49 protein-coding genes, 12 tRNA genes and 1 other annotated feature (1 of these 62 running past the window's edge) are annotated in these 48,500 nt (G+C 49.3%); of the genes, 45 read left to right on the top strand and 16 right to left on the bottom strand.

The window, feature by feature from the left end; genetic code table 11:
* Positions 1 to 16 precede the first annotated feature (16 nt).
* The 12 genes from ACOZB4_RS25710 to ACOZB4_RS25655 all read left to right on the top strand — a co-directional run bounded on the left by ACOZB4_RS25710 (position 17) and on the right by ACOZB4_RS25655 (position 1,167).
* A tRNA-Asp gene (locus ACOZB4_RS25710) sits at positions 17 to 93 on the top strand.
* 69 nt (positions 94 to 162) lie between these two features.
* Positions 163 to 238 (top strand) — tRNA-Phe (locus ACOZB4_RS25705).
* Positions 239 to 260: 22 nt separating this feature from the next.
* Positions 261 to 336 (top strand) — tRNA-Thr (locus ACOZB4_RS25700).
* Positions 337 to 340: 4 nt separating this feature from the next.
* Positions 341 to 425: transfer RNA gene (locus ACOZB4_RS25695), tRNA-Tyr, on the top strand.
* A 6-nt stretch (positions 426 to 431) separates the two neighbouring features.
* Positions 432 to 505, top strand: a tRNA-Trp gene (locus ACOZB4_RS25690).
* Between the two features lie 22 nt (positions 506 to 527).
* Positions 528 to 600 (top strand) — tRNA-His (locus tag ACOZB4_RS25685).
* Between the two features lie 46 nt (positions 601 to 646).
* Positions 647 to 722 (top strand) — tRNA-His (locus tag ACOZB4_RS25680).
* A gap of 18 nt (positions 723 to 740) precedes the next feature.
* Positions 741 to 815 (top strand) — tRNA-Gln (locus ACOZB4_RS25675).
* A 15-nt stretch (positions 816 to 830) separates the two neighbouring features.
* Positions 831 to 905 (top strand) — tRNA-Gly (locus tag ACOZB4_RS25670).
* A gap of 11 nt (positions 906 to 916) precedes the next feature.
* Positions 917 to 990 (top strand) — tRNA-Cys (locus tag ACOZB4_RS25665).
* A 12-nt stretch (positions 991 to 1,002) separates the two neighbouring features.
* Positions 1,003 to 1,079, top strand: a tRNA-Arg gene (locus tag ACOZB4_RS25660).
* Positions 1,080 to 1,087: 8 nt separating this feature from the next.
* Positions 1,088 to 1,167, top strand: a tRNA-Leu gene (locus ACOZB4_RS25655).
* Positions 1,168 to 1,492: 325 nt separating this feature from the next.
* On the opposite strand, the gene ACOZB4_RS25650 is transcribed toward ACOZB4_RS25655, so the two are convergent.
* From ACOZB4_RS25650 to ACOZB4_RS25640, 3 genes are read right to left on the bottom strand one after another with little or no spacing between them, the layout of a single operon-like run.
* Positions 1,493 to 3,211 carry an alpha-amylase family glycosyl hydrolase gene (locus tag ACOZB4_RS25650; RefSeq protein ID WP_379407344.1) on the bottom strand — a complete coding sequence of 573 codons (1,719 nt, stop codon included), beginning with the start codon at positions 3,209 to 3,211 and terminating at the stop codon, positions 1,493 to 1,495.
* Complete coding sequence (locus tag ACOZB4_RS25645) at positions 3,208 to 5,847, bottom strand: glycoside hydrolase family 38 C-terminal domain-containing protein (protein ID WP_379407343.1); 2,640 nt, start codon at positions 5,845 to 5,847, stop codon at positions 3,208 to 3,210. The genes ACOZB4_RS25650 and ACOZB4_RS25645 overlap by 4 nt, the downstream gene beginning before the upstream one ends.
* Before the next feature lie 58 nt (positions 5,848 to 5,905).
* On the bottom strand, positions 5,906 to 7,912 hold the full coding sequence (locus ACOZB4_RS25640; protein ID WP_379407342.1) for a fructose-specific PTS transporter subunit EIIC: 2,007 nt from the start codon (positions 7,910 to 7,912) through the stop codon (positions 5,906 to 5,908).
* A 159-nt stretch (positions 7,913 to 8,071) separates the two neighbouring features.
* On the opposite strand from ACOZB4_RS25640, the gene ACOZB4_RS25635 reads away from it, so the two are divergent.
* The 11 genes from ACOZB4_RS25635 to ACOZB4_RS25585 all read left to right on the top strand — a co-directional run bounded on the left by ACOZB4_RS25635 (position 8,072) and on the right by ACOZB4_RS25585 (position 18,401).
* Positions 8,072 to 8,833, top strand: coding sequence for a MurR/RpiR family transcriptional regulator (locus tag ACOZB4_RS25635; RefSeq protein WP_379407341.1), 762 nt, complete (start codon positions 8,072 to 8,074; stop codon positions 8,831 to 8,833).
* Positions 8,834 to 9,098: 265 nt separating this feature from the next.
* Positions 9,099 to 9,398 (top strand): hypothetical protein, encoded by a 300-nt coding sequence (locus tag ACOZB4_RS25630; RefSeq protein WP_076324889.1) that lies wholly within the window; start codon positions 9,099 to 9,101, stop codon positions 9,396 to 9,398.
* Positions 9,399 to 9,466: 68 nt separating this feature from the next.
* Complete coding sequence (locus tag ACOZB4_RS25625; protein ID WP_379407340.1) at positions 9,467 to 10,144, top strand: PspA/IM30 family protein; 678 nt, start codon at positions 9,467 to 9,469, stop codon at positions 10,142 to 10,144.
* Between the two features lie 2 nt (positions 10,145 to 10,146).
* On the top strand, positions 10,147 to 10,626 hold the full coding sequence (locus ACOZB4_RS25620; protein WP_076324887.1) for a PspC domain-containing protein: 480 nt from the start codon (positions 10,147 to 10,149) through the stop codon (positions 10,624 to 10,626).
* Between the two features lies 1 nt (position 10,627).
* Positions 10,628 to 11,314, top strand: coding sequence for a PspA/IM30 family protein (locus tag ACOZB4_RS25615; RefSeq protein WP_076324886.1), 687 nt, complete (start codon positions 10,628 to 10,630; stop codon positions 11,312 to 11,314).
* A 169-nt stretch (positions 11,315 to 11,483) separates the two neighbouring features.
* Positions 11,484 to 12,128 carry a cell wall-active antibiotics response protein LiaF gene (gene liaF / locus ACOZB4_RS25610; protein ID WP_379407339.1) on the top strand — a complete coding sequence of 215 codons (645 nt, stop codon included), beginning with the start codon at positions 11,484 to 11,486 and terminating at the stop codon, positions 12,126 to 12,128.
* Positions 12,129 to 12,169: 41 nt separating this feature from the next.
* Complete coding sequence (locus ACOZB4_RS25605; RefSeq protein ID WP_098748900.1) at positions 12,170 to 13,243, top strand: sensor histidine kinase; 1,074 nt, start codon at positions 12,170 to 12,172, stop codon at positions 13,241 to 13,243.
* A complete protein-coding gene (locus ACOZB4_RS25600) occupies positions 13,227 to 13,871 on the top strand; it encodes a response regulator (RefSeq protein ID WP_006212655.1) in 645 nt (214 codons plus the stop codon). The genes ACOZB4_RS25605 and ACOZB4_RS25600 overlap by 17 nt, the downstream gene beginning before the upstream one ends.
* Positions 13,872 to 14,165: 294 nt before the next feature.
* Positions 14,166 to 15,014 (top strand): YwmB family TATA-box binding protein, encoded by an 849-nt coding sequence (locus ACOZB4_RS25595; RefSeq protein WP_379407338.1) that lies wholly within the window; start codon positions 14,166 to 14,168, stop codon positions 15,012 to 15,014.
* 137 nt (positions 15,015 to 15,151) lie between these two features.
* The gene (zwf, locus tag ACOZB4_RS25590) at positions 15,152 to 16,699 is read left to right on the top strand and encodes a glucose-6-phosphate dehydrogenase (protein ID WP_379407337.1); all 1,548 of its coding nucleotides are present in this window, start codon (positions 15,152 to 15,154) and stop codon (positions 16,697 to 16,699) included.
* Positions 16,700 to 16,820: 121 nt separating this feature from the next.
* The gene (locus tag ACOZB4_RS25585; protein WP_076324881.1) at positions 16,821 to 18,401 is read left to right on the top strand and encodes a peptide chain release factor 3; all 1,581 of its coding nucleotides are present in this window, start codon (positions 16,821 to 16,823) and stop codon (positions 18,399 to 18,401) included.
* An 82-nt stretch (positions 18,402 to 18,483) separates the two neighbouring features.
* Here the strand turns inward: ACOZB4_RS25585 and sspI are convergent, their stop codons facing one another.
* The gene (gene sspI / locus ACOZB4_RS25580) at positions 18,484 to 18,720 is read right to left on the bottom strand and encodes a small acid-soluble spore protein SspI (RefSeq protein ID WP_076324880.1); all 237 of its coding nucleotides are present in this window, start codon (positions 18,718 to 18,720) and stop codon (positions 18,484 to 18,486) included.
* 140 nt (positions 18,721 to 18,860) lie between these two features.
* Between sspI and ACOZB4_RS25575 the strand changes: the two genes are divergently transcribed.
* The 6 genes from ACOZB4_RS25575 to yunB all read left to right on the top strand — a co-directional run bounded on the left by ACOZB4_RS25575 (position 18,861) and on the right by yunB (position 23,142).
* On the top strand, positions 18,861 to 19,523 hold the full coding sequence (locus tag ACOZB4_RS25575) for a potassium channel family protein (RefSeq protein ID WP_076324879.1): 663 nt from the start codon (positions 18,861 to 18,863) through the stop codon (positions 19,521 to 19,523).
* Positions 19,524 to 19,596: 73 nt separating this feature from the next.
* The gene (locus ACOZB4_RS25570) at positions 19,597 to 20,394 is read left to right on the top strand and encodes a TrmH family RNA methyltransferase (RefSeq protein WP_379407336.1); all 798 of its coding nucleotides are present in this window, start codon (positions 19,597 to 19,599) and stop codon (positions 20,392 to 20,394) included.
* A 234-nt stretch (positions 20,395 to 20,628) separates the two neighbouring features.
* Positions 20,629 to 21,054: a DUF1801 domain-containing protein gene (locus ACOZB4_RS25565; protein WP_076324877.1), complete on the top strand. Its 426-nt coding sequence runs from the start codon at positions 20,629 to 20,631 to the stop codon at positions 21,052 to 21,054.
* Between the two features lie 189 nt (positions 21,055 to 21,243).
* Complete coding sequence (locus ACOZB4_RS25560) at positions 21,244 to 21,669, top strand: SRPBCC family protein (protein ID WP_379407335.1); 426 nt, start codon at positions 21,244 to 21,246, stop codon at positions 21,667 to 21,669.
* A gap of 3 nt (positions 21,670 to 21,672) precedes the next feature.
* Positions 21,673 to 22,017: an ArsR/SmtB family transcription factor gene (locus ACOZB4_RS25555; protein WP_379407334.1), complete on the top strand. Its 345-nt coding sequence runs from the start codon at positions 21,673 to 21,675 to the stop codon at positions 22,015 to 22,017.
* A 162-nt stretch (positions 22,018 to 22,179) separates the two neighbouring features.
* A complete protein-coding gene (gene yunB, locus ACOZB4_RS25550; protein WP_379407333.1) occupies positions 22,180 to 23,142 on the top strand; it encodes a sporulation protein YunB in 963 nt (320 codons plus the stop codon).
* Between the two features lie 107 nt (positions 23,143 to 23,249).
* On the opposite strand, the gene ACOZB4_RS25545 is transcribed toward yunB, so the two are convergent.
* On the bottom strand, positions 23,250 to 24,293 hold the full coding sequence (locus tag ACOZB4_RS25545; protein WP_379407349.1) for a M23 family metallopeptidase: 1,044 nt from the start codon (positions 24,291 to 24,293) through the stop codon (positions 23,250 to 23,252).
* A gap of 257 nt (positions 24,294 to 24,550) precedes the next feature.
* Here ACOZB4_RS25545 and lipA point away from each other — a divergent pair, with 257 nt between their 5' ends.
* Both lipA and ACOZB4_RS25535 read left to right on the top strand, forming a co-directional pair.
* Positions 24,551 to 25,444 carry a lipoyl synthase gene (gene lipA / locus ACOZB4_RS25540; RefSeq protein ID WP_379407332.1) on the top strand — a complete coding sequence of 298 codons (894 nt, stop codon included), beginning with the start codon at positions 24,551 to 24,553 and terminating at the stop codon, positions 25,442 to 25,444.
* 27 nt (positions 25,445 to 25,471) lie between these two features.
* Entirely contained in the window at positions 25,472 to 26,020 is a 549-nt protein-coding gene (locus ACOZB4_RS25535; protein WP_379407331.1) for a YutD family protein, read from the top strand.
* Positions 26,021 to 26,062: 42 nt separating this feature from the next.
* Here the strand turns inward: ACOZB4_RS25535 and ACOZB4_RS25530 are convergent, their stop codons facing one another.
* Both ACOZB4_RS25530 and ylbJ read right to left on the bottom strand, forming a co-directional pair.
* Positions 26,063 to 26,866, bottom strand: coding sequence for an NAD kinase (locus ACOZB4_RS25530; protein WP_009591431.1), 804 nt, complete (start codon positions 26,864 to 26,866; stop codon positions 26,063 to 26,065).
* Between the two features lie 64 nt (positions 26,867 to 26,930).
* Positions 26,931 to 28,160, bottom strand: coding sequence for a sporulation integral membrane protein YlbJ (gene ylbJ / locus ACOZB4_RS25525; protein ID WP_379407330.1), 1,230 nt, complete (start codon positions 28,158 to 28,160; stop codon positions 26,931 to 26,933).
* A 410-nt stretch (positions 28,161 to 28,570) separates the two neighbouring features.
* Between ylbJ and ACOZB4_RS25520 the strand changes: the two genes are divergently transcribed.
* Together ACOZB4_RS25520 and ACOZB4_RS25515 are read left to right on the top strand one after the other, a co-directional pair.
* Positions 28,571 to 28,948 carry a globin gene (locus ACOZB4_RS25520; RefSeq protein ID WP_076324869.1) on the top strand — a complete coding sequence of 126 codons (378 nt, stop codon included), beginning with the start codon at positions 28,571 to 28,573 and terminating at the stop codon, positions 28,946 to 28,948.
* A gap of 57 nt (positions 28,949 to 29,005) precedes the next feature.
* The gene (locus ACOZB4_RS25515) at positions 29,006 to 29,701 is read left to right on the top strand and encodes a DUF2225 domain-containing protein (RefSeq protein WP_339268017.1); all 696 of its coding nucleotides are present in this window, start codon (positions 29,006 to 29,008) and stop codon (positions 29,699 to 29,701) included.
* A gap of 80 nt (positions 29,702 to 29,781) precedes the next feature.
* Here the strand turns inward: ACOZB4_RS25515 and ACOZB4_RS25510 are convergent, their stop codons facing one another.
* Together ACOZB4_RS25510 and ACOZB4_RS25505 are read right to left on the bottom strand one after the other, a co-directional pair.
* A complete protein-coding gene (locus ACOZB4_RS25510; RefSeq protein WP_071222370.1) occupies positions 29,782 to 30,012 on the bottom strand; it encodes a hypothetical protein in 231 nt (76 codons plus the stop codon).
* Entirely contained in the window at positions 30,009 to 30,194 is a 186-nt protein-coding gene (locus ACOZB4_RS25505; protein ID WP_076324867.1) for a YycC family protein, read from the bottom strand. The genes ACOZB4_RS25510 and ACOZB4_RS25505 overlap by 4 nt, the downstream gene beginning before the upstream one ends.
* 144 nt (positions 30,195 to 30,338) lie before the next feature.
* Here ACOZB4_RS25505 and ACOZB4_RS25500 point away from each other — a divergent pair, with 144 nt between their 5' ends.
* Positions 30,339 to 32,132, top strand: coding sequence for a M3 family oligoendopeptidase (locus tag ACOZB4_RS25500; protein ID WP_339268015.1), 1,794 nt, complete (start codon positions 30,339 to 30,341; stop codon positions 32,130 to 32,132).
* Between the two features lie 288 nt (positions 32,133 to 32,420).
* Positions 32,421 to 32,825 carry an O-methyltransferase gene (locus tag ACOZB4_RS25495; RefSeq protein ID WP_076324865.1) on the top strand — a complete coding sequence of 135 codons (405 nt, stop codon included), beginning with the start codon at positions 32,421 to 32,423 and terminating at the stop codon, positions 32,823 to 32,825.
* A 93-nt stretch (positions 32,826 to 32,918) separates the two neighbouring features.
* Here ACOZB4_RS25495 and ACOZB4_RS25490 read toward each other — a convergent pair whose 3' ends face one another.
* A complete protein-coding gene (locus ACOZB4_RS25490) occupies positions 32,919 to 33,140 on the bottom strand; it encodes an alpha/beta-type small acid-soluble spore protein (RefSeq protein ID WP_339268012.1) in 222 nt (73 codons plus the stop codon).
* 213 nt (positions 33,141 to 33,353) lie between these two features.
* Positions 33,354 to 34,346 carry an aldose 1-epimerase gene (locus tag ACOZB4_RS25485; protein WP_379407329.1) on the bottom strand — a complete coding sequence of 331 codons (993 nt, stop codon included), beginning with the start codon at positions 34,344 to 34,346 and terminating at the stop codon, positions 33,354 to 33,356.
* A 176-nt stretch (positions 34,347 to 34,522) separates the two neighbouring features.
* Positions 34,523 to 34,765 (top strand) — a binding site (T-box leader).
* Between the two features lie 88 nt (positions 34,766 to 34,853).
* On the opposite strand from ACOZB4_RS25485, the gene trpS reads away from it, so the two are divergent.
* Complete coding sequence (gene trpS / locus ACOZB4_RS25480; RefSeq protein WP_379407328.1) at positions 34,854 to 35,840, top strand: tryptophan--tRNA ligase; 987 nt, start codon at positions 34,854 to 34,856, stop codon at positions 35,838 to 35,840.
* Between the two features lie 12 nt (positions 35,841 to 35,852).
* Here trpS and ACOZB4_RS25475 read toward each other — a convergent pair whose 3' ends face one another.
* The gene (locus ACOZB4_RS25475; RefSeq protein ID WP_179090693.1) at positions 35,853 to 36,020 is read right to left on the bottom strand and encodes a hypothetical protein; all 168 of its coding nucleotides are present in this window, start codon (positions 36,018 to 36,020) and stop codon (positions 35,853 to 35,855) included.
* Between the two features lie 121 nt (positions 36,021 to 36,141).
* Between ACOZB4_RS25475 and ACOZB4_RS25470 the strand changes: the two genes are divergently transcribed.
* The 3 genes from ACOZB4_RS25470 (at position 36,142) to ACOZB4_RS25460 (ending at position 38,281) form a co-directional block, all read left to right on the top strand.
* Positions 36,142 to 36,360 (top strand): alpha/beta-type small acid-soluble spore protein, encoded by a 219-nt coding sequence (locus tag ACOZB4_RS25470; RefSeq protein WP_015737431.1) that lies wholly within the window; start codon positions 36,142 to 36,144, stop codon positions 36,358 to 36,360.
* 285 nt (positions 36,361 to 36,645) lie between these two features.
* Positions 36,646 to 37,584, top strand: a complete 939-nt coding sequence (gene cyoE / locus ACOZB4_RS25465; protein WP_076324861.1) for a heme o synthase — start codon at positions 36,646 to 36,648, stop codon at positions 37,582 to 37,584.
* A 79-nt stretch (positions 37,585 to 37,663) separates the two neighbouring features.
* The gene (locus tag ACOZB4_RS25460) at positions 37,664 to 38,281 is read left to right on the top strand and encodes an SCO family protein (RefSeq protein WP_076324860.1); all 618 of its coding nucleotides are present in this window, start codon (positions 37,664 to 37,666) and stop codon (positions 38,279 to 38,281) included.
* A 59-nt stretch (positions 38,282 to 38,340) separates the two neighbouring features.
* On the opposite strand, the gene ACOZB4_RS25455 is transcribed toward ACOZB4_RS25460, so the two are convergent.
* Both ACOZB4_RS25455 and ACOZB4_RS25450 read right to left on the bottom strand, forming a co-directional pair.
* On the bottom strand, positions 38,341 to 38,712 hold the full coding sequence (locus ACOZB4_RS25455; RefSeq protein WP_379407327.1) for a toprim domain-containing protein: 372 nt from the start codon (positions 38,710 to 38,712) through the stop codon (positions 38,341 to 38,343).
* A gap of 433 nt (positions 38,713 to 39,145) precedes the next feature.
* Positions 39,146 to 40,315, bottom strand: coding sequence for an MFS transporter (locus tag ACOZB4_RS25450; protein ID WP_379407326.1), 1,170 nt, complete (start codon positions 40,313 to 40,315; stop codon positions 39,146 to 39,148).
* 180 nt (positions 40,316 to 40,495) lie between these two features.
* Between ACOZB4_RS25450 and ACOZB4_RS25445 the strand changes: the two genes are divergently transcribed.
* The 3 genes from ACOZB4_RS25445 to ACOZB4_RS25435 all read left to right on the top strand — a co-directional run bounded on the left by ACOZB4_RS25445 (position 40,496) and on the right by ACOZB4_RS25435 (position 44,398).
* On the top strand, positions 40,496 to 40,942 hold the full coding sequence (locus ACOZB4_RS25445; protein WP_076324857.1) for a hypothetical protein: 447 nt from the start codon (positions 40,496 to 40,498) through the stop codon (positions 40,940 to 40,942).
* Between the two features lie 109 nt (positions 40,943 to 41,051).
* Positions 41,052 to 42,200 (top strand): transglutaminase domain-containing protein, encoded by a 1,149-nt coding sequence (locus ACOZB4_RS25440; RefSeq protein ID WP_379407325.1) that lies wholly within the window; start codon positions 41,052 to 41,054, stop codon positions 42,198 to 42,200.
* 143 nt (positions 42,201 to 42,343) lie between these two features.
* Entirely contained in the window at positions 42,344 to 44,398 is a 2,055-nt protein-coding gene (locus ACOZB4_RS25435) for a peptidoglycan D,D-transpeptidase FtsI family protein (RefSeq protein WP_379407324.1), read from the top strand.
* A 61-nt stretch (positions 44,399 to 44,459) separates the two neighbouring features.
* Here ACOZB4_RS25435 and ACOZB4_RS25430 read toward each other — a convergent pair whose 3' ends face one another.
* On the bottom strand, positions 44,460 to 44,921 hold the full coding sequence (locus tag ACOZB4_RS25430) for an SRPBCC family protein (protein WP_379407323.1): 462 nt from the start codon (positions 44,919 to 44,921) through the stop codon (positions 44,460 to 44,462).
* A 260-nt stretch (positions 44,922 to 45,181) separates the two neighbouring features.
* Here ACOZB4_RS25430 and ACOZB4_RS25425 point away from each other — a divergent pair, with 260 nt between their 5' ends.
* Genes ACOZB4_RS25425 through ACOZB4_RS25415 form a run of 3 tightly spaced genes read left to right on the top strand, consistent with a single transcriptional unit; the run spans position 45,182 to position 48,097 of the window.
* Positions 45,182 to 45,928 (top strand): Cof-type HAD-IIB family hydrolase, encoded by a 747-nt coding sequence (locus ACOZB4_RS25425; protein WP_379407322.1) that lies wholly within the window; start codon positions 45,182 to 45,184, stop codon positions 45,926 to 45,928.
* Positions 45,929 to 45,935: 7 nt separating this feature from the next.
* On the top strand, positions 45,936 to 46,415 hold the full coding sequence (locus tag ACOZB4_RS25420; RefSeq protein ID WP_076324907.1) for a DUF456 domain-containing protein: 480 nt from the start codon (positions 45,936 to 45,938) through the stop codon (positions 46,413 to 46,415).
* A gap of 56 nt (positions 46,416 to 46,471) precedes the next feature.
* Complete coding sequence (locus ACOZB4_RS25415) at positions 46,472 to 48,097, top strand: polysaccharide biosynthesis protein (RefSeq protein ID WP_339267993.1); 1,626 nt, start codon at positions 46,472 to 46,474, stop codon at positions 48,095 to 48,097.
* A gap of 81 nt (positions 48,098 to 48,178) precedes the next feature.
* Here the strand turns inward: ACOZB4_RS25415 and ACOZB4_RS25410 are convergent, their stop codons facing one another.
* A protein-coding gene (locus ACOZB4_RS25410; protein WP_379407321.1) for a DUF2515 family protein crosses the window boundary here: on the bottom strand, positions 48,179 to 48,500 show its 3' portion. The gene runs 1,070 nt beyond the window's last position; only the last 322 of its 1,392 coding nucleotides appear in the window; its start codon lies beyond the right edge, outside the window; it ends in the stop codon at positions 48,179 to 48,181.

Raw genomic sequence — 48,500 nt, 5'->3', positions numbered from 1 at the left:
AGCGATAATGCCTCATGGAACTGTGGTGTAGAGGCCTAACATGCCTGCCTGTCACGCAGGAGATCGCGGGTTCGAATCCCGTCAGTTCCGCCATTATTTATAACTTTGGGATGAGATGAGTATCCGATATTGGGTTCCGTCAAAGTTCGCGAAGAGCTTTAAGGCTCGGTAGCTCAGTCGGTAGAGCAGAGGACTGAAAATCCTCGTGTCGGCGGTTCGATTCCGTCCCGAGCCACCATGTACGTTTTATAACTTTATATGCCGGTGTAGCTCAATTGGTAGAGCAACTGACTTGTAATCAGTAGGTTGGGGGTTCAAGTCCTCTCGCCGGCACCATTCTGGAGGATTAGTGAAGTGGCTAAACACGGCAGACTGTAAATCTGCTCTCTTCGAGTTCGGTGGTTCGAATCCATCATCCTCCACCAGTTTTTAGGGGCATAGTTTAAAGGTAGAACAACGGTCTCCAAAACCGTTGGTGTGGGTTCAATTCCTGCTGCCCCTGCCATTGAATATTTATAATGAACTTGGCGATCGTGGCGAAGGGGTTAACGCACCGGATTGTGGTTCCGGCATTCGTGGGTTCGAGACCCATCGGTCGCCCATTATTTCATTATGATTATTCTCTGAAAAAAACTATTACATTATGGCGATCGTGGCGAAGGGGTTAACGCACCGGATTGTGGTTCCGGCATTCGTGGGTTCGAGACCCATCGGTCGCCCCATAGTTTTTTTAAAAATGTTGGGGATTAGCCAAGCGGTAAGGCAACGGACTTTGACTCCGTCATGCATAGGTTCGAATCCTATATCCCCAGCCATTGATTTTTATGTTTGCGGACGTGGCTCAGCGGTAGAGCATCGCCTTGCCAAGGCGAGGGTCGCGGGTTCGATTCCCGTCGTCCGCTCCATTTTTATTTCTGGCGCCATAGCCAAGTGGTAAGGCACAGCTCTGCAAAAGCTTTATCCCCAGTTCGAATCTGGGTGGCGCCTCCATAACAAAACTATGTGCCCTTAGCTCAGCTGGATAGAGCGTTTGACTACGAATCAAAAGGTCAGGAGTTCGAATCTCTTAGGGCACGCCATAAAGTAAGCCGGTGTGGCGGAATTGGCAGACGCGCGCGACTCAAAATCGTGAGGGAAACCGTGGGGGTTCGAGTCCCTTCACCGGCATCATCCAAAAGGAATGTAGACTATAAACGTCTGCATTCCTTTTTTCGTTGCATCTACATCAGCCGCTGGTGCTGATGAAGCAGCGTTAACTATGCATGAAGAGCACAATGCATGAACAGCACAACGTATGAATAGTACACGCACGAGCTGCACAAAAGGTGCACTGGCACCGGACAGCAATGCAGATCAAATTCGAGTTATATAACAGCTCCTTAGCCGAGATTACATTCATCTCAAAAAGGCCCCGAACCCGTGAGCAATGTGCAGTCCCGGGTCGGGGCAGTATTATTTGAGATATGGATTCGCATCAAACATTCAAAACGAATTACTTATCGCCAGCAGAAGGCTCTGGATGTGCCTGAATCCATGCATATCCGTAAGGTTCAAGCTCCAGCATTTCGCCGAACTCCATGGAAGTCAGCAGCTCTGTGCCTTGTGCAGGGGCTTTTATTTGCACCGGCCGTCCGGTTACATTAATGACGGCGGTAACCGTGCTGCCCGTCCGCTCATTGCTGCGGCGCACCGCAAATACCCGGTTGTCCAAATCAAGGATTTCTTGATCGGCATAAGGGGAGAAAGCGCTGGTCAACTGTCGTACGCTCAGCATGGCCGTAATTCCTCCGAATATCGTCCGTCTCCGTGCATCGTTTGTAAGCTCAGCGGCCAGTTTGTCCGCTTCCAGTTTCTCGCGATTGATGCTGCGGCTGATACCGCTCTCTTCCAGTCCGCTGTAATCATTGGAGGATCCGAACAAAGAATGATAATAAATGGCCGGTACGCCGATCACCGAGCAGAGGATGCAATGGGCAGCCAGAGCTTTGTTGGTGATGAGCTGAAGGTTATCCTTCTCATCGGCATTTGTGAGGGCATCGATATAGTTGATATTCAGCTCATATACCGATTTTGTGCCGTCAGCATTATTTTTGTAGGAGATACGCCCGCCGTTGGCTTGGACCTTCTCTGCCAGCAGCAGCCGCTCGTTATCGTCCAAAATTCCCTCCGTTGGCCGCATACCAATCCCGTCATGGGAAGCGAGGAAATTAAAATAAGTCGCCGTATCGGACACTCGAGTAATTCCCTTTGCCCATTGCGTCAATTTTGTTGCATCCTGCACGGTGAATGAGTACAGAACAAGCGGAGGCAGTGAAAACTGGTAGACCATATTGGCCTCGTTCGAACCGTCACCAAAGTATTTGATGTTGTCGGCATGAGGCACGTTAGTCTCCGTAATGATCTGAGTACCTGGCTTGAAATAGTCCAGCAGATCGCGCCACATGGAAATGATCGCATGGGTGCGAGGCAAATGCATACAGGTCGTTCCCGGTTCCTTCCACAAAAAGCCGATCGCATCCAGCCGAACGGAGGATGCTCCCCGGCTGGCGTAGTCGAGCAGAATATCGCTCAAATCGCACAGTACCGGAATATGGGCGGCATTCAGGTCTACCTGGTCTTCGCTGAACGTGGTCCAAGCTGTTCGAGATCCGCTGCTTCCCTCGTATTCATGAAAGAGAGGGGAGGTACGGGGGCGAATAACATGTGATGTATCAAACTCCTCATCCCGTGGAATGAAATAGTTCTCAAACCGCTCGTCGCCCTGAAGATAACCCTGGAACCATTCGCTTGATTTAGAAATATGATTGGCAACGAAATCAAACATCAGCCGGTAATCCCCCAGAAAGCGGCTGATATCTTCCCAACTGCCCAATTCCGGATCTATGGCACGGTAGTCTGTTACCGAAAATCCATCATCCGAGGTGTACGGAAACATCGGGAGCAGGTGAACGTCGGTGATGGCTCCTCCAACCTGTTCGTTCAGGAAAGAATGCAAGGCGTTGAGCGGCGTTTTACCCTGCAGGCGGACGGCATCTCCGTATGTGATCAGAAATACATTTTGTTCGGTTAATGCCCTGTTGTTGCCAAAATCCGTCGACTCCCATCGTTTTACGAGCGATAGCATGGCTTCATAGGCCAGCGCACCACGCTTTTCTCCATAGATGAACAACGTCTTTTCCCGCAGTTTGTGCAGCAATTCCTCTCGATTCATATTGTTCGCTCCTTATCCGTTAACCATTTGAGTGTCATATATCCTTTGGCCGGAACGGAAGTTACCGACCCTGAAGCAGGGAGTTCCGCTAAAGTCACACGCTGCGTTCCGGCATATATATCCGAGTGAGGACTGATCGGTTCATCCTGGTCACCGGGATTATACAGTCTGAGGATTACGCCATCCCCATCCTCGCTTTGTTTCATCGCCGAGACAAAAACATGACCTTGAAGCGACAGCAAAGAAAATTCGGAAGGTACGCAACTCACAGGTTGCGGCAGTTCAAACCGCTCCAGTCGTTCTTCAAAGGTGTTTAGTGTCTGTAGATGATAAGTCGTTCTGTACCCGATATATGCCTCAACCAGTCCGCTCCAGGCTTTCGCGCAGAACGGCTCTTCCGTGACGTGCAGGCCGTAGGAAAACGTGAGGGGCTTCAGCAACTGGGCATCAGGAGTTTCAACGACCTTGTTGTTGATGCCGGATGCCCGACCCGGACGCCATGCCAAATCGTCCTTGCCAAGCAGTCCAACGGCCCGGAACAGCGTCAACGCTAGTTCGTCTTCCAAGAGCTCATACTCCTTAAGGCCTTCGGTGATGACGCCAAGAAGCCCGTCCCGGCCATCGGCTACAACGTAATTTTCCAGGGGATATACCGGCACCGGTGCTTCGGCAAACCCTTTCTCACGCCAATTCTGTAGATGCGGATTGGTCTTCTCCCGCCGCAGCGCGGTAAAAGCCTGATCGGCCCAGGTATGCTCTCCCTTGTGGTTGAACAAAACACGCAAACGATGGTCGCACGCCGAATTATTCAGGGAATGCGTCACGCGCACAAAGGACTCGCCTGCCCGCAACTCAAACGCCGTCTCGATCACGAGCGTTGTTTCGGCTTTGCCCAGCGCCCGTTCTTCCAGACTGCCCGGAACTTTCATGGTGTGACGCACCGCCAACAGGCTGCTCAGCGGCCCTTGTTTCACCTCTACTAACTCGCATTGGCTGCCAAAAATCGGCGAATCTCCTTCAAGCGGGGAAAAATCGTACGAATCTCCGGCATCGCCGACATCCTCGAAGCGGAGCAGGGAGGAAACCCTTTTCCCGTTGCGGTGGTCCTCCAGCGCAAGTTCACCGTCACTCCATTCGAGCCGGTACATCTCGTTGCTAATCTTGGCTTCCGAAGCAGGCGCCCATTCTTCGGTAGGTTCGCCTTCACGAACCCGAAGGGTTGTATACCCCATGGCCGGAACCTCGGCTCTGGCGAGAAGCTCTGTTCGGTAATAGCCGGGAATCTCCACCTCGCGCTCGCCTTCCGCCGTGACCATGACCTGGCGACCGCCGCTAATATATTCCTGTTTTACGATCATGGATTCAAGAGGTGCGCCGGCACGGTCATGCAGCGTAAGCCGGCTGTCTTTGGTAAATACAACAAACGGGCAGAGCATTTTCTTGCGCTCCGGCAAAAAGCTGAAGACCAAACAGTCACCGGCAGCTTCACGCTCCTGCACGGCTCGAGCCAATTGCTTCTTCAGTACATTGGCTAATCCGTCGATCATTCGTTCGGACTGAATCAGCCGCATCATAATGCTCTGGTTCGTATCGTCCGAATTGCAGCCGCCGATGGAATCATGGGCGTGAACGTCAAACAGCAGCTTCCAAACCCGGTCAATCCAGGTTTTTGGATACTTGAAGCCAAGCGCAGAAGCGATGCATGCCAGTGGCTCCAGGATATAAAGCAGCTTATTTTCCACTCGGTAATTGAGCTGCTTGAGATCGATGCGCTGCGATCGGATGGTGCTGTGGATGCGCGATTTCTGGCTCGCAATCAATTCGCCTTCGATCTGCCCTTCGAAGTCGGCGGCGGACCATGTCTCCTCCATGAATGTCGTGTAATCGGACAACACGTATTCTCTGTTTGGGTCATGCCGGTTAAGCCACTCCACCGTTTCCGGGAAATGCTCCCGCACCAGTACCTGATCGCCGCCCGCTGGAAGCAGGATCCGCTCCGTCGAAGCATTCCGTTGTTCCAGTGCTTCCAGAATCGGATTCAACCGCTCAGTGAAATACGTGGACGACGGCTCCAAAAACTTTCCGGGACCGTAACCGTAATAAATATTGTTCGTTTTTACTTCCTGTCCGTCGGGAGACACCCATGTGAAATTCAAATCCCGGGCTATCTGATCGTTGTAAAGCCCCCGCTGCAGCACGCTATAATGGATACCGAACTCCTGAAAAAAAGAAGGCAGGTACGCATTTTGGCCGAAAATATCAGGCAAATAGCCAACTTCCATGGAGTGTCCCAGGAGGTTGGCTTCACGCACTCCGTACAGCAAGTTACGGATGACCGATTCCCGATTGACCAGCAGCGAATCGGTTTGCGTATACCAGGGGCCGATGAGAATCCGCCGCTGTTTAATCAATTCTTTAAGGCGTTCGCGGTTCTCGGGGCGAATAGCCAAGTAATCCTCAATGACGGAAACTTGGGCGTCGAAGACATAAGCTGGGAAGGAGGGGGTTTTCTCCAATACGTTAATCAAGGCATCGAGATTCTCGACCAGCATGATATTCGAGTCTTCGATCGTAAAATACCATTCCCGGTCCCAGTGCGAGTGCGGTACGATGTGGACTTTGGATTTGCGGTTCATGATGAATACCTCCAATGAAATCGGGAGGGCTGTGCATCGCACAGCCCAGCCTTTGTGTTTAAATGATTTGATTTCCCTGCCGCTCTGCGCGCTTGATCATGGCATAGCGGATAAAGATATTGGAAAAGGCAATGATAGCGACACCGACAGCCAGTCCGACGAAATAGGCGAAGAAATGCTCTACCAGCGGCCAGCCCCAAATAGCCGGAAGGGGATACCACTGCACGGCGCCAAGTGCAACGGCTGTACAGGAACCGGCAATGGCCCCGATCAGATTGATCGGAATCGTCAACAGCGGATTCCGAAGCATGAAGGGAATGGCCCCTTCGGAAATGGCCAGAAATCCGAGCAGGAACGAAGTGTTCCCGGCAATGCGCAGATCCGGACTGAACACACGGCGTCCCACAACAAATCGGTCGATTATGGTAGCAAGACCGATGCCGAGCGGCGGAATCACGATTGCCAGCACGCGCGGTGTGAGCGGGAAGATATGGTCTGCGGCCATTCCGATCGCGATCGCTCCGGCAGCTTTGTTGACGGGACCGCCAAGGTCAAAGGCCGTCGCTGCGGCGATAACCGCCGACAGGGTTAGTTCGCCTGCCCCCGTCATGCCTTGAATGATATCGGCAATCCAGCGGTTCAACTGACTGAAGAAAGGATCAACCAGGTATTGATTCAGGATAAACATCAGCAGGATGCTAATGCCGGGAATGATAAGCATCGGTTTCATTGCGGCAAAATTTTGGGACAGCCGGATTTTCTGATTAAGGAAACGGGCGATGTAACCAGCGGACAATCCCAAGACGAGCGCTCCGAGGAAACCGCTTGGAATCCCGCCTTCAACGCCCCAGAAGGTATAATGCATGCCGCTGGCGAATACGCCCCCAAGCAAGCCGGCTACAATACCGACCCGGTCGGCCAGTGCATATGCGACAAACATACCGAATACCGGATATAGGAACTTGAATATCAGATTTCCGAAGGCATCCAGATTGTGCAGAAATTCCTTCAGACCGCCGGCCGTTGCGTAATCTGCGCTGCCGATATCCGCGATCGGAAGCCCAAGTCCATACAACCAGGTCAGCTTGGCGATCCCAAGCATCAGGCCTGCGGCGACCAGCACAGGAATCATATATGAGATTCCGGTCATGATGGCCTGAACCATTTCGCTGAGGAAACCTTTGAAGCCTTTTGGTTCGGCTTTTGTTACGGTCTCCTGCACCTCTTCCTTCTCCACGGTGCCGGAAGGGTTTTCAACTGCCTGCAACAATAACTCCTTGGCCCGGCGAAGAGGCTCGGCCACTTTGACTTGGACATACGGTTTGCCAGCATAACGTCCGCGTTCTTTCACTTTTGTATCCACAGCGAAGAGGACGGCATCCGCTGCAGCTATTTGCTCGGCCGTATGGCGATCCTCCAGGCCATTGGCGCCTTGCTTTTCAACCAATACTGTGATGCCGAGCTCGTGTCCGGCTTTCTCCAACGCCTCCGCTGCCATATAGGTGTGGGCGATCCCTGCCGCACAGGCGGTGACCGCAAGGATGGTTCGACCGGAATCGGTCTTTCCCTGGTCCGGCGTCAGCTCGGCCGCCTGCTTGTCAGACTCTTCCGTCCGGTCCAGCTGGGAAAGGAAACTTGTCGGCGTTTTAGCGGCATACAGCCGGGCCCGGAAGTCGTCATCCATTAACTTGGCGGATAATTGCGCCAGCAGTCGAACATGCGTTGATCCGGATTCCGCCGCCGGGATGGCCAGCAGGAATATCAAATCCACTTTATTGTCCGGGTCGATAGACTCCCAGTTCTCGATAGGCGTCTTGAGGCGGGCAATGGCGACTTTGGCTTCCTTGACGAGAGTGGATTTGCCGTGAGGAATGGCGAGCCCACGCTCGAATCCGGTTGGCGAATGGTTTTCCCGTGCATAGACAACCTGTTTAAAATCTTCTTTAGACTCAACGGCACCGGCATCCGCCAAAGCACCGACCAGATTATCAATGACTTCTTCCTTGCTTGACCAGTCGGCATCCAGAAACAACAGATGAGGCCCTGTCATTTTTTGAAGATCCATGTTGCTAAACCTCTTTTCTTAGCAGAATGTGTTTATGTTACTGGTAATAGCGCTTTCATATGTATAGTAATCCATTTTATTTCGGATCAGGATACAGATCATGTATAATTGTACACGCTATGTAAGTGTGAACTAGAGCCGTGAAGGGAGAAAAAAGAGATGGGGCAAGTATTGGCGCGTTTCGGTAGCTGCGTAGAGTCGCTAAGCGATGCGGAAAAGCATGTATTATACTACATCGACAACCATTTTGAGACAGCCAAAGGGCAATCGCTGGTAGAAATGGCTGGCGCCATCAACGTTTCGACCACCACCGTAATCCGTACCTGCAAGAAGTTGGGTTTGTCCGGCTTCGCCGATTTGCGTTACATCCTGCGCACGATGGACACCAACAATGCGCTGGAGGATCTGCATGTGGTGCAAAAATACATTCAACACCTGCACCAGTCGCTGGACAATATAGATCACGAACGGATCGATCGAATGGCATTAGCCATGCTTCATTCCAAAACGATCATTGTCATTTCGGTCGGTCTTACGAAGGCGCTCGGCGAATATTTTGCCAAAAGACTGCTGCAAGCGCATAAACAAAATATGCATGTCTATGAATCCCATATCATCGATCTGTTTCCGAACATGCTGCAGTCGGGCGATATCGTGCTGTTTATTTCCATGAGCGGGGAAACCACCACGCTTGTGAAAGCTGCCGAGAAAATACGTTTCACTGGCGCACAGATTTTTACGATCACCAACAACGCTGGAAGCCGGCTGTCGCAGCTTGCCACCCATAATGTCAGCACCAGCTTGCCAACCGAATCGTTCTCCGGTTATGACATCACGCCGCGTTCTCCTCTAGTTCTGCTGCTGGATATTTTACTTGAAACCTATATGAAGAAACTGGCGGAGCGGTTGAACCATCACTAGAGCCCTCGGTATGCAGCAGCGCAATCATCAGCTTACGCCATGTTGAGAATAAAGAGCATCAATCGCCCGATTCAGCATGGGGAACGATGGACCGTAGCGCAAATCCAGTACCGTGCTTGGACGCAGGTCTATAGGAGGCCCCGCCTTAGGTCTAGGTGCAAAAACCGTCCCCAGGCCGTTTTAGTTAAACTCGAAATTACCTAGAATAGAGTCATAAGGTTGAACAAATGAAACAACGATCAAACAACAGAAAGGCGGTGTATAAATGAGAAATTCAAAAGGAAATGGAATGAGTATCCTGTTGATTGGTGTAGGGATCTTGGTTCTCCTGGGAGTATTCGGTCCTCTGCTTGGATGGTTGTTCAGTCTTGTAATTCCAATCCTGATGGTCGCTTTGGGATACTACGGGATCCGGAGAGGTAACACCTTGATGGGATGGGTTATTCTCGGTATCGGTGTGATCTGGTTGATGGGTAAACTGTCTTGGCTGATCGGTCCGATCCTTGGAATCATCTTGATCATCTACGGGGTGTCCCGATTGAAGAATGGTAGACCCCGTTATTGATAAAAACCACTACATTAAATAACATGCAAAAACAACAGATCATGATAGATGAGGAGGGCTAAGCGAATATGAGTGTTTTCCGGCGGATAAGAGACATAACCGTAGCAACATTGAATGAAAAGCTCGAGCAGAGCCAGGATCCGGTTCGATTGATCGACCAGTTCCTACATTCAACCAGACAGGACATTGCTGAGGCTGAGAAGCTGCAGCAGCAATGTCAAGTACATTCCAGACAGCTGAAGCAGCAGGTGGATCAAGCAGAAACCATGCGATATAAACGCGAAGAGCAGGCACTGCTTGCACTGAAGGCCGGTGAAGAACATCTTGCCAAGCTGGCATTGCAGGAGAAGCTGATCTATGAGGAAAAGATTGAACAGTATCAAGGCCTGTTGTCCTCAAGCCTGGAGTCGTTAAAAGAAATCGAGGAGCAGCTCGGCGAGCTGCGGATGGAATATCAGACGGTATACAGCAAACGTCAGTATTATGTTGCCCGAGTGGAAACCCTTCGTCTTCAGCAAAAAATGAATGAACGTACAGGCTCCTATGGCAGCGGTCCTGATGTACCGAAGATGTTCAATCGTCTCGAAGACCGTATCAGCGACTGGGAACTGGAAGCCAGAAGTCTTCGCGATTTACGCCGCATGGGGCAGGAATACATGGATCAGGCTGGTGAAACAGTCTCCACTGTATTGGAAAAAGAACTTGCCCGCCTGAAGCAAAAGCTGAATAACAGCGGAAAGGAGTAACCATGACTAGATTGTACCGTTCCACCCGAGACAAGATGTTCACAGGGTTGATCGGCGGTATATCCGATCATTTCGGAGTCGAATCTACCCTACTTAGAATCATATTTGTAGTCAGTATCTTTTTCACAGGCGGTACAACGCTGTTGATCTATCTGATTGCATCCCTTGTAGTACCTAAGGAGCCGTACTATCACGATCCGTATGGTCCACAGGGAAGACATGGTGGCGGATACCGTTACAACGATCATCCGGGCCCGGGACCAGGCTACAACAGCTATAACGATGCTTATGGACGTCAAGGCTATCCTAATGAGCATGGAAGTTTTGGCCCCAAATATGACCGTCCCAATGGCACAAGAAACAACGCGTCTGCGGATTCCGATCTGGATGCGATGATGAAGGATATTGAGAGAAAAGCCATGCAAAAAGAAATCGAAGAATTGAAGAAAAAACTTTCGAACTATGAGAAGGGAGATAAATAACATGGGAGTATTTAAAAGAATTAAGGATATGACGAAAGCATCGGTGAATGAACTGCTGGATAAAGTAGAGGATCCAATCGTAATGTTGAACCAGTACCTGCGCGACATGGAGGCAGAAATTCATGAAGCAGAGGTAACAGTAGCGAAGCAAATGGCTAACGAGCGTCGTATGAAGCAGCGCGTCGATGAGGCTGTGAAGATGGCGGCACAACGTGAAGCTCAAGCTGAATTGGCTCTTAAAAATGGTCAAGAAGAAGTGGCTCGCAAGCTGCTTGAAGAAAAAATCTATTTCGATCAAAAAGAAACCGAGTACGTGGAATTGCACCTGCAATCCGAGGCTCAAGCGAAAGAACTTGTAGCTCAGCTGCATGAAATGAAAGACGAGTTCTACAAAATGCGCAACAAGCGCAATGAGCTTGTAGCTCGCGCTCAAATGGCTAAAGCGAAGAAGCAAATGTCTCAAGTGAGCAGCCTGCATACGATCGAAAGCGGCAGTGCTTCGATGGGCTTCCACCGCATGGAGGAAAAAATCATGCAACTGGAAGCAGAAGCTGATGTGCTTCGCGCCCCATACCGTCCTAACAATGCAGTATACACAAGCCCAGTGGATGCTGAGAAGCAATTGAAAGTCGATGAGCAGCTGCAAGCTTTGAAAAACAAAATGGGGAATTCTTCGAAGTCCGAGTAATTCCTTAACAAGTCAGCAAAATAAGATTAAACCGTATTCGAACACCATGTTCATATGATATGCTATACGAATGAGATTGTCGTATAGTACAGGCAAAGCCATACAGTGGAGAACGTCTCACTGCTATGGCTTTTCCGAGCTTATATCTTGGTCATCAAGGAGGTGCGACATGGACAGAAACCGCTGGATAGCAGTTGGTTTAATCAGCTTGGGTTTTATTATGCTTTTCGGCCGATGGTTTGGTTTCTTCACCATTGTCGCCCTGTTACTCATGTTTGCAGGTGTCCTTCAGATCAGACAAGGTTATTTGAAGAAGGGATACATTCTGCTCGGAGTAGGTGCCGTACTGCTGCTGCTGGAACATCTCATGTTGATTATCGGCATCAGCTTGATATCGCTAGGTATTTTTTATGGCAAGTCCAAGCGAGCCCATACCACGACAAAGTACGTTCAGAAGCAGAACTTTATGTCTAACTTTGATTGGGACCGGACTCCATGGGTGATGCGCAGTCTGAGTGTGTGGCATGTACTTGGAGAAGCGGATGTGGATCTGTCCCTGGCGCTTCCGGAGGAACGCCAAACGGTCCTTATGTTCCATGGAATGCTGGGGGATATTGATCTGATGATCCCGGACTATTATGGGGTGGAGATCGAAGCCTCGATCCTGTTTGGCTCGATTCATATGGACGACCGGAAAGAAACCGGCATATTAAACCGCGTGCGGTATATATCACCCAATTACGATGCCAGTGAATATAAAGTGAAATTTATTGTTTCTTATTTAGGCGGAGATTTGAATATAAAAATGACATAATAAACGTATGTCTTGTGTAAACCATTCAGGAGGGTTGCCCCGTGGAAACGGAAAAGAAAGCAAATATGATTACCCGAAGTATGCGTGAGGGGACCCTTCTGGGATTGGTTGTCATGCTCGTTGTCCTATATTTATTATATACATATGGTTATCTTCAACCGTTCGAGACGTGGAAGAACCGGATCGAAGCCGGCATCACTCTGGTATTGCTGCCGGTCGGGCTGGGTGCGATCTATGGCTTCTTCCAGGGATACCGGGTAAAACGACGAGTTGATCTTGTAAGGGAAACACTGGTGAACTGGGAAAAAGGCAGCCTTACGGACGTGATGCCGGACATCGGCGAAGACGAAGTGGGACGGCTTGGAGAACAGCTGGTGAAGATCAGCAAACGCTGGGAGGATCAGGTTTCATCTTTGCAGCGGTTATCTACGAATAACGCCCAGCTTGCCGAGCAGGCCAGGGTAACAGCAATTGTGGAAGAGAGGCAGCGTCTGGCGCGCGAGCTTCATGATGCGGTTTCTCAGCAGCTGTTTGCCATCTCGATGACGGCAACCGCTGTGGGTAGGACATTGGATAAGGATTTTGACAAAGCGCAGCGCCAGGTGGCTCTGATTGAGGAAATGTCGGCTGTGGCCCAGTCCGAGATGAGGGCGCTTCTTCTTCATCTGCGGCCGGTTTATCTCGAAGGGAAAGCACTGGAGCAAGGGCTGAAGGATCTGATCAAGGAATTGCGGATTAAAGTACCTATGGAAATTACGTTTGAGATGGACGATGACATACATTTGCTTAAAGGGATCGAAAATCATCTGTTCCGTATTATCCAGGAGGCCATGTCGAACACCCTCAGACACTCGAAAGCGGAGAAAATGGACATCCGAATTCACCGCAGGCAGAATACTGTTCGGGTAATGCTGCGGGACGATGGGATCGGATTTGAATTGGATGACAAGAAACAGACTTCCTACGGTCTATCGACGATGCAGGAACGGGTGACGGAGATCGGGGGCTCGGTACAATTCATCACAGCACCGGGTAAAGGGACTCGAATTGAGATCGTTGTGCCACTCATAAATGATGAACGTAAACGGGGGGATGTAGATGGAAACGCCGATTAAGGTGCTGCTGGTGGATGATCATGAGATGGTCCGGATCGGTTTAGCGGCTGTGCTTGGTACAGAGGACGGCATCGAGGTGGTTGGTGAAGCGGGCAGCGGCGAGGAAGGGATACGCTTAGCGCAGGAATATCATCCTGATGTGGTGCTGATGGACTTGGTGATGGACGGAATGGATGGAATCGAGACGACGCGCCAATTGATGAATCAGTTTCCGAATCTTAAGGTCATTGTACTGACCAGCTATCTGGACGATGAGAAGATGTATCCGGTTATTGAAGCAGGTGCGTTCAGTTATTTATTGAAGACATCCCGTGCTTCTGAAGTAGCTGATGCTATACGTGCAGCCGCACGCGGGCAGTCGGTGCTGGAGTCGCAGGTTGCCTCCAAGATGATGAATCGATTCCGGCATCCGCAAAATGAAGCTCCGGCGCATAACGACCTTACGGACCGGGAAATGGAAGTGCTGCGACTGGTGGCGCAGGGCAAGTCGAATCAGGATATTGCTGATGATTTGATTATAGGCATCAAAACCGTGAAATTTCATGTAACGAATATTTTAGGCAAGCTGGGGGTAGAGGATCGGACCCAAGCTGCCATCTACGCTTATAAAAATGGGCTGGCTGAGTAAGAAGGCCAGCTCTTTTTTATGCGACGAGCGTGACATAATCAGATCCAACATGCTGGGCGTGGTACAAAACAGTCCATGATGCTGCTTGTGGTATGACATATCCATGTAAACACTGAGAGACAGGCTAAAAGACTCCCGGATCGGGAGTCTTTTATTTATGAACGGGGAAGCCGGAAGATTTACATACAGCCCGTTTTGAAGGATCTTTTTAAAAAAAGAGAGGTATAAATCCGCGGAGATGAGGCCATCCTTTTTACTAGATTGATAGATTCGAACGGGGAGGCGTGACTGACCATGCGGAAAATGCGTTTACAGATCATTGTGATGATGTTGTTGCTGTGCGGGGCAGCAGGTATGATGGCGGGTTTTGCAGGAACAACGGAAAGCAATCGAAATGAATCAGCTCCGCATACGAGAGAAGCGTCAACTTCAGCTTCAGGCGGAACGGGAGAAAAAGATATCGATGGAACAACTGGAGCCGGGGTAGCTGCAGAAAGCGATCTAACGCTTCTGACAGCGCTCGGGCAAGAACATATGGAGCCTTCGGCAATGCTCACGGTAAAAATTCAAGGAGAAATGATAAATTCTGTTCCTAAGGATCAAGCTAAGACAGCAGCTGAGCACCTGGCTCGTACAATGGGGCTCTCCGGAATTACGATGTCCCAGCTTCAAGGAAATGAAGTGTTTCAAGCAGAAGGCTTGCTCTCAGGTGTATCCGTGCATCTTGATTGGGCCCTCACAAAGGAGGGCCATAGTTATATCAGAGCCATGCTTGTTGGAGAAGCGGCTGGGCAGACACGGGAAATGATGGCCCTACAGCAGCAGATTCAAGAAATGATGAAGCAAGCCGGCATACCGAACACATGGAATGCGTCCATTCAAGGGTATGCAACGGAGACTGCAAGCGTTGATGGGACAATGGCTCAAGTAGAAGAGGCCGTAGCCCAAAAAATCTTACTTCGCTCCGTTGAAGATTATGCAGATGACAAAACACAAAGCCGTTCTTATGAGGTTCCTTCACTTGGTGCTTTTGTGATGAGTGGCGACACGCCGATTCATATGCAGATCGCAGTGCATGAAGATTCGATGAAGAAAAGTAGTAGAATAACGATCGGATTTCCCGTCATTACAATAGAATATTGAAAATGATTTCTGAAACTACGATGAAAAAATACGGAATGAGATAGCATACTTGAAATGAATATGCTAAAATGTCATCACATCGAGTTAAGTGCCGATGCATAAAAATACACTATAATTCATAGAAAGAATGAGGAGCCATGGCTGAAAATCAAAATCTAGATACAATGAAGACACCGGGAGCTGTATTTTTCATCTTTGGAGCGACTGGTGATTTGGCAAGACGTAAGTTGTTTCCGGCGATCTACAGTCTTTATCGTGAAGGAAAACTGGATGAGGATTTTGCGGTAATCGGCGTGGCGCGGCGTCCGCGCACCCAGGAAGAGTTTCGGGAGGACGTGTATCGTTCGATTCAGGAATTCTGCCGATATAGTTCGGAACAGGATAGTGAATGGAATGCATTTGCACAGCATTTTGAATATAAATCTTTAGATATTAACAATATTGACGGTTTCCGTGAGCTTCGTGAACAAACGGAGCAATTGGAAACGAAATTTAATATACCGGGTAATCGCTTGTTTTACCTGGCACTTGCACCGGAGTTGTTCGGCAGCGTATCGTTTAACCTGATGAAGGGCGGTATGCTCGACGGAGAAGGCTGGAACCGTCTTGTGATCGAGAAGCCATTCGGCTACGATCTGGAATCGGCTGCCAAGCTGAACGAAGAAATCCGTAAAGTATTCAAGGAAGAAGAGGTCTACCGGATTGACCATTATCTTGGTAAAGAAATGGTACAGAACATCGAAGTTATGCGTTTTGCGAATGCTTTCTTTGAGCCGCTGTGGAACAACAAGCATATCGCCAACATCCAAATCACGCTTGGCGAGACGGTTGGTGTCGAGGAACGCGGCGGATACTATGATCATGCCGGTGCACTAAGGGACATGGGCCAAAACCATATGCTGCAGCTGCTAACCATGATTGCAATGGAACCGCCTAGCCGTCTGCTCGCAGAGGATATCCGCGACGAGAAGGTAAAAGTGCTTCGTTCCTTGCGTCCGTATGCCACACATGAAGAAGTGAAGAACAACGTAGTTCGTGGTCAGTATACAAGCGGTTCAGCGGGCGGTAAAGATCTGCCGGCTTACCGTGAAGAGGACAAGGTTAATCCGGAATCCAATACGGAAACCTATTTTGCGGCCAGAGTATTCGTGGACAACTTCCGCTGGGCGGGTGTACCGTTCTATATCCGCACGGGCAAACGTCTGCCGGTTAAGACAACCGAGGTGGTTGTTGAGTTCAAACGGATGCCAACCAACGTATATTTGGGCCAAAAGCATTCCCTGGAGCCTAACCTGCTTGTCATCCGCGTGAATCCGATGGAAGGCATTTACGTGAAGATAAATGCCAAAAAGCCGGGATCAGAATCCGAGATCGCTCCTGTAGCGATGGACTTCTGCCAAAGCTGTATCGTGGGTATTAACTCTCCTGAAGCGTATGAGCGTCTACTGCATGACGCTGCTCGTGGGGATTCCACTTACTTTACACGCTGGGACGAAGTGGCCTCCGCATGGTCCTTCGTGGATCGTATCGCCAGCGCATGGAGAGAGAACCAAGGCGAGCTGGAATCGTATCCTGCGGGCTCGTGGGGACCTGCCAAGGCAGATGAGCTGTTGAAGGAAGACGGATTCCACTGGTGGCCGGTTAACGGCCAGCTCGAGGATAATGTAGTGTGGTTGAAAAACTAAGATCATTTTCTAAAATTTACGTATTAAAAATCATCCTCATGCGCACGGCGCATGGGGATGATTTGCGTATGAATTGTGGTACAATGATATACATGACTTTAGTTACGAAGGGATAAGTGAAATGGCAAAGCTAATAGATGAACTGCAGCAGGAAGTGGATAAGCGCCGTACGTTCGCGATTATTTCCCACCCTGACGCCGGTAAAACAACACTGACCGAGAAGCTGCTCTTGTTCGGGGGCGCCATTCGTCTGGCTGGATCGGTTAAAGCTCGTAAAGCGAGCAAGCATGCAACGAGTGACTGGATGGAGATCGAGAAGCAGCGGGGAATCTCGGTTACCTCGTCTGTTATGCAATTTGATTATTTAGGGCATCGAATTAATATATTGGATACGCCGGGTCACCAAGACTTCAGTGAGGATACCTATCGTACGCTGACAGCTGCTGATAGCGCCGTCATGTTGATTGACGTAGCCAAAGGGGTCGAGGCTCAAACGATTAAATTATTCCAGGTGTGTGCGAAGCGGGGCATTCCGATCTTTACCTTTATCAACAAACTCGACCGTGAAGGGCGCAGCCCGTTTGATCTGATGGAAGAGCTTGAACAGGTTCTCGGCATCCGCTCCGTACCGATGAATTGGCCGATCGGCTCTGGGCGTGACCTGTGCGGCGTGTACGACCGGGTTAAGAATCAAGTTGAATTGTTCCAGGGCGACGACCATTCCACGATTAAAGTACAGAAGGTCGAGGGCTATGAGGATCCGATCATTCGCGAGATGGCAGGCGATTACCTGCATGATCAGTTATGTCAAGACCTCGAGCTGCTGGATGTTGCCGGAGACCAATTTGATCTGGAGAAAGTTATGCAGGGTCAGTTAACACCTGTATTCTTCGGAAGTGCGATCAACAATTTCGGCGTCCAGACCTTCCTGGAGAACTTTCTTCAGCTTGCGCCGAAACCGGAGCCGCGCCATAGTAAGGACGGTTTGGTGGAACCCACTGAAGAGAAGTTCTCCGGGTACGTATTTAAGATTCAAGCCAATATGAATCCGGCTCACCGGGATCGTATCGCTTTCCTGCGAATCGTATCGGGCAAGTTTGAACGCGGTATGAGCGTGAAGCATGTTCGGGTAGGCAAGGAAATCAAGCTGGCGCAGCCGCAGCAGTTTTTGGCCCAGGATCGAGATATTGTGCAGGAGGCATACCCTGGCGATATTATCGGTCTGTTTGACCCGGGCATTTTCCGGATTGGGGACTCGCTTAGTCAAGGACGTGAAGTTGTATTCGATGAGCTTCCAACGTTCTCACCAGAAATCTTTGCCAAAGTAACGGTGAAGAATGCGCTGAAGCATAAGCAGTATCAGAAGGGGATTGATCAGCTGACGGAAGAGGGTACCATTCAGGTATTCCGTACCGTGAGTTTCGATGAGACCATTCTCGGGGTTGTCGGACAGCTCCAGTTCGAAGTCTTCGAGTACCGGATGAAGGGAGAATACGGCGTCGATGTCATGCTTCAACGGATGCCGTATCAGTTCGCTCGCTGGATCGTGGATGACAATCTTGATCCGTCCAAGTTCCGGATTAACTCAACACTGGTCAAGGACAAGAAGGATAACTATGTTGTCTTGTTCGAAAATGAGTACGCGATGAGAACGGCCATCGATAAGAATCCAACCGCTCAGTTTCTTGAGACTGCTCCGTAAGTGATGTTATAAATATGCAATGTAAAGAACAATCCCCCAGCTTTCACAGCTTAGGGGATTGTTCTTTTTGTTGACTATGGGATTATCCTTGAAGTTTGCCAGGCGTAACGGTTTTCAAATGATCATGCAGGGAAGAGACAAGGCTGTTCTGCTGGGAAGCATTCATGTCTTTCCACATCATTTCAAACATTACACCGAGTCCCGGCAGGGCAGCTTCAGGCCCGTCAACGGAACCCTCGATCATGGAGCGCAGCTCTTCTTCGTCCTGATTGTGGACTTTATGAATGACAGCCTGCCTTAGATCTAACAATATGGACATGGATATGTTCCTCCTTGTTATGAAAGGGTCATTGTGTAATGTACCCGTTCCAGGGCAGTTACATTCAAGTATTCGGGACAGTATGATATACTATTATCATTATGATTATGGATGACCTAGGCTCGTGGGGGGATATATAAATGGCTAAGAAGCAGTACGCAGTAATCGGTATGGGGCGTTTTGGCACGAGTGTTGCCAAGGAATTGAGCAGCATGGGATTTGATGTATTAGCCGTAGACGCGAGCGAACAGCGCATTCAGGAAATCGCGAGTATGGTCACGCATGCCGTATCGGCGGATTCGACCGATGAAGAAGCACTTCGGGCGTTGGGCATACGGAATTTTGATGTGGTTGTCGTGGCGATCGGGGAGGATATTCAATCCAGCATTTTGACTACGCTGATCTTGAAGGATCTTGGCGTTCCGGCCATTATCGTGAAAGCGAAGAATGAACTGCACGGAAAAGTGCTGAACAAAATCGGTGCAGATAAGGTGATTTTCCCTGAGCGGGATATGGGGCTTCGGGTTGCCCATCATCTGGTGTCACCGAATATTTTGGATTACATCGATTTGTCAGACGACTACAGCATTATGGAGATGCTTGCTACAGGAGATTTGGTCGGTCACAATCTGATAGAGCTGGATATTCGGGCACGGTTCGGCTGCAATGTCATGGCGATTCGAAGTGATGCGGACATGAACATTTCGCCAAGTCCGGATGACCGGATTGAGGAAGGCGATATTCTCGTTATTGTGGGGCATAAGAATGACTTAACGAAGCTGGAGCTTGCTTATCCGAAGTAATACTGTCCATTTGCGGTATGCTGGGTTGAGCTGGACTCGGTTTTGTATATAAGTAAAGAACGGATGGATTACCATGGAGATACTATCGCCGCAGAATGCCAGAGTGAAGGGCTGGGCACAGCTGCAGGAGAAAAAACATCGAGACAAGCAGAACAAGTATGTGGTGGAAGGCATTCATCTCGTACAGGAAGCACTGTCATCCGGAGCGGACATCGAGTGCGTTGCTTATGATGTGGAGAAGGGGATTCCCCAAGAACTCCGTCATATATCGGATACAGGACAAGGCGCCGAATGGATTGGCGTATCCCATGCCGTCATCTCGAAGGTCAGTGATACGCCGTCACCGCAGCAGGTGTTTGCCGTGGTTCGCAAAGAAGCACGTCAATGGCAGGATCTGATCCTGCGCGAGAACGGTTTGGTTGTCATTCTGGACGGTCTTCAGGACCCGGGGAATGTGGGAACCATCATACGAAGCGCAGATGCCGTAGGGGCTGCAGGCGTGGTTCTGGGACGCGGCTGTGCGGATTTGTATAACCCCAAGACGCTGCGCTCTACCATGGGATCCCTGTTTCATCTACCTGTGCTGGAGGGTGATCTGCTGAGCATTTTGCCGGAAGCCAGGGAACGGGGAGCTCGATTGGTCACAACCATGCTGGAAGGGAATCGCTCCTGCTTCGAGTATGATTTCCAAGGGACAAGCTGGATCGTGATCGGAAGCGAAGGGCGCGGTGTCTCACCTGAGGTTGCGGAACTTGTGGACGATGCGATCCGGATTCCCATGCCGGGGAAAGCCGAATCGTTGAATGCGGCTATGGCTGCTTCGGTATTGATGTATGAGGCTTTACGGCAAAGAGAGTACGCCGGTCAATAATGACCGGAGCGGCTCAACAAGGCTGGAAGTGATTAGAAAGCAATTGCTAATCATATCCGGCTTTTTTTATTTAAGAGATAAGAAAGCGTAAGCTTCAGAGGCTTACCCTTCTTATCTCGCAAGAAAAACTTCCGCTAAATGCGGTCTGTCTTCTATGCAAGTACGTCGATGACGTTTTTCTTATTTTTGATAAGGATGGTAATAATAACAGAGTGTTCGAAAGGAGTAAAGCCCATGTACGAGCAAAAAACAAAAGAAACGGATCACAGCGTGGTGGAGTTTATAGAGCAAGTGGATTCGCCAAAAAAACGAGAGGACGCTTATCGTTTGCTGGAGGTCTTTGAGGAGACGAGCGGTTTTCCGGCTAAGATGTGGGGACCCAGCATCATCGGCTTTGGCTCCTACCATTACCGCTACGCTACCGGGCATGAAGGAGATGCGCCGTTTGTAGGTTTTTCGCCGCGCAAAGCAAAAATCAGCCTGTATTTTGCGCCGGGCGATGAGCGGCGGGGGGAGCTGTTGACGAGTTTTGGTAAACATACGGCGGGAAAAGGCTGCGTGTATATTAATAAAGTGGCGGACATTGATATGGAGGTCCTAAAGCAGTTGATTCGGGAATCGATCGCCTTCTTGAACAAGACCTACCCGGCTCAGACCTAGCGAGTTCAAAGTCATGAGATGTTGGCAAGATGCCTGGTTTGCCTGGCTTTAAGGGGAGCTGGACCTAGGTGTGCTGAATGGGTATAAGGTGAATATTGGTATTTGACGTAAAACCATTTGGTGTCCTATAATGCAATAAGGGAAACCAAATGGTTTCATAATTTTAAACATAAGCGAGGTTAATGTGATATGGATAACACATCAAACGGCAAGCTGCCGGATATTCGTCATACGCTTGTGCTGAAAGCACCCATCGAGAAGGTGTGGAAAGCCGTGGCAACGGCTGAAGGGATTTCGGCTTGGTTCATGCCCAACAATTTTGAACCGGTGGAAGGATTTGAGTTTCAATTGAATGCAGGCCCATGGGGAAATTCTCCTTGCAAGGTCACGCTTATTGACAAGCCTAACCGTTTGTCTTTTAACTGGGGCAAGGATTGGAGCGTTACGTTCGAACTGGTACAGCAGGGAGATCATACGGAATTCACGCTCATACACGGCGGTTGGACAGCGGATCAAGTGACCGAGTTCGAGGAAGCTCACGATATCGTACGGGGCCGTATGGACAAAGGCTGGGCAGGCATTGTTCAGAAGCTTGCGGGATACGTCGAGGCCTAATCTATGTCGCAAGCTGCTCCGAAGCATGATGTTTATCAAGCGATCGCAGATCCGACACGCCGTAAGCTGCTTGGCTTGTTAAGTGATAAGGAAATGCCGGTTAAAGAAATTACTGGGCACTTCTCCATGACGCGGACCGCTGTCTCCAAGCATCTCCGAATTCTGGAGGAAGCGGGACTTGTGCAGGACCGCAAGGTTGGACGCGAAACCCGCTATCGGCTGGATGTTGAACCGCTTCAGGAATTAAAAGATTGGCTGGCTTATTTCGACCGCTTCTGGGAGAATAAACTGTCGATGCTGAAATATTATGTGGAAGATCAAGAAGACCATCCAAAGAACGGCCAGTAGATTCTTGATTCAGTCTTTCTTGAAAATGAGTATCTATAAGGAAGAAGAGTGAGGATAAGCCAACCTTGCTCTTCTTTTTTGCCGTTTGTCCGCATACCCTCTATACAGGATAGCTTGCCATGGTAAACATGCTCCTCTGGGAGTAAATAGGGGGGACCAAGCATGAGACGAAAGAGATGGGGAAGCAGACGTTTATCTTTTCCGTCCCTATCATGGCCCAAACCAAGGAGAGCTTATAAACCACCGCGCAGAGGTTTCCGGCCCGTACCGCAGAGCAGAGGGCGTCCTCAGGTTGCCAAACGACGCAGCGTGAAAAAATGGTGGCTGATCGGTGCTCTGCTCCTTGTGTTTGGGATCGTTGAGTTTTTTATGTATATTGAACAGAATCTGCGGCCGCCGATCATGCATTTAGCCCAAATAAGGGTCAAACAGATTGCCACTGAAGCGATTAATAAAGCGATCACCTCTCAGGTGACGCAGGGCAAGGATTTTGATAATCTGGTCAATTGGAAAACGGATAGCTCCGGCAAAGTGACGGGATTCATGCTGAATTATGCCGAGCATTTAAAAATCACGTCCCATACAACGGAGGTTGTTCAGAGCACATTGGACGATATCCATAAGCGCAAGGAGCATATTCCGCTTGGTCAGGTGTTAAAAAGCCCGATCATCGCGTCATTCGGTCCGCAAATTCCATTAAAGATCGAGCCGCAGGGAGCGGTGAAGGTTCAACTGGACACCAGGCAGCAGGGTGCAGGCATCAACATGATTCTGGTGGAGGTATTCGTTCACATTGTAACGGAAGTAGCGGTTGTTGTTCCTTTTGACATGGAGCCGCAGATTGTGGAAACCGATATTCCCATCTCTTATCTGCTCGTGGTCGGCGATGTGCCGATGTATTATTATGACGGGCAAGGAAAGGCTGTCGGTGAGAACAAGGCAAGTGCGCCGAGCATAGCGATACCGCCGCCCGTTACGAATGAGAACAGCCATAATACGGAGCAGGAAATCCCGCCTGCAACAACGCCGGATCATCTTCCAGATGGAACAACGCCACCTCTGGAACCTTCACCTGGCGCAGCGGATTTATCCGGACAAACGGGGGGAAACAACACCGGAGGCTAAGAGCGCTGTCTAATTCCATTTTGGCGCCAGTGTATGGAAGCCTGCACCATGATTCAGTTGGCCAGTTATGTATGTCCTTACGGAGAAAACGCGCCCCTGGGTTGAACTCAGGAGCGCGTTTTTTTCGAGCGTTTTTCTTCCATTTCCCAGTGTTTCAGCAGCGGGTAAGGATCGAATGCCCATTCGGTCAATCCGGTATCCCGGTAGATGCCGTAATGGAGGTGTGGAGGGAATTTGCCCTGGGTTCCCGGCTTGCCATAGCCGGAGCTGCCAACCCAGCCGAGGGTTTGACCCGGCGTAACGACATCCCCGAGCGAGATCCCTTTGTCAAAGCCTTGCAGATGGGCGTAATAGTGATAATGATTGTTCAAATCACGGATGCCGATGCGCCACCCGCCATATTTATTCCAGCCTTTAATTTCGACAACGCCGTAACACGTACTCCGGACAGGGACTCCATAGTTGGCAAACAAGTCCGTGCCTTCATGAACTCTTCTTCCTCCCCAGTTGCGGCCCATTCCAAATGTGCTTCGGTATGAGTAGTTGCTTTTGACCGGGAGAGGAAATGCATGGTCAAACAAGTCCAGCTTTCCAAAGGTCTCATACAATTTGGCGTATTGCATGACGCGCTGTACGGCCCGCGTGTTCTGGTAGTATGACCAGAGCCCGATGCTGAAATCATCAGCAGCATGCCCGTAGGGTGAGAGTCTTGCCGCAACGGTATATAGCAGGTCGATATCATTATTCCGGTCTGCCTTGCCATCCCCATCTCCATCCAGCCCGATGCCGGAAAATACGCTGATCGACGTCGGATTTACATCTTCCTGATTGGGATTTAACGCCCCGGCCCATCTTGTAGAGGGGATGAAGATGGCGAGCGTCCGGTCCGAATGCTTGCGATCCTTGGGGTGGACTCTAGTTAGTGTCCGCTCATACTGGTCAATGGCAGCCAGGCGATACCAAGGAATTTGGGTAACGGTGGAAATCTCATCGTATAACGACTTCCGGTCTGCGAAAATGGCGCTAGCATTCGTTGTTTTTACCGTATCGTCAGCGATGCTGACCGCAATAGAGGTGGATGCGGACACAGGCCCGCACATGCAGCAGGCAGCTGTCAAGGCAGCCACAGCTGCAGCAGTGCAGCGAATCATGATGCCGCTTGCGCTCAATGGTTTAAAAATCCTCAATGTGTCCTTCTCCTCCTTTTGGATTGTCATAATTAAGGACGGACAGTCATGCCTATACTGTAGGGTGAAACGAAACAAGGATTTTTATCCATGCCGCAACTAGATTAATCTCATATCGATGCGAAACAAGTAATGTGATGGTTTTCATGATATAATATGGGACAGCAAACGATGGGGTATGTCTTGAGTTACATCAATAAATTCGAAAGAAGGTTTTTTCTTTGTCTAAAACCAAACAGCCAAAACCTGACTGGATTCGAATCAAGCTGACTACTGGCGATAATTATAAAGAAATCAAAAGCATGATGCGATCCAAGACACTGCACACGGTGTGTGAAGAGGCTCGCTGTCCGAATATTTATGAATGTTGGGCTAATCGTACGGCAACCTTTATGATTCTGGGTGATATTTGTACTCGCGCCTGCCGATTCTGCGCAGTCAATACGGGACTTCCAACGGAACTGGATCTTCAGGAGCCAGAACGCGTAGCGGAAGCGGCGGAACAGATGAACCTGCGTCACTGCGTAGTAACAAGTGTGGCACGGGATGATCTGAAAGATGGCGGAGCCTACATATTCGCTGAAACGGTTAAAGCCATTCGCAGACGTCTGCCGCTATGCTCGGTGGAAGTGCTGATTCCAGATTTTATGGGAAACGAAGAAGCACTTAAGATCGTGATGGATGTGAAACCGGACATCCTGAACCATAACATTGAGACGGTGGAGCGAATGTCCGATCGGGTTCGCGCCAAAGCCAAGTACACCCGTTCATTGCAATTGCTGCAGAATGCCAAGGCCATGCAGCCTGATATTCCGACCAAGTCCAGCATTATGCTGGGTGTCGGCGAACAATGGCATGAAATTCTGGAAGCGATGGACGACCTGCGTTCGGTGGGTTGCGATATCATGACAATCGGCCAATATTTGCAGCCTTCGCCGAAGCATCTGAATGTGGAAAAATACTATACGCCGGAAGAGTTTGCGATCTTGAAGGAAGAGGGAATGAAGCGCGGATTCAGCCACGTGGAGTCCGGCCCTCTGGTGCGCAGCTCCTATCATGCACACGAGCAAGTGAAATCTGCAGAACGCAACAAGGAAGAGACCGTGCAGTCTTAACCTTTGGAAAGGCAGGGGAAGCTTTCAATGATCGTTATCGGAAACAAGAGTTATGAAGTGTTAAAGGACCATCGAAACGGCTGGAATCTGGAAGCTTTCCGGGAGCGGTACAGCGAGGTGCTGGACCGTTATGACTACATCGTGGGAGATTGGGGTTACAATCAGCTTCGGCTTAAAGGTTTCTATCGGGATAATCATCCTAAGGCTGCCAAGGATTCTACCTTCTCCAGCATGTCTGATTACATTAACGAATACTGCAATTTTGGCTGTGCTCACTTCGTGCTTCAGAAAACCAAGGAGCAGAAGGATGGCAAAGAGCAATCCAATTCCAAAGAGCCTGTGGAGATTCGTGAATTACCCCCCAAGGAAACCAAGGGTGAGGAGGAAGCGAAGGGAAGTAAGGAAGCCCTGCAGGAGGGTCCTAAACCAGACAAGGAGCACAAGGACCAACGCGAGCGGCGCGAAGCAAAGGAATCCAGACGCGAGCCACGTGATCTTAAGGATGCTAAGGAGTCCAAAGAGAAGGAAGCAAAGCCTTCCAAGGAGCCTAATCCTCCGGCTGAACAGCCACAATAAAAAAGAACGGTCACCAGTAAGCCAGGTGGCCGTTCTTCTTTTTTAGCCAAGAAATGCATCACGGACACGATTCCAGAACGGGAACGGCCGATAGCGTGCAAAACTGACCTGCTGTTCCGCCACTTGACAGCGTACGGATACGAGGTCGTCAATCGAGATATTCACATGATCGATAGTAAGCAGCAAACGCTGTTCTTTACGCGAGAATATATCACAATGATGATGCTTAGGGAGAAGCAGCGGTGAGCCCAGCGTACGGAAAATCCGATTGTTAATCGAGGCGATCTCCGCGATCTGCAGAGCATCGATGGAAGGATGAACCATCGCTCCGCCGACACTTTTGTTATAGGCCGTGCTGCCGGACGGCGTGGACACGCAGATCCCGTCTCCTCGGAACATTTCAAAGGTTACATCGTTGATGTCAATCTGCGCGACAACGGTACCGTCAACGCCTTTAAGCGTAAATTCGTTTAAGGCAATGTAAGAGGACGTTCCTGATTTCTTATGAATTTCCAGTTGAACCAGGGGGTACTTGACGAGGCGCGGCTTCACGTTGCCGTGTTCGCCTTCTCCGCTCATATGATCAATCAGCTCTGTCAGTTCATCGGCCTTCCAATCAGCATAGAATCCCAAGTGGCCCGTGTGGACACCGACAAAAGCTAGGTCAGGAATACGGTCAATAAAAGTATGGAAAGCATGCAGCATTGTACCATCTCCGCCGATTGAGACCACAATTTCCGGAGATTCTGCATCCAGCACAAACCCCCGCTGTTCCGCCAGCTTGTGAAATTGCTGGGTCAGCTCGACAGACAATGGGTCACCGCGGTCCAGAACATAATATCTCAAGTTGATAAGCTCCTTTGTAAGGTTATATAAAGATGATAATCAATCTTGGAGAAGAACACAATGTTCACCTTGGGAATTTGCGGATTTTCTGCTGCAGTCCTCGAATGATCTGAATAAACAACGCAACCGCAATCAGGAAACCAAGCAGGATGCAGAAAGCCGCCATAATATGGGTATACCCGTTTAGGGCGGAATCCGAAACAGCCGGCAGCGCCATGGTCGGTATCGAAGATCCCATAACACTTCTCCACAGCAGTAATACAGCGGTCGCGGCAATCACACCATGTATCAATCTGGCAATGACAAAAGGGAAGTATCTAAGGTTGGTAGAGTTCAGGATGCTGATGATCTGGGCATGAACGGACAAGCCGCCCCATGACAATATAAAGGCAGCCGCGGCTACTTTGTATGGCAATGGAATTGCCGCCCCTGCTTCGCCGGCATATCGAGCACCGAGTGTGACCTCAAACAATCCTCCTACGATAGCTGTGGATAAGGATTCAGGCATCCCAACTAGAGATAACAGCAAACTGATGACTTCAGTTAGCGCTGGCATGGCGCCGGCCTGGGTCCAGAGCTCAAGAAATACGGAGAAGAAAACGACGAGCCCGCCGACAACGATAATGAGCTGAAGCGATGAATGTATCGCTTGTCTTAACAAGGTGCCGAGGTCTCGGCCATCCTGCTGACGTGCCGCGTGCATGGCATGCAGGGCGGCCTTTAGTCTGCTTGTCTTAGCCTGGGATAGGTGGAGTGAATCGGTTGCTCTATTGGATTCATGCCTGCCATGAAATCTCATAATCAAGCCCACGAGGAAACCTCCACCATAATGGGACAAGGCAAGGATCAAACCAATCTTGGGGTCGTGAAAGAACCCGATAGAGACCGCTCCAATTAGAAATATAGGGTCAGAAGAGGTAGTGAAAGCAACAAGCCGCTCACCTTCCTCCCGGTTTACCATTTTTTGTTCCCATAGCTTGGCGGTTAATTTGGCACCGACCGGGTATCCTGAAACATATCCCATCGCTGCCACGAATCCTCCTGCGCCCGGAATACGAAACAACGGCCTCATCATAGGGTCCAGGAGCGTGCCTATCAGGTGCACTACGCCAAACCCCAGCAGCACCTCTGAAATAACAAAGAACGGGAATAGGGAAGGGAATAGCACGTCCCACCATATCGACAGGCCGCGGAGAGCGGATTGAAGCGCAGCTTCGGGAAATAAAGCCATTAGGACAATTACGCTGAGCAGTGCCGTCACAAGCAAGAGCCAGCCCATTTTTTTCATGGTCATAATAAGGAATACGCCCCCTGGCATCGATGTGAATGATAGAAATATAGGTCCGTTGTTAAAAATCTATGCAGGATATAGGACAAACAGTATAAAAAAACATGAGAAAGCGGTTACATTTATGCTTTATTTTCGGGGATATTGTGCTATAATAAAAAACATCAAAGCACATCTTTCGTATTATGTTTGGATGGAGTGATGATCATGAGCATAGTCGCAGGTATCCTAGTATGCGCCTTCGTTTATGTTATACGTGCTTCTCTCGTCCAGAGTGAAGAGGACTGGCGCAGTTATTAATAAGTTCTAAAAGGTGCTAACCATTGCTTAGCGCCTTTTTTTGTTGTTTTTTGGTATAATGGATAGGTACATCCAATCGAAAGCGAATCATATAACAGATGGGAGAATTAGCGGATATGGATCCGAACTTAAGCATCTATGATAACCTCGGGGGTGCCGAGGGTGTACGTTCGCTCGTCGAAGCTTTTTATCCGAGAGTGCAGCAAAACGAGCTGCTTTCGCCATTGTTTCCGGAAGACATTATGCCGGTGATGGAGAAACAATATATGTTCTTGAGCCAGTTTTTTGGAGGGCCAGCCTTGTTCTCGGAAGCATTCGGACATCCGATGATGCGGGCCAGGCACATGAAATTCCCGATTACGGATCGCCATGCCGAAGAATGGCTTGGCTGCATGGCAGGAGCCCTAATCGAAATTGGCGTGGAGGATGAATTACGTGATTTTGTGCTGCAGCGTCTGTCCGGTCCCGCCCACCATTTCGTGAATACTCCTTAGTGCCATATACCTACATCTAAACAGGAATTAGACACGAATGAAGGGATGGCGAATGGCGTGAAATTGGAACCCTTGTATTCCATCAAGGTGATTTGTGCGCACTGTGAGCATGAATATGTAACGTCCAGGGTGAGACCCAGCTTTAAAAAGGCATACCGTACAGATACGGATTTTTGCGCTTACTATAAATCGGAGAATCCCGATTTTTACGTGGTGCGGATCTGTCCTGAATGCGGTTTTGCCTCCACAGAAAACTCGACCCTGAAATTGAACGAACGGCAGAAGGCGCTCTTTTATGAGCAAGTTGGGTGCCGCTGGGAGAAGAGGGATATGAGCGGCTCGCGCAATCTGGAGGATGCTCTGGAGTCGTACAAGCTGGCTCTCCTCTGTGCGCAAGTGATCGGGGAGCGGGATCGTATTGTGGCCAGCCTGCTGCATCATATCGCTTGGCTGTACCGTTATCAGGGCAACGAGGATCAAGAGAAGCGGTTCTTGAGTTATAGCCTGGAATCCTATGTCCGAGTGTTTGAGCTGGAAGGGGTAGGGGCGAATGATGCTAGGCTGCTGTATCTGATCGGGGAGATCCACAGAAGGCTGGGACAATTTCAGGAGGCGGTTCAATGGTTCTCCAGAGTGGTCCAGGATGACAAGATTATGGATGCCGCGATGATACGCGCATCCAGAGAGCAGTGGAAGCTGATATCCGAGCAGATTCGGGAGCAGAAGAACACGGCACTTCAGGCAGAGTCCTAATGCAAATAGCCCGCTGAAGGGTGGGTCAGCAGGCTATTTGGGTAAACACGAATAGGCTGAACTCATGCTTTACGGTGAAGTCAGCGTAATCGCTGATCCGTGAGCAAGTAGTCGATGTCGCTGTCCAGCACGGTTACTTTGTTGTGACAGCAGGGGAAGATCAGCAGCTTCTTTTTCCCTTCCCTTACGCTTATCAGTTCCTTGGGTTTCATCGGCAGCAATACATTGTCGGTTCCGCAGAATGGGCAGCTGTGTACATACACGTCGTTTCCAACGACATCATAAGGCCAAGTATTGGAAAAAGGAATCATGAGTTCTCCGATGATGGGGACTCATCATCTTGTTTCGCTGCTTTCGCTTCCTCATTCTTGGCAAGCTCGGCAATTTTCTGCATTAATATATGCTGAGGCATATGCATCAGCTGTTCCAGCGGAACGCCCAGCTGCTTGGATAGTGTAACGGCCGTCTCCGGTGATATTTGCAAAGGTCTCATGGCTTTTGGCTCCTTCAGCAGTAAATTGGTTGTAGCAGGGATAACATAAATTGAGTTATATATAGTTATACACTTTTCCCTAAGTCCACACAAATGGTATTCCGCTTGAATTCATATTTTATTTTGAAAGGTGATGAATGTTCGATGGCACTTCAACAAACTTGGGATTTGGAATCGATATTTCCGGGAGGTTCTTCCTCACCGCAGCTCGTCAGCTTTCTTGAGTCTCTTGAGCAGGATGTACATAATCTTCAGCAAGCCGTTAAAGCATTGACCGTTCCGGAAACCATGGAGGGCGCCTCCAGCCTTGAACGCTTCCTTGAGCAGTTCCAGAGCGCCTATGCCCGTATCCGTGAAGTCTCTGCATTCGTGGGTTGCCTGACCGCGCAAAATGTGAATGACAAGAAGGCCGTTCAATTATCCGGACGGGTAACGTCGTTGTCCGCGACCCTGCAATCGGTTAAGAACCAATTCGATAACATTCTTCGTGGAATGGATGACGAACTCTGGACCGCTTGGACCGGTACAGATAAGGTGTCCGAGCTCGATTTCGTATTGAACGAAAGCCGTAATCTCGCAAAGGATAAGATGAGCCCTGAGTTAGAGAGCTTAGCTCTATCGCTTGGCGTAGACGGTTATCATGGATGGGGAGAGTTCTATGATACCATCGTTAAGAAAATCCAGATTCCGTATGAGGAAGACGGTAAGACGGTCATGTTGTCCGCAGGACAGGCATTCAATAAAATGCATGATCCTCGCCGGGAAGTACGCCAATCCATGTTCGAAAAGTGGGAGCAGGCATGGGGAGACTCCGCTGATTACTGTGCGGATACCCTTAACCATTTATCCGGCTACCGCCTGAAGCTGTACGAGAATCGCGGCTGGGATGATATCTTGAAGGAGCCGCTAGCGATTGGCCGTATGAGCCGTGAGACGCTTGATACCATGTGGGCTGTTATCCAGGACACCAAGTCGGTTCTTGTGGAGTACCTAAACCGTAAAGCGAAGCTGCTTGGTCTGGAAGGCTTGTCTTGGACTGATGTAGATGCCCCGCTGCGTACTTCCGCAACCAAAATCTCATATGACGATGCCGCTGTTAACATTGTGGAGCAGTTCCGTAAGTTTAGCCCGAGATTGGCGGATTTCTCGCAAATGGCGTTTGATAAGAGCTGGATTGAGGTCGAAGATCGCGCCGGCAAGCGACCGGGTGGTTTCTGCACTTCCTTCCCGGCTAGCGGCCAGACCCGAATCTTCATGACGTTTGGCGGAACAGCCTCGAACGTTTCGACCCTGGCGCATGAACTGGGCCATGCCTACCATCAGCATCTGATGGGCGGAATTCCGGTGCTTAACCAAAAGTATGCGATGAATGTTGCCGAGACGGCATCTACTTTTGCTGAAATGATTGTTTTTGATGCCATGGTGAAGGGTGCCGGCAGCGAAGAAGAAAAGCTGGCACTGCTGGAAGAGAAAATTCAGAACAGCGTAGCTTTCTTTATGAATATTCATGCCCGTTTCTTGTTCGAAACCCGCTTCTATGACAAACGGAAGAGCGGCCTGCTCAGCAGCGAGGAAATTTCGGAATTGATGGTGGAGGCGCAGAAGGAAGCCTACTGTGATGCTCTGACATCATACCATCCGCATTTCTGGGCATCCAAGCTTCATTTCTATATCACAGGGACGCCGTTCTACAATTTCCCATATACCTTCGGTTATATGTTCAGTACCGGCCTTTATGTTCGGGCATTGGAAGAAGGTCCGACCTTTGCAGATAAATATGATGCCCTGCTTCGTGACACCGGCGTGATGTCCGTGGAGAATCTGGCAAGGAAACATCTGAATGTGGATCTGACCCAGCGCGAATTCTGGCAAAGTGCAGCCGACTCTTGCGTATCCGATATTAGACAATTCTTGCAAATGACGGAACATATGGCGTGATTTGTTGATTTTCATCGGAATAACAGATAAAGGAATTTGCTAGAGGATTTTGCCTCCCAAGTACATGCAAATTCCAACCTATGAAGAAGCCCCGCTTGGGCTTCTTTTTTTGTCGTAAAAGAATGAAAGTTGACGCAATAAAGGAGCTGAAAACTAAATTATTTGTGCAATTTTAGTAATAAATACCCAAATGTGTTGAATATTGTTGATACATTGATTCCTTTACCCTATAATGAGTCATAAGCCCTAGTAATAGGGAGAATTTACTAATAAAGGAGGGGAGAAGAGATGGTAAAACTAGATCAATTATCACTGGCTAGACAATTGGACATCGTTTTTAAAGAGCTGGAAGAAGAGTTGGGAGGTCTAAGTTCAGGGACAGTATTTGTACAAATACGAAACAATGTAATTGGTAAATTTGGCATACGGCATAATCCATTGGCTGGGCGTAACGGGGTCATAGCTCCACTTGAGGAGGGGCTAAGTGAAGCTCAACAACTCTCTTTTCGTACGATGGCGCTTGAAAGTCTGAAACATAAACGCCACTGGACACACGGCGAAATCAGTTATGAATTTATGGTACGACAAGGCATTGTCGTTGTAGATGCTATACTTGAATCCAACTATAACATGGCCAACTTGATGATTCGGTACCCTCGTAATACATATGCCGAAGCTGCTTCGGAATCCTGAAATCATTTATCATATAGAATATATAACGAAAGAGGCGATCTTTGGGGAGAAGATCGCCTCTTTCTAATTACGGCTGGAGGGAAGAGATGCGAATTACTGGTTCGAACGACCCGATAATTGCTGCTCAGCCAATTGTACCAGACGTTTGGTGATGTAACCTCCCAAAGAACCGGTTTCACGGGAAGTATAGTTTCCATAGTAACCGTCTTGTGGAATCGTTACGCCCAGTTCTTGAGCAGCTTCCATCTTCAATTGTTGAAGAGCTGCAGTTGCTTGAGGTACGACAAGATTGTTAGAAGAACGACCTTGAGCCATGTCATGTCACCTCCTTTGATGTTGTATATGGATATTATGACTGAATCCTAGGAATCTCATTCGTGCTTGAGACAGATCATTTGGTGGTAAAATTATCCGAATCGCTGGAATGGTCGTTATCTTAGACAAACAAGAGCAGCCCTTTGATTTCAAAGGACTGCTCTTGTTTAAAACATTAAGTATATGAAGATCTTATGGCTCACATGAAATGGCTTAACTACCCTGCTCTGCCTCCGACGACGTTTTTTGGACGCTGATCTGGGTATTCAGGTTCACGGTCTGTCCCGGTTCCAGATGAATCAGGCCGGTTTCTTCGCTTGGCAGATTCAAATTGGGCGCGTTCGGAAGCCAGGTATACGGCTCGATGCAGAGAAATTCCTCTGCGACGCCTTTCGTATAGAGCACCCAGTGCTTGAAAAAGGCACGGTCTGCCGAATAATGAATTTGGTAACCATCATCCCGTTGAAGCATGGCTTCGGCTGGTTTGCCTTCCGGGATTTTCAATATCGTATCAAGGTCGGCTTCCTTCAGGTTGAGTCCGGAATTCAGTTGTTCCAGATGGCCAAGCGGTGAAAGATCGCCGTTTGGAATCAGTTCATTATTCAAGGTATAAATGCCCTCTACAGGCAGATCCAGCGTCCAGCGATGGGGCTCACCATCGAGCAGGAACCACGTATGGTAACCCATACCGAACGGCACAGGGCTAGAACCCAGATTCGTTGCACGAAGACTCTGTGATAAGCGGGCACCCTGAAGACGAAAGGTCATTTCCAGCTTCAGCGGTACTGGGAATTGGGCAATCCATTTTGGATCATCCGATGATATGAACTCTGTCGAAACGGCGCACCCATCATCCTCTTCCTCTATGTCGCTGACACACCAAGCCTGTGATCGGTGGAGACCGTGGATATGATTGTCGTTCGCGGTATTTTGATCAAATTGATACGTTGTTCCGCCATACTCAAACTGGCCTTTGGAAATCCGGCCTGGCGGAATGAGCATCGGGATGCCGAAGTGGTAGGGCTTCTGAAGATAGAATGCAAGCTCACTTTCATCTGGTTTTCGAAGGATTTCGCGTGAGTTTTCAAGGTCTTTGATTCCAATGACATTGTTACCTAGACGAGGAAGGAGAGTCACTTCAAGACGGCCGCTGTTTAAAATATAGGTGTCGTAACCATTCCACTGGCCTTTGGTCACTTGATTCATATCGATGCTCCTTTACTAACAGAAATCATGGTCTTGACGATTAACCACATCATAACAGATTTTAGCGGAAAGGGTAAAAGAAATGCTTCAAAACATCTTACGACTTGATTCCAAAATAGAATTGACAAGGCAGAGCAAGAGTTTTATCATTGCATGTAATAGTGATCCAAAATGATTGAAACACGATGACAAGGACAAGTAAGCAGGTGCGGCCCATCCTTCAGAAAGCCGGTGGTTGATGTGAACCGGTGGATCCGCTTTGCTGAATGGACCTTTGAGTGCCAGGCTGAACAGGGATTATACTGTTATTCCTTAATATGCCGGCCGGGTGTTCTCCGTTACAAGAATAGAAGGCTGCAGCTTAAGTATTAGAGTTTCTGCAGCGAATAAGGGTGGCACCACGGTCTCACGTCCCTTGCGGATGTGAGGCCTTTTTGCGTTCATATATGTTCCCTCGAGCGGGGCAGACTTTGGATTAAGAAAGTTTAAATAAATGGAGGGCTAGTCATGAAAACAGTATTATCGGGAATTCAGCCAAGTGGCAATTTGACACTGGGCAACTACATTGGAGCCATTAAAAATTTTGTTAAGCTTCAAGACGAGCATGATTGTTACTTTATGGTCGTCGATCTGCACGCCATTACGGTACCGCAGGAGCCAAGCTCGCTCCGAGATCGCTCAGAGTCGGTTGCGGCACTGTACGTTGCAGCCGGGATCGACCCAAGTCGCGCCAATATCTTCCTGCAATCCCATGTTCCTCAGCATGCCGAGCTGGGATGGATCATGACAACGATGGTGAATATGGGCGAATTGGAACGGATGACACAATTTAAGGACAAATCGGAAGGTAAAGATTCCGTAGGAGCCGGTTTGTTTGTCTATCCAGCGCTTATGGCTGCAGATATATTGCTGTATAATGCCCATCTGGTACCGGTCGGAGATGACCAAAAGCAGCATTTGGAAATCACGCGCGATTTAGCTTCAAGGTTCAATCATCGGTTCGGTTCCTATTTCAATATGCCGGAACCGTTCATTCCGGAAGTAGGCGCACGAATTATGTCGCTGGATGATGCTTCTAAAAAGATGAGCAAAAGTAATCCGGTTGAGGGCAGTTATATTGCGATGCTGGATAAGCCGGACCAAATCCGCAAGAAAATCAGTAGAGCTACAACCGATTCCGGGGCGGAAGTGGTCTATGACCCATCCGCTAAACCAGAGGTTAGCAATCTGATGAGTATCTATTCGGAATGTGCTGGGGTGTCCTTGCAGGAAGTACAGGCGCGTTTTGAAGGGAAGATGTACGGGGCATTCAAGAAGGAGCTTGGCGAAGTTGTAGTAGCCGCTCTGGAGCCACTCCAAAACAGATACTACGAAATTCGCCAAACCGGTGAAATCCATGACATTCTGGCCAAGGGAGCAGAGCAGGCACGGAAGACTGCAGCTCAAATACTGGATGGCGTCAAAGACAAGATGGGCTTTCTGGCTCGTAAATAAGCAGGGTTCTTCTTAAGAAGGCTTGCGTTTGGATTTGATAATGAATCCCCAGCCTATGTTGAGAATGGAGAGCAGAGCCAGACCGACGGCCAGAAATCCGTTGTAGCTGATGGATATGGCCGAGGCGGTGAGCAGGATGATCGAAGAGACCGCAAACCATAGGGATAAGCCTTTACTCATATGAAAAAAACCTCCAAAGATAAAAATTAAAAAAATACGTATAACGTTGCAAGAAGGAGCCATAATAAGTTTGCAAGCTTGCACTGGAATAACAGACATTCAGTGAAGGGAGATATTTAATATGGCACGCCGCAGCAACAATTTGGTTGTACCTCAAGCAACTGCAGCATTACAACGTTTGAAACTCGAGGCTGCTCAAGAACTAGGCGTAACGATTCCTCAGGACGGTTACTATGGTAACTATACTTCCCGTGAAACAGGATCCCTGGGTGGATACATTACAAAACGTTTGGTACAGCAAGCAGAACAGGCTCTTTCGGGGTCTGGCCGCACGCTGTAATCTCTTTCTCATAACGTGAGTATGGAAGCCCGGAGCGCTATCATTGCGCTCCGGGCTTTGTATTCATATTAAGGGATCGACACCCATCTTTGCTACATAGACAAATTGTGCCTTAAACAACGGCATAACGTCAAGAATATATCGCTTCCAAATGTCACTGAATTGTCATATAGATGGAACGAATTCCGAAGGATTGCTAAACACTTTTTACTAATGATATGATAAACTTTATAGCGGAGGCAGTACTTCCTCCATAACGACAGATACAAGGAGGAACGTTTACACGTGGATAATCACTTGAGATACCAAGCTCCTTCAGAATCCGCAGCACTTGCCTCGGCAGCGCCTGCACCTCCCGATAAGGCGGGGACTTGGAAAGATTTTATCACGGTAACGAAGCCCGGAATCATCCGGTCAAATTTGATAGCGGCTTTTGCCGGATTTTGGCTAGCATCGCGTTGGGATATCCAATTTGGATTGATGATTATGACACTTCTCGGAACCGTGCTTGTTATGGCTTCGTCCTGTGTTTTCAATAACTATTTCGACAGAGAGCTTGACATGAAGATGGAGCGTACACGGAATCGCTCACTTCCAACCGGACGGCTGACACCAAAGGTTGTTCTTTGGTATGCCATCATTCTTGGGGTCGTTGGACTAGCCATGTTATTCCTGTTCTCAGGGGTATTGGCAGGGATATTCGGAGCGATCGGAATGTTCGTATACGTTGTGGTATACACATTATGGTTAAAGCGGTCATCAACATGGAGTACGTCGGTAGGCGCAATTTCCGGAGCGATGCCGCCGGTGATCGGCTATGTGGCCGTGACAGGAACCGTAGATATGGCTGCGGTTTTGCTGTTCGCTCTTCTGTTTCTCTGGCAGCCGCCTCATTTCTGGGCACTGGGCATTCGCCGGGTTGAAGAATATCGTGCAGCGGGCTTTCCGTTATTGCCGGTAGTTAAAGGAATTAAGCGCACGAAGTATCAGATGATCCCTTACCTGGTACTGCTTATACCGATCCCCATCCTGATGTACACGTATGGATACGCCGGTATATTCTTTCTGGTTATCGGACTCCTTCTGGCTATTTGGTGGCTTTACGCCGCGCTCCAAGGTTTCCGTGCTAAGGACGATGAAGCTTGGTCCAAAAAAGTATTTATTATCTCCATCAACTACTTGACCTTGAGCCTGATCGTTCTCATACTCAATACCACTTTTTAATAGGTGGAAGGGCTTTAACGCTGAACTAAACCTGGCAAGAACAGGGATTGCCTGAGACGAAGGGAGAACGGGGAAGGTCATGAATGCATTCAAACGTTACAAATGGACTTGGGTACTACTCGCTGTCTGCGTAATAGCAGCTATTTACCTGGTATACAACTCGTTAGGATTCGGAAAAGAAAAGTTTCCAATCGTTCGTGAGGTAGCCGCTTACTCCATGGAAAATGTGGATGGAAAGACGATCACATCGGACGATACCAAGGGCAAGGTTAAGCTCATGTACTTCTATTTCACCAGCTGCCCGGATGTATGCCCGATTACAACACTGGTTCTTTCGCAAATACAGGAAGACTTGAAGAAAGAGGGCATCTTCGGTAAAGAAGTTAACTTCGTGTCCATCTCCTTTGACCCGGAAACCGATACAAAAGAGAAGATTAAGGAGTTCGGGGACCGTTTCTATGCGGATTATAACGGCTGGTACTTCCTTCGTGGAGATCAGGAGGAAACACGGAAGCTGATGCAGGACTCTTTCAAAATCCCGCTGCTCGGCAATAACTCGACGAATTTCACGCATGGCAATTCCATTGCATTGGTTGACCGGAATAACAATATTCGGAAGACCTATAATGCAGCGGATCCGGCCCAAGTGAAGACCGAGGATATTGTGAAGGACATTAAGACCTTAATTAAGGAATAACCTATAGGTAAAACCAAAAGGCGCGCTCTATCGTTAAAGATGGAGGACGCCTTTTTTATTTAAAATAGTGATTTCTGATCTGCGTTGTTAATAGCAGGAGGCGGGTAAATGATGAACTCTTCCAGTCCGGCCTTCTCTAACTGGGCAATCAGGTATTCGTCAGGCGTTCCTTCAACTCCTGCGTATCCCCGGCGCGTATAGATCTGTTCGGCATCAGGGAAGATGTCGCGCAGGGCACCGCGAATTTTCTTGCCGGAGCTGTCGTTATCCATAAAAAGATACACCTCTTGATCCCTCACCTGTTTATGAAGGCTTTCCAGCTTGGCGGTGTTTAGCGTTCCAAATGTGCACAGGATGGTTATATCCGATGTCAGCAATCGGCGTAGTCGGCTCCGGTCGTTCTTGCCCTCTACAATGAGAAATATCGGCATCTTTTTTCACCTCTGTCATGATACGGAGATCCTTGGCAGCATTCCCCGGGAAATGATGATCCGCCGTCGAATGATGGTTGTGTCGAATGGTGTATGTATAGTTTAACTTGTTTTTTATCGATCATGCAAAGCGGGCAAAATAAACGGCCATCCTCTGGATGGCCGTAACAAGGTTAATCCATGTATCCTAGTAGAAACAGCTCAAGATGATGACGAGCAGAATATACAATACAAGAACCATCCCTACAGAATTTCCATGGCATCCTGTATGACAATGTTTATGATGATGAACATGACTCATGATTACTTCACCCCTTGGTTAGATGTACGTGGTCATTTGCCACACTGTATCTTATGTGGTTTTACCCATATGGATTGTGTATTGGCCCATCCTTATCTTTTTGGGCGCTGGCTTAAGACTGGTACAGCTTCCCTAGACGGTTGAGATTGGGGTTTCTGGTGAGACAGCTGTTAAAGGTGCTTCACGATTGCGTTTGGGGAGCAGCAGCAGCACGGTCATCAGCATCAGAAACGCGATAAAATAAGGGGACACCACCGTTCGGAGCTGTCCTGCCGCAATAGGACCTACAAAGGAACCCAGCGACATGGCGATGGATTGCAATGAGAAGACTTTCCCAAGTCTGCCTCCGCCGCTTAGCTCTATGAACAGTGAGGATAATGCCGGAAACAGCAATCCTTTAGCAAGTCCGAGCGCAAACAGGATGACCGTGATCGGTACATGGTCTACTGCAGCCAGGGCGTAGAAGCAAATAGCGAGTCCCAATACGCCGATGGTCACCCTGATATAGGGCGCATAACGATTGAGAAACAGCATGCTTAATGTGACCAAAGCTCCAAGGCTAATGACGGAGAATAGAAGCCCGGTGGACATAATGCTTGCCAGCCCGCTTTCCCGCAGCGGTATTTCAAAGAACAGGATTCCTTGAGAGCATGCGATAGCAAATGGAATCAGATATAAGCGCAAGCTAAAAGGAAGCCGCGCCGGTGTCCCGCTGTTGATCGGAACAGCCTGCCCTTTATCTCTATCAGCGGCTGACAGAGGCTTCGGGAGACTGAGAAACGCCATCAAGCCGGTGAAAATCAAAAGCCAGCCCAGACTCTGGAATGTACCGGAAAATCCTGCTTTGGCTACAATGAAAGCGCCGGCGGCCGGTGACAAGACAGAGGCAAGAGTGTGGATCACGCCATGACCGGACATATATTTGCCTTGCGTAACAGGATCCCGGGAGAGAGACGCAAGCAGCGCCAAACAGGCCGGTGACAAAAAGGCCAAGACGAAGCCGCTGATCGAGCGGAGCGCGAGCAGCTGCCAGGGCAGTTGGACATGAGCCTGGAGCAGCAGGATAACACCAGCAGCGGTTAAGCTGAAAATAATGTAGCGTCTGCTGCCGTGCCGATCGATCAGATTGCCTGCAAGCAGATTGCCAGGCAGATGAGTTAAAGCATAAATTCCCATCATCCAGCCGATAAACGTAGGGGCTGCGCCAAGGGAGATGGCAAAGGGCGTCAGTACTGGATACTGAGCATGCAAATCAAAAAACGCCAGAAACAAAAACATATAGAGCCATAATGCGGTTTTCAATATGGCACCCTCCTATCCGGCAAAAGTTGATATGGTATTACTACTTGTACGTTCGAATGGGCAAGCTTATACCTTTTTGTGAAAAGACCCGGTTGGCTGACAGCTTTGCGGGGTATCATGTATAATTAATAAGACGGCATGAACCGCCGCTTTTGAAACGATGAACGGGAGTGAATTGAATTGGATACTCAGGTCTGGATTGAATTTCTTAAACAAAACTGGCTGGTCATTGCCATCGCCTTAATTATCTTGTTTATTGTGCTGAATGTGGTGAGAACCGTCATTAAATGGGCGCTAGCCGTACTCATCATCGTGGGATTGTTGGTGTATAGCGGAATTTCCCTGGATAAGATCGGCGAGGTTGTAACCACGGTGAAGGAAGAAACGGTGGACACGATAAAAAAAGAAGCGCTGAACATGATGATGAAAGAAGCGAAGGAAGCAAAATATACTTCGAATGGGGACGGTACCTACTCCATTAAAGCTCCTAATCTGGAGCTGAAAGGAAGTGACGGTTCCGAAGAGGTTGAAGTCACTTTCCGCGGTGTTTCGGTAGGAAAGTGGGATATCAACGATACGATTCAGAGCTTTATCGATGATGCCAAGAGCAATACGGCCTCTAAATAAAAAAAATGAAACGCAATCGGAAGCGAATGTACGAGGGCGGCAGCGTTTTTAGTGCTGCAGCTCGCTTACATCGGTTGACAAGACATCATGGGGAGAGGAGGGGATACCGTTGATGTCGGCATGGAAGGATAGTGTGCTGAGTGGGAACGGAATCACCATCTTGCTGCTGCTGATTGTGGTTATTTCACTATTACAGGGATGGAGTCGCGGAGCCTCCCAGTCAGCCGGGAAGCTTGTTTTTTTTCTGGGGGATGCGGTGCTGCGCTTGGTCGGGCTTGCGATCTCCGTTCCTTTTACATTATGGTTATCACCCAAGGCAGGCGATTGGCTGGGGACAGCCTCCGGTTTACCGAATCGGGAGCTGCGCTTCTGGGAACAGATTTATTATACAGCCGTAAAATCGCTGGCGGATTTCCCGCTACTGCGGTTTGCGGTGCTGTTTATGTTAAGCTACGCCCTTATCGTATTTATGCTGCGTCTGCTCGTTTCCCTGATCATGGGAGGCAGGCTGAAACTCTTCGGAACGAGAAAAGATACGTCGGCATCGCTGCTGAGCCGGCTAACAGGCGCGGGAATTGGCGTTATCATGGGTGCTGCCCGGAGCATTATTGTTATTGCGATCTTATTCATCTACGTCAGTCTGAATCCCGACCACGGCTTCAGCCGGTACGTTGAGGCTTCACCGGTTTATCAGCAGGGAGCGAGGGCTGTGATAGAACCTTTGTCGGGTTCTCTCGTCCGAGAGAAGCTGCCGGTCTTTACCCAATCGGTTCAAGAAGAATTGAATGGGATCATTCAGCGGAAGTATGAGGTCATCGACCACAAGATTCCCGAGGGCATTGAGCAGACGGCAGCCCATATCGTGAAAGGTGCGTCAACCGATGAAGAGAAAGCCCGAAAGCTCTATGATTGGGTTGGCAGCAGAATAGCGTATGATCACGACAAAGTGACATTGTATGAAGAGCAGCGGATATGGAAAGAGCAGACACCACAGGATACGTACGAAACAAGGTTAGGCGTGTGCATTGATTATGCTCGGCTGTATGCCATGATGGCCCGGTCTCAGGATCTGAAAGTTCGGGTCGTAACTGGCAGGGGATATAATGGTCAAGGCGGTTATGGTCCCCACGCCTGGAATGAGGTTTACTTGAGCGAAGAGAAGCGATGGATACCGCTGGACCCGACCTGGGCACAGAGCGGCAACTGGTTTAATCCGCCGCGCTTCAATGAGACACATATAAAAGAACAAGTGTTTTGATAGATGTGTTGGGATACGGAGAAGGGCGGACTTTGAGCAAGGGAAGTTCGCCCTTGCCCGTAGGAGGGGCCTTCCAGATGAAGTGGGGGGGCGTTTATGTTAATATGGGTTTATGTGATTGTGGATAAAGGGGAGAAGCATACGTGAAAGGGTTTAGGCCGGATAAGCGCAAACAAGAAGAACGAGATGCCGGCAGTCAGTTTAACTTGCGGGTTAATGTATTTTTTTTCAGCACTTTTATCATATTCTGTGTCGTTATTATACGTCTTGCTATACTGCAGTTCGTTGAAGGGCCTGAGCTAAAAGAGCTCGAAACCGGTGGGCAGGTTAAAAATTTCCCGCTTCAGCCGATCCGGGGCAGCATCATCGATGCTTCCGGTACGCCGCTTGCATACTCAACACCCTCCCAAGCACTGTATTTAACGCTGTTAAAGGATTACAGTTCATCCGAACGAGGGAAGAAGAACCGTCCGGAGATTGAAAAGCTGGCCGAGGAAATGGTCAAGGTCTTCGAACAATATGGTGATCCAAAAGCCGAAAAGTTGACAGTGGATGATGTGATCAAAGCGATGGACCTGGAATTCAACAAGCAGCCGGGTTATGAGCCGAGACGCATTAAGGCAGATCTTTCGACTAAAGAAGTGGCTTACTTCATGGAGCATAAGAACGAGTATCCTGGAATAGAGGTTGTTGAAGAAAGCCAGCGTCAATATAACCAGGATAAAATTGCCGTTCAAACGATTGGTTATTTGAAAGAGTTCCGCGGAATTAAGACACTGGAAAAATATAAAGAGATTGATGAGCAGAACAAGAAGCAAAAAGATCCGGGACTTATCTACACGGAGCAGGAGAAGGTCGGTGTAGACGGACTCGAAATGATGTTCCAGGATGAGCTGCGCGGCAAGAACGGATATATCGGGATTCCAATTAATCCGCAGAACATGGCGGACGGGGTGCCGACCATGATTGCCCCGGAGAAGGGCTACAATATTCATACGACGATTCATAAGGATATTCAGAAGGTTACGCAGCAGGCGATCATTGATCAGCTGAAATGGCTTCACGCCAATACGGTTTCCGGTAAAACGCATCCGAATGCGCAAACGGGTTATGCCGTAGCGATGGAGGTGGATACCGGGAATATTGTCGCCATGGCCAGCATGCCGGATTATGATCCGAATGTATGGGAGAATGGGACCGATGATTGGGAATCGGTCATGAAGTATTATGGCAACGGAACGATTTCTCCATATAGTTCCGGTCGATCCGGCAACAATCTGGAATCGGTCGTGCTGCTCGGTTCCACCATGAAGCCTTTGACAGTATTAATTGGACTTAATGAAAAATTGTTCGGGCCGAACGATTATTATTATGATGGCGGTGCAGCATTCTTCGGTAAGGATAATACGAGAGTCCGGAACTCGGGCGGTAGAGCCTACGGATCTCTGAATGCGAGACAAGCGATTGAGCATTCCTCCAATGCCTTTATGGTTGACTGGATCGGGGAACGACTGTATAACAAATACGGCTCCGAATCCGTTGAAGTATGGGATAAATATATGAAGAAATTCGGGCTCGGGGTATCTACCGAATCCGGTCTGCCGAAGGAGCATAAAGGAATCATCGAGTATACCAATATCGAGCAGGCGGGAAGTTATCTGGCTGCCATGGCATACGCTTCATTCGGACAGTCCGGTAAATATACGACGCTCCAATTGGCACAGTATGCCAGCACGCTTGCCAATCGGGGAGAACGCATTCGGCCACAGCTTGCGAGCAAGATCGTAGATCAGGACGGCAATGTGATTAAGGAATTCAAGCGTGAAGTATTAAATAAAGCGGAATTCCCGCAGCAGTACTGGAATGAAGTCATTGCAGGGATGAATACGCAGGGACTTCGAGCTTTTGAAGATTTTAAATATGATTTTGCACGGAAAACAGGAACATCCGAGCAGGATATTTATAAAAACGGTTCTCGGATCAGGGTGGAAAACGGGGTGTTCATCGCTTTTGCACCACGGCAAAATCCGAAGCTGGCCGTCGCCGTAGTCATACCGGAAGCAGGCTTTGGTTCCCAGAGTGCCGCGCCGGTTGCCCGCAAAATTTTCGATGCTTATGACGAAATTTACGGACTCGACGGAACGCCTCACCCTAAACAAACCGGGGGTGAGAATGAGGAAGGCAATCCGAACCAATAATAGGAAGCAAAAAAACGGCAGCCAAGAGCCCTCAATGGGTTGGCTGCCGTTTCTTTATCCGTTACACATGGGCGTCAGGGGCTTTGTCCGCTACCAGATTCAGGACGACGTTAAACTCCAGCAGCGCTTTGAGGCCGCAGAGCACCATGGTGTATCCTCCCATGGAATCAATAGCTCCCTGCACCATTTCATCCGCACTGCCTGTAAATCCGGAATGGGTAATGGCAACGAAGGTCTCATGATCCCCCCGTGGCGTGAATGTCCATTCGGTTTGGGTCCGGTCTGAAGACTCGATCGTGATGCGGCGATTCACTTCGATATGTTGAACGTACACGTCATCATGTACCCCATACATCTCCCAATCCCAGCGGATATGACGGCCTTCCTCAAGCTTGCCGCTGCTTTTGGTAAACCAGAACTTGGTTGTAATCTCAGGGTCGATGAAAGCCTCGAATACCTGGGCTACCGGTCTTCGAATGAGCATCTCTGCCGTCACGACGGGGTTCTCATTAGGTTTGGTCATATGATTTTATGACTCCTTTCAGGGTTGTCTTCAGTAAATATCGTAGCACAAAGGAAGTCATATTCTTTCTTTCACATTGCTTCTTTATTTCAAGGGTCGTGTGATTGGTTCGAGCGCGTGGGGAAATCCTCATTGTGGGTAGGCTTTATCTCAGTTTTGGCCTGTTAGGTGGCTGCTATTCATGGGGGATGTTTTGACACCCTGCCTTTTGTGGTAAAATGTCGTTATGTTTGCTGATGATTCGTAAGGGGGTTAATACCATGAAATATAAATATCGGTTGTTAGCACTGGATATGGACGGTACGCTGCTGCGGGACGATCATGAGGTGTCGGAGGAAACGGTGAAGTGGATCAAGGAAGCGGTACGGCACGGCATTCACGTCTGCCTCTCGACAGGTCGTCCGTTTCAGGATGCCTATCCGTATGCCAAGCAGCTTGAACTGACGACACCGATGGTAACGGTGAACGGCGGCGAGGTATGGCGTGCGCCATATGAATTGCACCGCCGAGCGCTGCTCGACAGCAAGCTCGTGGAGGAAATGCACGCACTGGCCATTGAAACCGGATCATGGTTCTGGGCGTATTCAGTAGAAAGATTGTATAACTCTGAGAACTGGACCGATGATGTCGCGAATCAGGAATGGCTGAAATTCGGATACACTACGAATGATCATGAGGTACGCCACAACATTCTGATGCGCCTGCAGGATATGGGTGGTCTGGAGATCACGAACTCCTCGCCGGATAACCTGGAAATCAATCCGCAGGGCGTTAACAAAGCGACCGGAATCGGACAGGTGTGCGAGCTGCTCGGAATTAGCATGTCCGAAGTCGTAGCCGTAGGTGACAGCCTGAACGACCTGGCTGTGATTCAGCAGGCCGGACTCGGCGTGGCTATGGGCAATGCCCAGCAGACGGTTAAGGATGAAGCTGACCTTGTGGTTTCCAGCAACAATGAGGACGGCATCGTTGAGGTCATCAGGGATCATATTTTGATCGAAGGGTGAGATGTTGATGGACATATTGGGCTGGATTATTGTCATCGCTCTGTTTATCATTGGGATGGCCGGGGCGATTTACCCTATTCTGCCGGGGGTTATCGCCATTTACCTGGCGCTGTTTGTTTACGGCTGGTTCTTTACATTTGAGCATTACAATGCATGGTTCTGGATTATTCAGACGATCATTCTGGTGGTGCTCTTCATTGCCGATTATGCGGTTAACGCCTGGGGTGTTAAGAAGCTCGGCGGTTCCAAAGCCTCGATATGGGGCAGCACGATCGGACTGATTATCGGACCGTTCGTTATTCCCGCTTTTGGATTGATAATTGGACCATTCCTTGGGGCATTTCTGGGTGAAATGCTGGCAGGCTCGGGACCAAGCAAATCCATGAAGGTTGGTTTCGGATCGGTCATTGGCTTGTTCAGCAGCATTGTGGTGAAGATTATTTTACAGCTCGCGATGATTATTATTTTCTTCATTTGGGTTTTCTAATAGACGCTTAGGAATCGCTGTAAGAGGCGCTTTGGAGGAGAAAGAAGGGTACGGTTTTGTCAAAGAAAGAGTCATTTATTAAAGGCACGATCATCTTGGCCGCTGCTGCGCTGGTAGCCCGCGTGCTGGGTCTTGTCCAGCGGGTGCCGCTGGAACATATGCTGAACGATATAGGGGACGCTTCATTTACGATCGCCAATAACGTATATTTAATGCTGTTAACGGTAGCAACGGCAGGCATTCCCAGCACACTCAGCAAAATGGTATCCGAGCGTCATGCTTTGAATAAGCCTGCGGAGGCTCGGCGTGTCTATCATGCTGCACTTATTTTTGCCGGGGTAGCGGGTATTGTCATGACGCTACTGCTATATTTTGGAGCTCCTTATTATGCTACCCATATTTCTAAGCAGCCGGAGGCAGCCGCGGCCATTCAGGCACTCGCCCCAGCGCTGCTGCTGTTTCCGGCCATTGCGATGATGCGAGGATACTTCCAGGGACGTAATAACATGACAGCTGGCGGCATATCTCAGATCATCGAGCAGATTGCACGGGTTCTGACAGCCATCGGCTTGGCCTATGTGCTGCTGCGGATGGGATACGACGATACCTGGATTGCGGCCGGAGCTTCCTTCGGTGGCGTACTCGGCAGTATCGGCGCGTTTGCAGTGATGCTGTACTTCACGGTTAAACTTCGCCGAAGCGATCGTGAGCTCAAGATGCCGGCGGCGGACCGCTCCATTCCGCTTGGCGGGATATACCGGGATATATTCACGCTGTCCATACCGATTGTGCTGTCTTCCCTGGCAGTTCCGGCTGTTAACTTCATTGACAGCTCTATAGTGAAGCCGCTGTTGATCGGGCAGATTGGTTTGGATCAGGCGACAGCAGCCCTCGCGGTGTTGGGAAACCGGGCTCAAAGCGTGGCGGGGATTCCGCCGATTCTAGCCATTGCCCTTAGTACCTCGCTTATTCCGATCATCTCTGCGGCTTTTGCGAAGAAGGACCAGGAGCATTTGGAACAGCAAGTATCGCTGGCTATGCGTATAGCCATATTGACGGGGATGCCGATGGTGATTGCGCTATGCGTGGCATCCTATTCCATTAATGGATTGCTGTTTAGTTCCTTGGGCGGCAGCGGGATTATTGGATTTCTGACGTTCGGTACGATTTTCCAGATCACGATGATGACTACAAATTCCATTCTTCTTGGAATCGGCAAGGCCAAACTCTCGATGATTCACGTGATGATCGGGGTTGCAATCAAGCTTGCAGCCAGCTTCTTGCTTGCTCCGTTCTTTGGGATCTACGGGATCATAGGGAGCACGGCGCTCTGTTTCCTTGTTATTACGATACTGAATATAAGATCGATTAAAGCGATTGTATCCTTCTCCATCCTGGGCAAACGCTGGACGGGCTTCTTGTTGACGGTGATTGCCGCCGGGGGAATTGGATATGGCCTGAATCTGGCCGGTATTCAAATGGTTGATATCATGCCGGCACGGTTGGCCTTCCTGCTGACTTGCCTGGTTGTAGGCGTGGCCGTGGTCATTATATATCTTGTCCTGCTGGTGGTGTTTGGCGTATTGCGGCAATCGGAGCTGAGCAGTTACCCGCGCCTTTTGCAGAAAGTGTTCCGTCCGCTTATGAGACTGCAGCCTGCACGTATGCGGAAGCGGGGATAAAAACATATACTTAGTTTCACTTATCGTGTGAATAGAACCGAATGGAGACCATCCTTGCAGTATTGGGACGGTCTCTTTATTTTAATGCCGATGGAACTGATCAGATACATCATGCACGATAGAGGTTTTCTCCAGAGCGGCCCGATGGGCATGGGTGATATCCGGCAGCAGCGGCCGTAACGGTTTACGAATATGCCTAAACATCGCCCGGCCCTGATACCAGTCGTACCGGGGAATCTGCTCGGGGGCCTCATCCTCCCAGATCTCTTCAAGATAAGGGCTGTACAGACGCTGGCCATCGGGCAGCCATTCTGATGTGATGAGGTCAGATCCCGCGTGGCCATGATTCATGGCTTGCTCAAGCGTCGGCGTAAATAAGGCCGGCCAATATTCGGCGCGCGAT

The organism is Paenibacillus sp. NPDC058898, from assembly GCF_049316025.1.
Lineage (GTDB): Bacteria > Bacillota > Bacilli > Paenibacillales > Paenibacillaceae > Paenibacillus_AQ.
This window is presented reverse-complemented; position numbering and strand designations above follow the sequence as displayed.

Excerpts from the sequence above, each read along its gene's own strand:
- ACOZB4_RS25500 (WP_339268015.1), top strand. The coding sequence starts at position 30,339 with ATGGCACTTCAACAAACTTGGGATTTGGAATCGATATTTCCGGGAGGT.
- ACOZB4_RS25650 (WP_379407344.1), bottom strand. The coding sequence starts at position 3,211 with ATGAATCGAGAGGAATTGCTGCACAAACTGCGGGAAAAGACGTTGTTC.
- ACOZB4_RS25425 (WP_379407322.1), top strand. The coding sequence starts at position 45,182 with ATGAAATATAAATATCGGTTGTTAGCACTGGATATGGACGGTACGCTG.
- ACOZB4_RS25455 (WP_379407327.1), bottom strand. The coding sequence starts at position 38,712 with ATGCCGATATTTCTCATTGTAGAGGGCAAGAACGACCGGAGCCGACTA.
- ACOZB4_RS25510 (WP_071222370.1), bottom strand. The coding sequence starts at position 30,012 with ATGATTCCTTTTTCCAATACTTGGCCTTATGATGTCGTTGGAAACGAC.
- ACOZB4_RS25495 (WP_076324865.1), top strand. The coding sequence starts at position 32,421 with ATGGTAAAACTAGATCAATTATCACTGGCTAGACAATTGGACATCGTT.
- ACOZB4_RS25470 (WP_015737431.1), top strand. The coding sequence starts at position 36,142 with ATGGCACGCCGCAGCAACAATTTGGTTGTACCTCAAGCAACTGCAGCA.
- ACOZB4_RS25475 (WP_179090693.1), bottom strand. The coding sequence starts at position 36,020 with ATGAGTAAAGGCTTATCCCTATGGTTTGCGGTCTCTTCGATCATCCTG.
- zwf (WP_379407337.1), top strand. The coding sequence starts at position 15,152 with ATGGCTGAAAATCAAAATCTAGATACAATGAAGACACCGGGAGCTGTA.
- ACOZB4_RS25535 (WP_379407331.1), top strand. The coding sequence starts at position 25,472 with ATGATCGTTATCGGAAACAAGAGTTATGAAGTGTTAAAGGACCATCGA.
- ACOZB4_RS25640 (WP_379407342.1), bottom strand. The coding sequence starts at position 7,912 with ATGGATCTTCAAAAAATGACAGGGCCTCATCTGTTGTTTCTGGATGCC.
- ACOZB4_RS25545 (WP_379407349.1), bottom strand. The coding sequence starts at position 24,293 with ATGATTCGCTGCACTGCTGCAGCTGTGGCTGCCTTGACAGCTGCCTGC.
- ACOZB4_RS25625 (WP_379407340.1), top strand. The coding sequence starts at position 9,467 with ATGAGTGTTTTCCGGCGGATAAGAGACATAACCGTAGCAACATTGAAT.
- ACOZB4_RS25520 (WP_076324869.1), top strand. The coding sequence starts at position 28,571 with ATGGATCCGAACTTAAGCATCTATGATAACCTCGGGGGTGCCGAGGGT.
- yunB (WP_379407333.1), top strand. The coding sequence starts at position 22,180 with ATGAGACGAAAGAGATGGGGAAGCAGACGTTTATCTTTTCCGTCCCTA.
- ACOZB4_RS25615 (WP_076324886.1), top strand. The coding sequence starts at position 10,628 with ATGGGAGTATTTAAAAGAATTAAGGATATGACGAAAGCATCGGTGAAT.
- ACOZB4_RS25570 (WP_379407336.1), top strand. The coding sequence starts at position 19,597 with ATGGAGATACTATCGCCGCAGAATGCCAGAGTGAAGGGCTGGGCACAG.
- ACOZB4_RS25505 (WP_076324867.1), bottom strand. The coding sequence starts at position 30,194 with ATGAGACCTTTGCAAATATCACCGGAGACGGCCGTTACACTATCCAAG.
- ACOZB4_RS25600 (WP_006212655.1), top strand. The coding sequence starts at position 13,227 with ATGGAAACGCCGATTAAGGTGCTGCTGGTGGATGATCATGAGATGGTC.
- liaF (WP_379407339.1), top strand. The coding sequence starts at position 11,484 with ATGGACAGAAACCGCTGGATAGCAGTTGGTTTAATCAGCTTGGGTTTT.
- ACOZB4_RS25555 (WP_379407334.1), top strand. The coding sequence starts at position 21,673 with ATGTCGCAAGCTGCTCCGAAGCATGATGTTTATCAAGCGATCGCAGAT.
- ACOZB4_RS25420 (WP_076324907.1), top strand. The coding sequence starts at position 45,936 with ATGGACATATTGGGCTGGATTATTGTCATCGCTCTGTTTATCATTGGG.
- ACOZB4_RS25485 (WP_379407329.1), bottom strand. The coding sequence starts at position 34,346 with ATGAATCAAGTGACCAAAGGCCAGTGGAATGGTTACGACACCTATATT.
- ACOZB4_RS25595 (WP_379407338.1), top strand. The coding sequence starts at position 14,166 with ATGCGGAAAATGCGTTTACAGATCATTGTGATGATGTTGTTGCTGTGC.
- ACOZB4_RS25620 (WP_076324887.1), top strand. The coding sequence starts at position 10,147 with ATGACTAGATTGTACCGTTCCACCCGAGACAAGATGTTCACAGGGTTG.
- ACOZB4_RS25645 (WP_379407343.1), bottom strand. The coding sequence starts at position 5,847 with ATGAACCGCAAATCCAAAGTCCACATCGTACCGCACTCGCACTGGGAC.
- ACOZB4_RS25630 (WP_076324889.1), top strand. The coding sequence starts at position 9,099 with ATGAGAAATTCAAAAGGAAATGGAATGAGTATCCTGTTGATTGGTGTA.
- trpS (WP_379407328.1), top strand. The coding sequence starts at position 34,854 with ATGAAAACAGTATTATCGGGAATTCAGCCAAGTGGCAATTTGACACTG.
- ACOZB4_RS25635 (WP_379407341.1), top strand. The coding sequence starts at position 8,072 with ATGGGGCAAGTATTGGCGCGTTTCGGTAGCTGCGTAGAGTCGCTAAGC.
- ACOZB4_RS25585 (WP_076324881.1), top strand. The coding sequence starts at position 16,821 with ATGGCAAAGCTAATAGATGAACTGCAGCAGGAAGTGGATAAGCGCCGT.
- ACOZB4_RS25460 (WP_076324860.1), top strand. The coding sequence starts at position 37,664 with ATGAATGCATTCAAACGTTACAAATGGACTTGGGTACTACTCGCTGTC.
- ACOZB4_RS25565 (WP_076324877.1), top strand. The coding sequence starts at position 20,629 with ATGTACGAGCAAAAAACAAAAGAAACGGATCACAGCGTGGTGGAGTTT.
- ACOZB4_RS25430 (WP_379407323.1), bottom strand. The coding sequence starts at position 44,921 with ATGACCAAACCTAATGAGAACCCCGTCGTGACGGCAGAGATGCTCATT.
- sspI (WP_076324880.1), bottom strand. The coding sequence starts at position 18,720 with ATGTCCATATTGTTAGATCTAAGGCAGGCTGTCATTCATAAAGTCCAC.
- ACOZB4_RS25560 (WP_379407335.1), top strand. The coding sequence starts at position 21,244 with ATGGATAACACATCAAACGGCAAGCTGCCGGATATTCGTCATACGCTT.
- ylbJ (WP_379407330.1), bottom strand. The coding sequence starts at position 28,160 with ATGACCATGAAAAAAATGGGCTGGCTCTTGCTTGTGACGGCACTGCTC.
- ACOZB4_RS25575 (WP_076324879.1), top strand. The coding sequence starts at position 18,861 with ATGGCTAAGAAGCAGTACGCAGTAATCGGTATGGGGCGTTTTGGCACG.
- ACOZB4_RS25490 (WP_339268012.1), bottom strand. The coding sequence starts at position 33,140 with ATGGCTCAAGGTCGTTCTTCTAACAATCTTGTCGTACCTCAAGCAACT.